Genomic DNA, 57671 nt, shown 5'->3' with positions numbered 1-57671 from the left:
GCTTCGACACCGTCGTCACCGCCGGCGACGGCGGTGCGTGGGCGCAGTCGCCGTGTGTGTCGTGCGGTGGCTGTGTCGACTCCTGTCCGACCGGCGCGCTCTACGACAAGCACGCCGTGGGCCGCACCGCGACCGCGACGACCACCACGACCTGCGGCTACTGCGGTGTCGGCTGCGCACTCGACGTGCACACCGACGCGGCGGGCATCGTGGCCGTGACCCCGACCCACCACGCACCGGTCAATCGCGGACACGCCTGTGTGAAGGGGCGTTTCGCTCACGGGTTCGTGACATCCGGTGACCGTCTCACCCAACCGCTGCTGCGCGCGGCGGGGCGTGGATCGCCATTGCGACCAGCCACCTGGGAGGAGGCCCTCGCGTACATCGCGCGGGAGCTGACCCGGGTGCGCGATACCCACGGCGGCGACGCCATCGGCATGATCTGTTCCGCGCGCGCCACCAACGAGGAGAACTACCTCGCGCAGAAGATCGCCCGAACGGTCCTGCGCACCAACAATATCGACAACTGCTCCCGGCTGTGCCACGCACCGACCGCGGCCGGGCTCACCGCGTCGTTCGGGTTCGCGGGCGGCACCAACTCCTTCGACGACCTCGACCGCGCCGACTGCATTCTGGTCGCGGGGGCCAATCCCACCGAAGCGCATCCGGTGGTCGGTTCCCGGATCGTGCACCGCGTGCACGCCGGGGCGCGCCTGGTGGTGGTGGATCCGCGCCGGACCGAACTGGCGGACCTGGCGGATGTGCACCTGCGGGGCGTACCGGGGTCGAACGTGGCCGTCTTCAACGCGCTGGCCCGCCTGCTGCTCGACTCCGGCCAGGTGGACCACGACTATCTGCGTGACCGCACCACCGGCCTGGACGAATTGACGGCCCTGCTCGCCGACTACTCCGCCGAGCGGGTGGCCGCTGTCGCGGGCGTGCCCGCGTCGGCGCTGGCCGACGCCGCCCGCCTGTTCGGCAGCGCGCGCCACCCGGTGATCCTGTATGGCCTGGGCATCACCGAACACGCCCACGGCACCGACGGGGTGCGCACCCTGGCCAATCTGGCCCTGTTGCGCGGGACCGTCGGCACCGCGGACGGCTGCGGGGTGCTGCCCCTGCGCGGGCAGAACAATGTGCAGGGCGCATCGGATATGGGTGCGCTGCCCGATGTGCTGCCCGGCTATCAGCGGCTCGCCGATCCCGCCGTGCGCGAACGGTTCTCCCGCGGGTGGGGAGTGCCGATACCCGAGCGGCCGGGCCTGCGCATCCCCGCCATGTTCGGCGCGGCACTCGACGGCGGCCTGCGGGCGCTCTACGTCATCGGTGAGGATCTGGTCAGCTCCGACCCCGACGCCGGACATGTGCGCGCCGCCCTGGCCGCCTGTGAACTCGTCATCAGCCAGGACGTCTTCCTTTCGCGCACCGCCGAACTGGCGGACGTGGTGCTTCCGGCCGCGTCGTTCCTCGAGAAGGACGGCACCTTCGTCAATTTCGACCGCCGCTTCCAACGCGTCCGCCCGGCACTCGACCCACCGGGCGGGGTCCGCACCGACTTCGACATCCTGCGCGCGGTGGCGGCCGCCCTGGGAGCCGATCCCGGGTGCCCGACCCCCGCGGCGGCGCTCGACGAATGCGCGCGCCTCACACCGGCTTTCGGCGGGATCTCGCACGATCGGCTGGACCGGGTCGGACCGCTGCACTGGCCGTGCCCGGACCCCGGCCACCCCGGCACCCCCGTCCTGCACCTGGACCGTTTCGCCACCGCCGACGGCCGTGCGGCGCTGGCGGCGCGGCCATATCTGCCGCCGGGCGAGGAACCGGACGCGGAGTATCCGTTCGTCCTGGTGACGGGTCGCCGACTGGCGCACTACAACACCGGATCCATGACCCGGCGCACCCCCAACGCCGAACTGCTCGCGGGCGAAACCCTGGACATCGCACCCGATGACGCGGCAGCGCTCGGGGTGGCGGCGGGTGATCCCGTGGAGATCCGCAGCCGCCGCGGCCGGATGGTGCTGCCGGCGCGCCCCACCGACGAGGTCGCGCCCGGACAGGTCTTCACCGCCTTCCACTTCCCGCAGGCCCCTACCAACGAGCTCACCTCGCGGTCCGCCGACGAGGTCACCGATTGTCCGGAGTACAAGGTCACCGCGGTAACCCTGCGGTCGTTCACCGAGGAGAGAAAATGAGTCTGTTGTCCGTACACCGTCACCCGGGTTCGCTGCTGCCCGATGTCGCCGATCTGTGGAATTCCGTACTGCCGCCGGATGTCCCGATGTTCGGCGCGCACCTGCTGCGGGTCGAGGACACCGTCGAGGACGGGCGCTACGTCATTCGCGCCGAGATCCCCGGCATCGACCCCGCCGACGCCCAGGTGTCCGTGCAGAACGGTCAGCTCACCATCAAGGCCGAGCGCACCGAACGCAAAGAGGACAAGGGCCGCTCGGAATTCCGGTACGGTTCCTTCGTACGTACCGTCGCACTGCCGCCGGGTGCGCAGGAGGACGCCATCGACGCCACCTACGCGAAGGGCATACTGACCGTCACGGTGCCCATGTCCGAGCCGCAGTCGCAGGCGAAGTCGATCGAAGTCAAATCCGGCGAGTAGGTGAACCATGTCGGTCGTCACGCTGACGATGAACCCCGCGATCGATATCGCGACCGGCACCGAGCGTCTCGTGGCGACCGACAAGATGCGCTGTACGCCACCGCGATTCGATCCCGGTGGCGGCGGCGTCAACGCCGCGCGCACGGTCGCGGCGCTGGATGTGCCGGTCACCGCCGTCTTCCCGACGGGTGGCCCGGCGGGCGCGCAGTTCGAGGAACTGGTGCGCGACGCCGGAGTCGCCTACCGGAAGGTTCCGGTGGCCGGACACACCCGGGAGAATCTCGCCGTCACCGATGAGAACACGCGCGAGCAGTACCGTTTCGTATTCCCCGGTCCCCGCCTGACCAACCGCGAACAGCATCGCTGCCTGGCGGCGGTGGAGAAGCTGGCCCGCAATGCCCGCTACGTCATCGCCAGCGGCACGCTGCCGCCGGGTGTTCCGGCCGACTTCTACCAGTGGCTGGCCGATATCCTGTCCGATCTCGACGTGCGCCTGGTGCTCGACACCTCGGGCGCGCCGCTGCGGGCGATGCGCGGCGGCGTGCATCTGATGAAACCGAGTGTGCGGGAACTGTCCGACTATGTCGGACGACCGCTCGTCGGGCGCGCCGACCAGGTGGCGGCGGCACGCGGGCTCGTCGACAGCGGAGTCAGCGAGATCGTGCTGGTATCGCTGGGCGCGTCGGGCGCGTTCGCGGTCACCCGGGACACCGAGCGGTGGTACGCGCCGATCCAGGTGGGCGTGCGCAGCGGTATCGGGGCCGGTGACGCCATGGTGGGCGGCACCACCGTGGGTCTGGCTCGCGGCTATCGGCTCGATGACGCGGTGCGGCTCGGAATCGCCGCGGCGACAGCGGCATTGGTGACGCCGGGCTCGCAGCCGGGGTCGCGCTGCCGCATTCTGGACCTGTATCGGGAACTCACCACGGGCGCGGGGATGGACGAAGGTCCCCACGATGTCCTGCGTTCGACCCGTGTGCGCGGTGACTGATTGCGCGACGCTGGAGTATGCCGGAAAACCGGTGGCCCACTTCGCAGGACAGGCCCGCACGATGACCGAACTACACCCGCTGGATTCCAGTTTCATGGAGCTCGAGGACGCCGACCGGCATGTCAGCCTCGGTATCGGCGCGGTGGCGATCCTCTCGGGTCCGCCGCCGACGCGTACGGAAGTCGTCGAGGCCATCACGGGTCGGCTGGCGAGGCAGCCGCGGTTGCGGCAGCGGGTCCGGCGCGGACCCCTCGACCTGGTCGCCCCCGTCTGGGAGGACGATCCGGATTTCGATGTGGCGCACCATATCCGATGGACCGCGCTGCCGGATCCGGGGGATGACGCGGCCCTGTGCGAATTCGTCGCGACCGAATTGGCGGAGCGGCTCGACCGCGATCACCCGCTCTGGCAGTGCGTCGTGGTGGAACGGCTGGCGAAGGAGCGCTGGGCCCTGCTCATCAAGGCGCATCACAGCCTGGTGGACGGGGTGTCGGGCGTATCGCTGTTCGAGAGCCTGTGCGACGAGACAGCCGCATCGGAGCCGGGCGCACCCGCGGTCGCCGAGTCCGCTGGATCGGCGGCGACGGCCGTGGAGTCGACCGGTGCGAGCTGGATCGACGCCCTGCGCCAGGGTGCGCGACTGCCGCTGGAGTTGCCCGGGCAGCTGCTCGGCCTGGTGACCGGTCTGCTTCCGGTGGCCTACGCCGCCGTCACGCCCGCGCCGCCGTCGTCGCTGATCGGGGCCATCGGCCGCCAGCGCCGCTACGCCATCGCCCGCACCAGGCTGAGCGAGGCCCGCGAGATCGGCGCGGCATTCGGCGCGACCGTCAACGACGTGGTGCTGGCCGCGATCACCGCCGCCTACCGCACCCTGCTGCTGCACCGGGGCGAACAGCCCACCGCGCAGACACTGCGCGTCCTGGTGCCGGTCTCCATGCGCCCCGACACCGCGAAATACGTTCCCGACAACCGGGTGTCGGCCATGCTGCCGCTGCTTCCCCTCGATCTCGCCGATCCGGTACAACGGTTGACCACCATTCACGAACACCTCGCGCGACACAAGGCCAGCGGTGCGCCGCACGCCGAGAAGTCGCTGCTGGCGCTGGCGGACCGGCTGCCCTTCGCACCCGTCGCCTGGGGCGTGCGACTGCTCGGACATCTGCCTCAGCGCGGAGTGGGCGCGGTCGCGACCAATGTGCCCGGTCCGCGCCGGCCGCTGACCATGTACGGCAGGCGGGTCCTGGAACTGCTGCCCGCGGTGCCGATCGCGCTGCGCGTGCGCACCGGCATCGCCATTCTCAGCTACGACGACCAGCTGAACTTCGGCATCACCGGCGACTACGACAGCACCGCGGACCTCTCCGTGCTGGCGGAGGCCGTCGAAGCGGAGTTCCGGACCCTGCTGGCGCGGGTGCGTCGGCACAGCCCCAGCCCGGTCTGATCGTCGTCCGCTCGCGATGGGACCAAGGTCCCCACCCGGCGAGGACGCGACCGGTCCGAAGCGTCGCCGAAGGGCGGCGCCGCCGGTGACCATCGCTCCTACGGCGAGCCGGGCGACCGGCGGACCATTGAGATATGAGAAGGATCGATCCGGTGCCTCGGGCGAGGCGGACGACAACGGCGTCGTTCGGATGATCGGGTGTCGCGACGACGAGGTCGCGGCGTTGTTCCGGTCATCGTGCTCGGCCGAGTGGGACGTGGTGCGTGAGTCGGGTCTCGAATCGTGCGCAGAGGACTTTTTCCCCTGTCGCGAACTCGCGGCCGTTGGTGTGATGGATGACTGTTGACGAGTAGAGGTAACAGGGAGGCGACCGCCGCGTGTTTTCCACCGAGCAGGAACACCAGTTGGTGGAGTTGGACCGAGCCGAGGCGATGAGTCTGCTCGCCTCGGTGCCGTTCGGCCGTGTGGTGTTCACCCGCAATGCGCTGCCCGCCATTCGCCCGGTCAACCATCTGGTCGGTGACGGGGAGATCGTGGTGGTGCGCACCCGGGTCGACTCCGGCCTGAGCGCCACCGTGCGCGCCCGCCAGAACACGGTCGTCGCCTTCGAGGCCGACGATATCGATCCGATTCGGCGCGTGGGCTGGTCGGTCGTCGTCACCGGTTTCGCCCGCGTCCTCACCGATCCGAATCGGATCGAACGCTACGAGCGGCTGCTACGCCCGTGGGTCGACCGCGTCATGGATACCGTGATCATCATCGAACCCACCCTGGTCTCCGGAGTGCGCCTCGTCGCGCCGTGAGCGGCGCGGACCACAAACGACACGGCCCGCGCCGCAACTGCCCGCCGCGGCCCCACCCGTTACGGTGCGGCAGCGCTCACCGTGAACTCGTAGTCGACCAGAACCGTTCCATCCCAACGCTTCCCCGTGAGCGTGACGGTCACCGTGCGGCCGTCGTCGGCGACGTCGACCACCCCGTACTGCCCGCCGCCCGGGTACGCGCCCTCGCTGTAGGGCCCGCCCTTCACATTGCCGGGCCGGTCCAGGGCCGCGGCGTGCAGGACCGGGAAACCGTGACCGCCCGTCGTCGAGTAGTCGCTGTTGGTGCCGTCGTCGATGGCGACCATATGGGCGTCACCTGCCACCATGAGCAGATTGCGCACCCCGGCGGCCGCGATGGCGTCGGCGATGCGGGCCCGCTCGTCCGGATGTCCGGCCCAACTGTCGGATCCGGGTTCGGCGCCGCCGATCCACGGCATCGAATTGCCCCACACCACCAGGGCGTGGGTGCGGCTGGACCGCACGATCTCGTCGATGAGCCAGGCCAGTTGTTCGGCGCCGAGCATGGTGGTGTCGGTTTCCGCGGAACGGGTGTCGGTGAGGATGAAACGGACGCGCCCCAGCGTGAACGCCTGGTTGATGGTGCCGCCGGGGGACGGGAACGCGTAGTGCGGGACCGTGGTGCCGAAGGCGGTGCGGGAGGCGTCGCGGCCGGGGGCCTCGGCTCCGGCGTCGTTGGGCCCGTAGTCGTGGTCGTCCCAGACGTAGGCGATCGGGGCGCTGCGGTAGAAGGCGGCCTGGCCCGGTTGGGTGAGCAGCCGGTCGTAGGCGTCGAAGAACGGTCCGGTTTCGGTGCTTTCGATATTGCCGTAGTGCAGATCGCCGAGAGCGAGGTGGAACAGCGGGTTCTCGGCGGTGAGCGCGTCGAACACGGCGCCGTTGGAGCCCACCCGGGCGCAGGCCCCGGCGGTGAAGCGGAATGACATCGGGCCCACCGACGGCGTGGTGAAACGGCCTGTGCCACGGGAGGTGTCGGCTTCGCCGTCCACCACCACCGTGTACCGGTAGGACGTATCGGGTCGTAGCCCCGCGGCATCCATGCGCACGATGCGGTGTGCCCCCGCGGCCACGGCCGCAGTGTCGACGGTCCCGGAGCCGTCCGCGGCGGTGATCCGCAGCCCGGCCGTCCGATATCCGTCGGCCAGGCGTGCGGTGACGGCGATGCCGTCCGCGCGCAGCGCACCCGACCACACCCAGTCCACCCGGTCCACCGCCAGCGCGGGCGCGGAACTGTCCGGATGCGTCGGCCCGAACTGGATGGCGTACACCCGATTCGCCCCGAACCAGGTGGTCGCCAACAGCAGCACGGTGACCAGCGCGAGCGCCACCAGCTCCCCGGCGGTGCGCCGATGCTGCCAGCTCAGCCACAGCAGCACGGCGGGCACCATGGCCCCGGCCGTCAACGCCATGGCGTAGCTCGGCTGGTACTCGATGGCGGCGAAGATACCCAGACAGGTGGCCGCGAAGGCGATGAGCACCGCGCCGATCGCCTCCCACCGCCACGCGAGCAACGCTCCCACCGACACCACGCCCGCGAGTGCCAGCTGTGCGGGCTTCTCGACGGCCGAGCCGAAGACGAAACCCTCCTCGCTGGCCGGTATGCCGACGGTCACGGTGAGCACGGCCAGCGTCACCGCCACGGCCGCGGCCGAGAGGTGCGCGAGCATGCGGACCACCGAGGCGGCGGGCATGGTCAGGTGAACGACTCCGCGCGGTGGGTGCCGATGCTGCACCGGCGACCACGGACAGCCCCGGCAGGCCACGTGGGCGCGCGGCATGGCGATCAGCCAGCGCGCCCCGAACACCAGCGCCAGACCGACGGCCGCGCCGCCCAGCACATCGGTGGGCCAATGCCAGCCGTCGGCGACCCGGCTCACCGCCGCGCCGACGGCGACCGTGCCGAAGATCAGCGTGAGCGGTGTGACGACGCCGCGCCGATCGAGCAGCGTCGCCACCGCGAGCGGCACCAGTCCGGCCACGATCACCGCCTGGATCACATGCCCGGAGGGATACGAATCCAGTGCCCCGGCCATCGGTCCGTCCAGCGGGCGCGGCCGGTCGACGAGGACGCGCAAGGTCACGCTGGCGAGCAGACCGAAACCGGTCGCGGCGGCGTAGGCCACCGCCAGGGCGCGGCAGCGCATGGCCGCCAAGCCGACCAGGATGACATACACCAGGACCGTCGGGGTGGCGAAGGCCCGATCGGTGAAGTCGGTCCAGAACGGGATCGACAGTCCGGCGAACCAGTTCTCGACGTAGGCGTCGAATCCCTCGACCACGTACGGGGACGCGCCGAGGATGAGCGAGAGCAGCGCCGCCGCGGCCGTGGCGGCCATGAAGCCCGCGCCGAGACGCCAGCTGGGGCGCCCCAGCCACTCGTCACCGTCCACCGGCCGGGTGGTCAGCAGCGAATTGGTGAGTGCCCGGCTCCACCGGGCGGGCGGGCGCGGATAGCGGGCGAAGACGATCGCCGCGATCACGCCGTAGTACACCGCCGCGCCCGCCACCGCGAGCGAGACGATCAGCAGCCAGGCGATATCGGCCACCCACCCGGGCTGCTGGAAGAAGTTGGCGATCGAACCGATGGTCACGTACAGCGCCCCGCCCAGCAGCGTGATCGCGATCAGCAGATACACCGGCCGCGGGCGCAGGCCGCGGCGCGCGGCCGAATCCGGGGTGCCGGGGCCCATGGTGAAGCGGGCGACGGCGTGCCCGTCGATGCCCGCGCGCTTGGCCCGCGAGGCATCGCCGCTGGTGCGCACGAGTTCGCGGAGTTCACTGGCGAGCCAGAACAGCAGTCCCACGCCCATGATGGCGGGGACGAAGATGTGGGAGCCGGTGCCGCCGAACAGTTCGGCGCGGCGGCGGTCGTCAGCGTGGGTGCGCATCGGGGGGTCCTTCGTCGAGCAGGGTCACGATGCCGGTGTCGCCGTCGACCTCCACCGGGCGGCCGTCGAGGGCGCGCGCCGCACCGGGCAGGTTGAAGACGGCGGGTACACCGAACTCGCGGGCCAGGATCGCCGCGTGCGAGAGCGGGCCGCCCTGTTCGATGACCATCGCGCCGCAGCGCATGAGCAGCGGCGCCCAGGACGGGTCGGTGGTCACCGCCACCAGCACCTCGTCGGTGCCGATCGACTGCTCGGGTGCGTCGAGATGCCGTGCGGTGCCGCGGAATCGGCCGCTGCCCGCCGCCCAACCGGTGAGTCGTCGTCCGGTCGGCACCGCGGTCGCGGTGGGGCCGGGGACGCCGCGGAAGTGCTGCGGCAGCGGATCGCGCTGTTCCTGGCGGGCCAGCCAGCGGCGACGGTGCGCGAGCGTGGCCGGGGCGGGCGGTGTGCCGTCGACGAGTGCGGGACGCAGTTCCCGCACCCGCAGCAATTCCACCTCCGCCGGTTCGGCCAGTGCGCCGCGCGCGGTGAGGCGGCGGCCGATCTCCAGGTGCACGCGCCGAATCTCCCCGCCCAGCAACAGGATCGCCTTCTTGGCGCGCTCCCGGCGTTCGAGCTGTTCGGCGGCCTCGTGGGCGAGCCGCTGGATCTGCCGGTGGCGCAGCCAGCGCGGGACCGCGGCACTCGGCCAGCGTTCGGTCTGCTCGAGCGTCGTCATGACCTGGTCGAAGGCGGCGGCACGGTCACCGACCGCGGTGGGGGAGAGGGGTTTTCGGCCCAGCTCCAACCAGGTGGGGCCGGCCGGGATCGCCGCCGACGCCCGCGGTGAGGCGCTGATGACCCGTTCCGGGACCACCAGGGCGTCCGCGAGCCGCCGGGCCTGCTCCGCGGGGACGTAGCGGCGCAGCACCGCCCGCAGCCCGGTGTGAATGGCCCCGGCGTCGGCGGCCACGCTGATCTCGGCGGCCATGGCGCGGGTGGCGAGGTCGATCAGCGCCAGCTGGTAGCGCAGCAGCTCGTGCGGCGGCAGACAGTCGAGAATCCTGGCGCGGGCGTCGATCTCACCGCTCGCCTGGATCGCCACATCGGCATCGAAGCGGGCATGCCGACGCACCGCCGCGGCCCGCAGCCGGTGGCGCACCGCCGCCGGGCCGGAATGCGTGGGCAACCCGGACACGCCCTGGGCGACGCCGGTGGCGGCGGCGTCCAGGGCGGCACGGCCGTGCACCCGCCGCAGCAGCCCGTGCGCGGTGGTCGGCGTGGTGGCCGACAGTGCGCCGAGACCGTCCAGGAGGGTGCGCAGCGCCTCCTCGACCAAGAAGGAGCACACCTCCCAGCGCAGCGGCGGCAGGACGCCGGGCAGCATCTCGGCGATACCCGCGGTGGTCAGTTCGCGGTCGGCCGGCTCCGGAGGCGGACTGTCGAACGGATCGTCCGCGGCGGTGGTCACCGTGATCGGCCGGGCCTGCACGATCCAGATCCGGGTGCCGTCCCACGCCCATTCCACATCCTGCGGGCAGCCCGCGCGCCGTTCGATCTCGCGCGCCGCGGCGAGCAGCGGGGCGATCTCGGGGGCGGCGTCGGCGGGTACGGTGCCGTGGTCGAGCCGCAGCACCCGCGGCGTCTGCTTACCGGAGACCAGCACGTCGGCGAGACCGGTGACGGTTTCGATGCGCACGGTGCCGGGCGGGGCGGTCGGATCCTGGGTGAACAGCACGCCGCTGCGCCGCGCCGGGACCATCGGCATGACGAGCGCGGCCATCGCCACCCCGTCCTCCGGAATGCCGAGCGCGGCGCGGTAGGCCCGCGGGGCCGGGTGGTGCAGTGACGAGAACACGGTCAACACAGCGTGTTCCACCGCCGCGCCGTCGTGCGGGTCCACATCCAGCACCGAGTCGTACTGTCCGGCGAACGAGGACGCGGCCATATCCTCCACCGTCGCCGACGAGCGAATGGCCACCGGTCGGCCGTCGCCGATCCGCGCGACGATATCGCGCACCGCCGCGGCGATGTCGCCGGGCAGTCCGGCCTGCTGGAATGCCGCGTCCACGGTCGCGGTCTCGACCTGCTCGCCATCCGCCAGCCGCGCCAGCACGGCCGCGACCCCGGGCCGTCGCGCGACCGCCCGATAGGCGGCGGCGGTGACACAGGCGGCGGCCGGCACCGGAATTCCCCACCTGACCAACCGGTCCAAGGCGGCGGCCTTACCGCCGACCTCCTCCCCGCCCGCACCGCTGCCATCGAGCATCCGCACCGGATCGTCGGCCGTGGCGCGGATATCGCCGCGATCGGCCGTGCGCGTCACGGCTGCCTCTCGTCGTCGCCGATGATGCCCGCTCGGTACGCGGCGATCGCGCGGTCGGCCACCCGGTGCACGGGCTCCCCGCCCTCGGCGGCCCGCTGTGCCAGCCAGCGCGCCAGATCGGTCCGCACGGACAGCGTGGCCCGGCCCCCGAACCGCACCAGCCCCAGCACACCGAGCAGCCCGATGATGCCGAATACCGTCACCAGATCCCAGGTGCGCCCGGTCGCGGCGTCGATCAGCCCGACGATCGCGGCCGCGACGACGCCGAACCACAGTGCCCGGGTCCGCCGATTCGGCGTCATTCCCGACCTCCACGACGAATACCATTGCGTGTCATGGTGGTTCTCCTTCTACGTCGAGCTGTTCGGTCCATTCGATCAGCGCCGAACGGACCGATGTAGGGGCCACGGTCCCGGGATGTGGGGACGATGGTCGCGGATGAGCGGAGCGCGACAGCACATCGACCGCTCGGTCCGCGTGCCGACGTGGCGTTGGATCAACGATGGCCGTGGGCGGCGACCGCGGTGCCGACGCTCGCCACGGTGGCGATACCCCACCCGAGCGGCCCGAGCGGGCGGCAGCCGAAGAAATAGCTGGTCGGCGGGAACTGAACGAGTGCGAAGAGCGCCGCGGCGGAACCGAGGGCGGCCGCGAGCACCAGGGGATCGCCGTGCGAATCGCGGGCGGTCTGGGCCAACTGTGTGCCGACCAGAGCGGCGAATCCGACGGTCCCGGCCTGCCGGGGCGGGCAGAGCAGCCGCGCGGTCAGCCAACCGGCCGCGGCCGCGGTACCGGTCGCCATCGCACGGGCGGTGACATCGCGCCGCAATGCCGTGCCTACCGCCGAATCCGGCCCCTCGGACAACAGCATGGCCGGGGTGATGCCGCGCGGTGGACGGGCGGCCACCACCAGGGCGGGCAGCAGGTCCGTGAGCAGATTGACCGCCAGCAGCTGGCGGGCGTTGAGCGCCGGGCTCCGGTCCAGCAGTGCCGAGCCGACGGTGAAGGCGATCTCGCCGAAGTTACCGCCGACCAGCATGGAGACGCTGTCGCGCACCGAACGCCACATGGCGCGGCTCTCGATGACGGCGTCCACGATGGTCTCGATGTGTTCGTCGGTGACGACGATATCGGCGGCCTGTTTGGCGGCCGGGGTGCTGCGCGGCCCCAGCGCGATGCCCACATCCGCCAATCGGATGGCCGGCGCGTCGTTGGCGCCGTCGCCGGTCACCGCGACGATGTGACCCGCACGGCGCAGCGCGCCCACGATGGCGGCCTTGTGCACCGGTGAGACGCGCGCGAATACCGCTGTCTCGGCGACGAGTTCGGCCAGTTCGGCCTCGGTTCGGGTCTCGACCTCCGCACCGGTGATGACCCGGCCGCCGGTGCGCAGCCCGAGTTCGGTGGCGATACCGAGCGCGGTACGCGGATGGTCACCGGTGAGCATGACGGCGTCCACGCCCGCGGCGCGCAGATCACGCACCGCCGCGGCGGCGGTAGGCCGCACCGGGTCGGCCAGGCAGAGCAGTCCGGCGAACACCAGGCGCTCGATGCGGTCGCTGTCGAGTTCGCCGCGCTGGGAGGTCGTCGAGGCGGGCCGCGACCCCGCTGGCGGACTCGCCGCTGGCGGACTCGCCGCTGTCGGCGAGCCGCCCGCTGCGGCCGGTCTCGGTCTCCGCGCCGACGGCCACCACCACGGCGGCGCCGCTGCCGGCCACCACATCGGTGCCCGCGTACAGCATGCTGGCGCGCTCGGCCACCTCGGCGGCGTCGACGGGTGCGGGATCCTTGGGCACCGGTAGCGATTCACCGGTCAGACTGGATTCGTCCACCTCGAGATGGTCCGCGTCGAGCAGGCGGCAGTCGGCGGGTACGGCATCACCCGCTCGCAGCACCACGATATCGCCGACCACGAGTTCGCTGGCGGGCGTGATGCTTTCCCGCCCCTGTCGCCGCAGCCGGGCCTGCAGGGAACCGATCTCGGCGAGGCGGCGCACCGCGCGACCGGCCGCCGTCCGCTGCACCGCGCCCAGCAGCGCGTTGCCCATCATCACCAGGGAGACCAGTCCGGCGTCGAACACCGATCCGCTGGCCGCCGACACACCCGCACCCGCGGCCAGCGGTGCGGTGAGCGGGGTGTCGAGTTCGGACAGTGTTGCCCGCCACAGGGTTTCAGCGGGTTCTGCGGCATCCGTGGGCGCGGTGCGCCGCTGGGCCGCCTGTTGATCGGTCAATCCGGGCAGACCGGTGCCGAGGGCGGCGAGCGCCTCGTCCACGGGCATGGCATGCCAGGGCGTGCTGTCGCTCGGCGCGGGTGGGGCTTGCCGGGCCAGTGCGCCGACCGACCAGATGCCGGTCGCGACGGCCGCCAACGCGGCCAGTCCGACCGGCAAGGTGCCGCGCTGGCAGGCCCCGCGTTGCGGGCCGAGCAGACCCAGCACCGCCCCGGATATCGAGCCGAGCAGGGCCAGTCGCACCCCACGCGCGCTGTTGCCTCCGGCCGCACCGCAGCCGCGCAGCAGCAGCCATGCCTCGGAAAGGCCGGGGCCACACAGGATATCGGCCGCCCACGGTGGGGTACGGCCGTCGGTGAGGATGCCGATGGCGCAGTCGGCGGCGGCCAATCCGGGGGCATTGTGCCCCGCGATCAAGGCGACCGTATGTCCCTGCGCCTGGAGTTCCCGCACCGACGCGGCCAGGTGGGGTCCGCCGCCCAGACTGTCATCGGCGCCGACTCGCTCGGCCAGCCCGGAACTGCGGGGTGCGACGACGACGCGGCCGACGCGGTGGGCGGCGGCCAGCACCGCGTCGGTGAGTGGATCGAGTCTGCCCTCGGCGTCGACGAGCACCTGCGCGTCGATCACCACGGTGTCGATGCGGTCGAGCAATGCCAGCGCGGCCGGATCACGAACCAGCACACCACGATCGCACAGGGTGCGGGCGAGCGCGGCCGTATAGGCGGCAGCACCCATATCGGCGGCGCGTGGCGCACCGATCACAATGGCCCCTGCGGCGCGGGTGAGCCCGGCGACGGGAAGGAGCAGGGCCGCCGCACTCACCGTGACCGCACCCGCTTTCCGCTCGTACCGCTGGACGGGACCCGGCGGCAGGGGTGTCGGACGGGCGTCGGGTGCTGGCTGTGCCTGTGCGGCCGCCGCGCGGGCGGTGGTGGTGAGCTGTGCCGCCCGCCGTTCCCAGGCGTGGCGGCGGGCCAGGGCGGCGGGGAGTTCCACCGCGCGCAGCCCAGCATCGGCCAGCGCCGAGAGCGGATTGCGGCTGGCCGCCGAGACGGCCGAACCGGCCAGCGACAGCACGGCATCGACCCGCACCGCTCCGAATCGGCTGTCGAGTCCCGTGCGCAAGCCGGGAATCAGATCGACCGCGTGCACGGCGGCGATCGACTCGGGCGGAAGAGACAGCGGGGGTGCAAGCCGTCCCACCAGTCCGACCACGGCTCCGGTCAGATCGCCGCCGAGCGCGACCAATTCATCGAAGATCGGTTCGAAGCTGGCCGGATGCAGCGGTCTGTCCCGAGGCCGACCGGTCATGGCGTACTCGTGCTCCACGTGGGCGACGGTCTCGCTCAGACGCGCCACATTGACCCGCTCGGGATCGAAGTCGACGATCACGTCGCCGAGGATCCCGTTGACCGCCACCCAGCGCACCCCGTCGAGTGCGCCCACCGCGCTGCGCAGTGCGGCGGGATAGTCCGCGGGCGCGTCGACGTGATGCACCCCGCGGGCCTCGATGTGGGCGCGACCGTCGCGCGCCCAGATCTGTCTCCCGGCGGCCTCGTTGCGTACCGCACGCACGGTATCGCCCGCCAATGCCGTGACGAACCGAACCGCCGCGCCGAGCCCGAACACCGCTGCCGCCGACGTGGGCTTCACCGCGCGGGCGGTGTGGACAGGTCGGTGGCGATCGCGGCGGCCCAGGCTCGGATGCGTGCACGGTCGCGGAAGTCACCGGCGGAGTTCTTGGCCATCGCCGACGCCGGGAAGCCGCGTGCGTCCGGGAGCAGTCGCCCGCCGAAGATCGTGTAGCCGCGGGCGTTCACCCGTGCGGCGGCCTTGCGGACGGCACGGGCGCCGAAGATCTTGTCCGGGTCCACCCGGTCGGCCGAATCATCCAGCGGCCCACTGCCGAACATCCATACCGGATGGTCCGGGAGGGTGCGATGGAAGCGACGGACGAAGCCGCGGGCGTGGCGATGCCAGCGGCCCGCGTACAGCGCCCCGCCCAGCACGATCGCGCCGTAGCGTTCGAGGGAGCGCACCTCGGCGGCGGATCGGACCTCGGCGGTGACGTGTTCGGCGCGCAGCGTGTCACCGATCCACTCGGCGATTTCGGCGGTGCCGCCGCGCTTGGATCCGTAGGCCACCAGAACGGTATCCACAATCATGACGAACCTCCTCGTGCTCGATTCCACTCCGGTCGAGACTCGCGGCCCAGGGCCGAAAGGCAGGCGGCCGCAGGTATTTCGGCGGTCCTTTCGTGGGCGCGAAGTCGGTCGGCGTATGCGCGCGGGAGCGGTAGGAGGCGAGCGCTGGCGTGCGGGGGTGCCGGGGGCTAGCGTTCGGCTGTGGAGAGCAGGATGATCGCCGCCGATGTCCTCGACACGGCGGCCGCGCACGCGACGCGGGACGTCCCGGTCGTCGAACCGGCGGAGACGGTGCGGGCGGCGCTCGCGGGGATGCAGGGCCGGCGGTTCGCCAGTGCGGCGGTGGTGGTGGTCTGCCGGGACGGCTACCTTGCCGGACTGGTCACCATCGAACGGCTGCTCGCCGCGCCGCCGGACAGCCCGGTGGGCGAGGTGATGGACACGGACCCGCCGACGGTGGCGGGGCACCACGATCAGGAAGCGGCGGTCTGGGAGGCGTTGCGCCATGACGAGCCCGGCCTCGCCGTCGTCGACGCGGACGGCAGGTGGCTCGGGGTGATCCCGCCGCAACGGCTGCTGGGACTGCTGCTGGCGGAGCACGATGAGGACGTGGCCCGGCTGTCGGGCTATCTGGCCTCGACATCCACGGCGCGCACGGCCACCACCGAGCCGGTGGCCCGGCGACTGTGGCACCGATTGCCCTGGCTCGCGGTGGGTTTCGTGGGCGCGATGCTGGCCGCGGGCGTGGTCGACGCGTTTCGGGGACAGCTCAAGCGCGAGGTGTTGATCGCCTTCTTCATTCCAGGTGTGGTGTATCTGGCCGACGCGGTCGGCACCCAGACGGTGGCGTTGGTGGTCCGCGGGTTGTCGGTGGGGGTCGGCATCCGCGGGATCGTGGTGCGTGAATCCGTGACCGGCGCAGTGATCGGTCTGCTGGTCGCGGCCGTATCGTATGCGTTCACCCTGGCGGTCTGGGGCGATGCGGAGGTATCCGCCGCCGTGGCCATCGCGCTGCTGGCCGCCTGTTCGGTGGCGGCGGTGGTGGCCATGGTGCTGCCGTGGGCGCTGTCGCGCCTGGGCATCGACCCCGCGTTCGGGTCGGGACCGCTGGCCACCGTGATCCAGGATCTGCTGTCGATCGTGATCTACCTCGGGGTCACCTCACTGGTGGTGACCTGATCGGTCTCGCGCGCCGCCCGCAGCGCCGCGATGAGCAGCCGCCGGGTCTCGGCGGCCACCGGCAGCAGGTCCGCCAGCGGCAGGGCGGCCGCCAGCACCTCGGGATCGGCGACTTCCACCCGGGTGCCGCCCTCGACCGCGCGCACCACCACGGTGCAGGGCAGCAACAGTCCGGCCTCGCGGTCCGCCGCCAACGCCCGCTGGGCCAGCCCCGGATGGCAGGCGCTGAGGATCGTGTAGTCCTCGACGGGCTCGCCCGGTCGAGCGTGCAGCATCGCCCGCACATCGAGCTCGCCGACCACTTCGAAGTCGTACACCCGCAGTACTTTCCGGGTCCAGTCGAGCGCCGTCGCGAACGGTTCGTCCAGCAGCAGCGCGATACTCGGCGCGGGTACGACCGGGATGGTGATCTCGGTGAGCAGTTCCCGGGGGTCGGACACCTCGTCCGGGCCGACCAGATAGGCTTCCCGTGCGGGTCCGGCCGCACGATAACCGTTGTCGCGCAACCACGCCCGCAGCGATCTGTGCACGGCTTCCAGCTCCCGGTAGCCGCCGCGGTAGCAGATCCGGGCCACCATGCGGTCCGGTTCCAGCAGCAGCGTCGCACCCGACGCGGGACCGAGTTTGGGCGCGGGTTCCACCAGGACGCCGAAGTCGACGACGGTGGAGCCGTCCGCGGCCGGTGGCTCGCGGAAGGTGATGGTCGACGCGCCGATGGTGGTGAGTTCGGCGCGCTGCGCGGTGGTCACCAGCTCGCGCATTCCCTCCGCGATATCCGTGCCCACCCGGTCCGCTCTGATCTCACGCGGTAGGCACAGCATGGTTTGCGGGGGTGTGTGGCAGATGCTGACCCGGTATCTCATCGGGCTCTCCTTCTCGGGCGTGCTCATCTCGGCATGGCCAAGATGTCGGCCAGGGGACGGCGCGGCGTGACCGTCTCGGTCTCCGAGGCGGTTTCCGATTCCGGCTCCGGTGCCGTACCCACCCGAACCAGGACCTGCGGCAGGTCGTCCCGCCCGGTGAGCTCCCGGACCATGGCCCGGCCACGTGGATCCTCGGTGAGGTGGGTCAGTGGACAGGTCGCCGACCCGGCGACGGTGCACTCCAGCAGCACCGTGGACAGGGCGGTACCGCAGCGCAGCAGTTCCTCGGGTGTATCGCCGACGGTGGACAGCACCAGGACGACCGCGTGGTCGGTATCGAGTTCGGCGCGGCGCGAGGCCGTGGCGGCGGCGGGGAAGGCGCGGCCGATGCCGACACGCGCCTGCTCCTCCGGATTGGCCAGCGCCGTCCGGGGCACCCCGCCCGCCGCCGCGGAATGCCCGGTCCACCAGCGTAATTCGGCCTGGTACTCGGCATCGTAACGGCGCACGGCGGCGGTGAGGCCGGAGGCGTGCGCCAGTCGGGCGCGACTGTCGGGACCGAGCACGCTCACGATCGCGTCCTCGGGGTCCACCACGGTGCGCAGCACGGCCTCGAGTTCGTCCCATCCGGTCGGTGCGGCGAACGGCAGGCGATCGGTGTGCCGCCGGGCGATGGCGTCGGCCCGTTCCCGATCGGCATCGGTGACGATCGCGGCGGGACGAAAGGTGACCGTGGCGAGGTGATCGTGATTGTTCGGGTCGGGGAAGCGCGCCACGGTGCAGCGCCAGCCGGCGGCCGCCATGGCGACTCGCAGGTGGTCGAGCGTGACACCGCAGCTGATGAGCAACTGTCGGCGGCGCGGATCGGTGGCGGGCAGCAGCCGCTCCGGCACCGCGAACAGGCGCAGCGCGGCCCCGTCGAAGGTCCACCGCCACGGCTGGCTGTTGTGCAGTGACGGCGCACGACCGGCCAGCAGCACGGCCTTCTCGATGGTGACGCCGGTGGGCAGAACGGTCATAGCGCTCACGGTAGGCGCGCGTGGCGACGGTGTAACGAGTCCTAGGTCCCGAACCGCCGGGTACCGCACCCCCGGGGGGTGCGGGGACTTTGTTCTCTTGCTGGACAATCCCCCCGCCAGCCAACCTGGGAGGTGTGTACGCCGATACCGCAGCGCTGATCGATGCGCGCCGCCACGACGCTGTGCTCTTCGATATGGACGGGGTCGTCACCGACAGTGCGTCGATGCACGCCGCGGCCTGGACCGAACTCTTCGACGACTTCCTCGCCCGGCGCGCCGGTGCCCGGGGCGAACGGCTCACCCCGTTCACCCACGACGACTACCTGCGCTACGTCGACGGCAAACCGCGCTACCGCGGCGTGGCGGATTTCCTTGCGTCCCGGGACATCTCGCTACCGTGGGGCGATCCGTCGGAGCGCGGGGACGTCGACACCGTGTGCGGGCTCGGTAACCGCAAGGATCGTCTCTTCCTCGCACGGGTGGCGCGGGACGGCGTGCGAGTCTTCGACGGCACGGTGGCATTGATCCGACGGCTGCACGCCGCCGGACTCGGCACGGCGGTGTTCTCCGCCAGTCGCAATGCGGCCGAGGTGCTGGCGGCGGCCGGACTGGCCGAGCTGTTCGAGGTGCGGGTCGACGGCCTGGAGGCCGAAAGGCTCGGGCTGGCGGGCAAACCCGACCCGGCCATGCTGCTCGAGGCGGCGTACCGGCTCGGGGCCGAGCCCGAGCGCACGGTGGTGCTGGAGGACGCCGAGGCCGGAGTGGCGGCCGGTCGCCGGGGCGGTTTCGGACTGGTGATCGGCGTCGACCGGGGCGGGCATGCCGACCGGCTGCGCGAGCAGGGCGCGGACACCGTGGTGGCGGATGCGTCGGACGTACTGCTGCGCAGCGGATTTCGCCGGGTGTCCGAACTCCCGGACGCGCTGCGGTCGTGGTCGCGGATCACCGATCTGCTGGATACCGGCAAGGCTGCCGTACTGCTCGACTTCGACGGCACACTCTCCGATATCGTGCCCGATCCGGCCGCCGCGCAACCGGTGGAGGGCGCGCGGTCGGTACTGGCCGAACTGGCGGCGGCCTGCCCGGTCGCGGTGGTCAGCGGCCGCGCACTGGAGGATCTACGGGCCCGGGTCGGGGTGGACGGGTTGTGGTACGCGGGCAGTCACGGCTTCGAGCTGATGGCCCCGGACGGCACCCGGCACGTGCACGGCGCGGCACCCCATGCCGAGGCGGTGGGCGAACAGGCGGCGCGGCTGCTGCGCGACCGGCTCGCCGACGTTCCCGGGGCGCTGGTGGAGCCCAAACGGTTCACCGTCGCCGTCCACCACCGTACGGTGCCGCGCGATCAGGTCGCGGTGGTGGTGAGCGCCGCCCACGACGTGGCCCGGGCGGTGGGACTGCGCGCCACCGGCGGCCGCAAGGTCACCGAACTGCGCCCCGATGTGGACTGGGACAAGGGCCGGGCGCTGCGCTGGATCCTGGACCGGCTCGCCGTGCCCGCGGTGCCGATGTACCTGGGCGACGACCTGACCGACGAGGACGCGTTCGACGCCATCGAGGCCGACGGTATCGGCATCGCGGTCCGCCACGCCGAGAGCGGGGACCGCTACACCGCCGCGCGCTTCGCGGTTGCCGGACCACGCCGGGTGCGCGACCTGCTGGACCGCTTGGCGGACTGGCTGCACACCGACCCCGACCTGTCCGCCTCGGAGCAGTGGATGCTGACCTTCGAGGGCTACGACCCGGCCGCGGAGAAGTTGCGCGAGGCGTTGTGTACGGTCGGCAACGGCTATCTGGGCACCCGCGGGGCCGCCCCGGAATGCGCCGCGGGCGAACGGCACTACCCCGGTACCTATGTCGCGGGCGTCTACAACCGGCGCTTCGACGAGATCGCCGGACGCACCGTGGACAACGAGAGCCTGGTGAATCTGCCCAACTGGCTCCCGGTCACCTTCCGGATCGGCGACGGCGACTGGTTCGACATCGACCGCGCCGAACTGCTGTCCTATCGCCAGCAACTGGACCTGCGCCGGGCGATTCTCATTCGGCGCTTCCGATTCCGCGACGCGGCCGGACGCATCACCACGGTGCGGCAGCGCCGCTTCGCCGCCATGCACGCACCCCATATCTGTGCGCTGGAGACCACCCTCACCGCCGAGAACTGGTCGGGGCCGGTGACCCTGCGCTCGGTCATCGACGCCGACGTGCGGAACGCACTGGTGGACCGCTACCGCGCCCTGTCGGGCGACCACCTGGTGCCCGTCACCACCGCCGTGCTGTCGCCGGACGCCGTGCTGGTCGCCGTGCGCACCAACAGCTCCGAGATCCCGATCGCCGTGGCCGCCCGCTCGACGGTCCGCGTCAGCGGTGAGACCTGCTATGAGACAACCCGATTCATCGACGAGGGACAGGTGGTCGGCCAGGAGTTCACCGTCGACACCGCCGAGTGGGGTTCGGTGACGCTGGAGAAGGTGGCCACCGTCTACACCGGACGCGACCACGCCATCGCCACCACGGCCGAGGCCGCCGCCCGGGAGCTGGCCGCCTGCGGCGACTTCGCGCGGTTGCTGGCCGGGCACGACACGGCCTGGGAACACCTGTGGGAGCGGGCGCGGTTCGACCTCGACGGCCACGACCACGGGGTGCGCCTGGTGCGCTTCCACCTCATGCATCTCCTGCAAACCCTGTCCCCGCACACCGCCGATCTCGATGTGGGCGTACCCGCCCGCGGGCTGCACGGCGAGGCCTATCGCGGGCACGTGTTCTGGGACGAGATGTTCATCTGCCCCGTCCTCACCGTGCGCTTCCCCATGGTCACCCGCGCGCTGCTGCGCTACCGCCACCGCCGCCTGCCGGAGGCGCGGCGGGCCGCGCGGGCGGGCGGCTGGGCCGGTGCGCTGTTCCCCTGGCAGTCCGGCAGCGACGGGCGCGAGGAGTCGCAGCGCCTGCACCTGAATCCGGAATCGGGACACTGGAATCCGGATCCGAGCGTGCGCGCCCACCACGCCGGGCTGGCGGTCGCCTACACCGTGTGGGAGTACCACGAGGCCACCGGGGACGTGGAGTTCCTCACCGAGTACGGGGCCGAACTGCTGGTGGAGATCACCCGGTTCTGGGCGAGCCGGGTGAAGTACGACCCCGAGCGGAATCGCTATCGCGTCCGCGGCATCATCGGGCCGGACGAATTCCACTCCGGGTATCCGGACGCGCCCCTGGACGGTATCGACGACAATGCCTACATCAATGTGATGGCGGTCTGGACCATCCGGCGCACGCTCGACGCCCTGGCCCTGCTGGGTCCGCGCGAGCGCGGGCGGTTGCTGGAATCGCTCGGGGTGGATCCCGGTGAACCGCGCACCTGGGAGGACCTCACCCGGCGCATGTACGTGCCGTTCCACGACGGGGTGATCAGCCAGTTCGACGGCTACGACCGGCTCGCGGAACTGGATTGGGCTCGCTACGGCGATATCCAGCGCCTGGACCGGGCACTGGAGGCCGAGGGCGACGACGTGAACCGCTACCGGGCGGCCAAACAGGCCGATGTGCTGATGCTGTTCTATCTGCTCTCGGCCGACGAGCTGCGGGCGCTGCTGGCCGACCTCGGCTACGAACTGCCCCCGGAGATGATTCCGCGCACCATCGACTACTACCTGGCGCGCACCTCGCACGGCTCCACCCTCAGCGCCCTGGTGCACGCCTGGGTGCTGGCCCGTGCGCACCGGGACCGGGCCGCGGAGTTCTTCGATCGGGTGCTGTCCTCCGATATCGCCGACATCCAGGGCGGCACCACCGCCGAGGGAATCCATCTGGGCGCCATGGCGGGCAGCGTCGATTTACTGCAACGCTGCTTCACCGGCCTGGAATTGCGTTCCGGCCGATTGATATTCGACCCGGCGTGGCCGAAGGAACTGGGCACGCTCAGCTTCCCGATCGTCTACCGGGGCCACCGCATGACCGTCGGTGTCGGCGCGACCGAACTCGAGGTCCGCTCCGATCCGGGAGTCGTACCGGATGTCGAGATCGAATGCCGCGGCCGGGTCGACCGGCTCGTCGCGGGCCGCACCGTACGGATTCCCCTGGCGGAGAAGGGATGACCATGACCGACGCGATCACCATCACCGGCCTGACCAAGACGTTCGGCCGCACGCGCGCGCTCGACGAGCTGAACCTCACCGTGCGCACGGGGGAGGTGCACGGATTCCTCGGACCCAACGGGGCCGGGAAGACGACCACCATCCGGATCCTGCTGGGACTGTTGCGGCCCGACGCCGGGACGGTACGGATGTTGGACGGCGACCCCTGGCGGGACGCGGTGGCCCTGCACGCCCGGCTGGCGTACGTACCCGGTGAGGTGACGCTGTGGCCCGGCATCACCGGCGGCGAGGTCATCGACCTGCTGGCCCGGCTGCGCGGCCGGACCGATCGCCGCCGCCGCGACGAACTGCTGGAGCGATTCCGGCTGGACCCCAAGGTGAAGGCCCGCGCCTACTCCAAGGGCAACCGGCAGAAGGTCGCGCTGGTGGCGGCGCTGGCCTGCGAGGCGGAACTGTATCTGCTGGACGAACCCACCGCGGGTTTGGACCCGCTGATGGACGCCGAATTCCGTTCCTGCGTAAGGGATCTGACACGGCGGGGGAGTACCGTGCTGCTGTCGAGCCATATCCTGGGTGAGGTCGAGGCGCTGTGCGATCGGGTGAGCATCATCCGCGACGGACATACCGTCGAGAGTGGCACCCTCGCCGAGCTGCGGCATCTGACCCGCACCACCATCACCGTCGAAACCGTGCGCCCGGCAACCGAACTGGGCTCGGTGCCCGGCGTGCACAACCTGGTCGCCGACGGCACCCGCGCCCGCTTCGACGTGGAACCGGAACATCTGGACGCCATCCTGCGCTCACTGGCCTGGCTGGGGGTGCGCAGTCTGGAGAGCGCGCCGCCGACCCTGGAGGAACTGTTCCTGCGCCACTACGGCAGCCGGACCGAGCCGGTACAGGCGTCGTCGTGACCGCCCTCGACACCGGGACGACCCGGGAGCCGCGGCTCACCCAGGCGGCGGGGGCGGGCACCCTGCTGCGCTTCGCGCTGCGGCGGGAGCGATTCACGCTGCCCTGGTGGATATTCGGCCTCGGCGCGCTGCTGGCGTTGCAGTCGGTGAGCAGCCAGCGCCTCTACGACACGCCCGAGAAGCTGGAGGCGCTGCGGCGGACCATGGGCGGCAATGCTGCCGTGGTGGCGCTGGGCGGGCCGTTGCGACTGCTCGACACGATCGGCGGGGAGGTGCTGTTCGAGATCTTCACCTACCTCGCCGTCGTGATCGCGCTCATGAATATGTTTCTGGTCGGCCGCCACACCCGCACCGACGAGGAGACCGGTCGGGCCGAACTGATTCGCTCCGCCCGGGTGGGGCGGCGCGCGGCACTGGTCGCGGCGCTGCTGCTGGCCGTCGCGGCGAACGCCGTCGCGGCGGTGGCCGTCTGCGCCGTCGCGGTGGGCACCGGTCTGCCGGTGGGCGGCTCACTACTGCTCGGGGCCGTGCTGGCCGGGACCGGGGTGACCTTCGCCGCGGTCACGGCGGTGGCGGCGCAGGTGTTCGAGAATCCACGCAGCGTGTACGGTGCCGTGTCGCTGGCCCTGGCCGCCGCCTGGGTGCTGCGCGCGGTGGGCGACGTGGGCAATGGCACGGCGTCGTGGCTCTCGCCGATCGGGTGGGGGCAGCGCAGCTACCCCTACGTGGTCGACCGCTGGTGGCCGCTGCTGCTGTTCGCGGCGGCGACCGCAGTCCTGTTCGCGGTGGCGGTATGGCTGCTGGACCGGCGCGATTTCGGTTCCGGACTGTTCGCGTACGGCACCGGGCGGGCGACCGCGTCCCCGGCCCTGCGGTCCCCGGCGAGCCTGGCGTGGCGGCTCCAGCGCGGTGCGCTGATCGGCTGGGTGACAGGTGTTTTCGGGCTGGGACTGGCCTATGGGTCATTCGCGGACAGCATCGAGGACTTCATCGCCGACAATCCGGATATCGCCGCCTTCCTGCCCGGCGGGGCCGATGACGCCGTGAATTCGTATCTGGCGCTGTCCCTGTCGACGCTGGCCCTGCTGACCGCCGCCTACACCGTCACGGCGGTGCTGCGGGCGCGCGGCGAGGAGACCGAGGGGCGTGCCGATCCGTTGCTCGCCGCCCCGGTCGGCCGGACGACCTGGTTCGCGGGCCATCTGAGCGTGGCGTCGATCGGCGGCGCCGTGGTGCTCGCCGCCGGTGGGGCCGGCGTCGGACTGAGCCACGGCATGATCACCTCGGCCGCCACCGAACCGCTGCGGCTGGCCGCCGCCGCACTGGCCTACCTGCCCGCCGTGTGGGTGGTCGCGGCCGTGGCCGCACTCGCCTACGGCTGGCTGCCGCGCCTGGCCACCCCCGTCTCGTGGGTCTATTTCGCCTACTGCGCGGTCGCCACCCTCTTCGCCGAATCCTTCGATCTCCCGGCCTGGTTCGACCAGGCCACCCCCTTCGCCCACCTGCCCCGAGTCCCGCTCGACGACCCCCGGCCCGGCCCGCTGCTCACCCTCCTCGCCCTGACCGGCCTGGGAATGCTGGCCGCTCTGGCCGGTCTGCGCCGTCGCGATATCGGCTACTGAACGCGGCCCGCCACGACGGCGGCCCGTGGTGTGAACCACGGGCCGCCGTCGCTGTCGCGCTTCCTATACCGGCTGCTGCCTGGTGTCGCTCAGGCCCTCGGCGAGCAGGATGCGGTGGGCGTGCTGGGCGGCGCGGGCGGCCTCCGGTGACGGCCCGCCGGGCAAATCCTCCAGCCCGCGCGCCAGCACCGCCACCGCGTCGCGCAGTGCCGCCACCCGCACCTCCAACTCGTCCACCCGGTCGGTCTCGCCCTGGGTGAGGACCGCCGCGCCCGCCAGCACACCCGACAGGTCCGCACCGAGCAGCACATGGCGCAGCGCCACCGGGAGCTGCGCGAGCACGTGGTCGAGCTGCCCGGGAGAGAACAGTGCGGCGAAGGAATCGGTCACCACACCGGACAGCGCCGCCGCCTCGTCGCGGGAAACGCCCGCCTCCCGGGCGAATTGGGTGAGGAACGACGCCACATCGTGCGGCACCGGCACGTGTGCGGGCATCCAGCCCTCGTAGAAGATGCCGCGCAGCAGTTCCGGCAGCTGCGCGCTCAGATGGGCGGCGGCGTTGACGCCGATGCGATCACGCACGGTGTGCAACCAGGCACGCATGGCACGGTGCGCGAAGGCCTTGTCATAGGTGTCGAGCCCGTCGGCGATGGCATTGAGCCATTCGTGCGCGGTGTGCACGGCGGGCGCGAGCGGATCACTCTGATGGGACATGGTCGTTCGCCTCTTTCGGATGGGTTGTCGTGGTTCCCCGAGCGTGCGTCAGCGCCTACGCGGTGGGTGAGAGCCGTCGTGCCCGCCCCGCGAGGACGATGGTCACCTCCGCAGGCGGCGAGGGACCCTGTCGGCGGACAGCGGTGGCGGGCCACGATCGAAGCGACAATATTCCTCGACGCGGCGCCACCGGGCGAACGAACCGGGCGTCGCCTCGCCGGCGGTGCGGAGGTCGCGATGACCACGAAGTACGAGACCTCGGGTGTGGGTTCGTCCGCGGTGCTGATGGCGCTGCGATTCCCCGTGGGGCTGGGCCACACCGTCGCGGAACTGCGCTACCTGGGCCGCCGATCGGGACGGCGGATCGCACTGCCGGTGTCCTACGCGCGTTCCGGCGACACCGTGATCGTCCGGGTGGGCAATGCCGCCGCGAAGACCTGGTGGCGCAATTTCCGGACACCGCATTCGGTGTCCATTCGCATCGACGGCGACTGGCTCGCCGGAATCGGCCGCCTGGTCGCGCCCGGAACGATCGAGCACGAGGAGGTCGAGGCGGTCTACCTGCACGAACATCCGCGCCAGCGGACGACGGCGATCGATCCGTACCTGGTGATCGAGCTGGCGCGAACCCAGCCGAATCACACCAGCCGGTGGCGGCAGTGGTTCACCACCGTGACCGCCGGTGAGTTCCTGGGTTTCGTCGCCCCCGCCGTCGCGGGCGCGCTGCTCCTCGACGCCGCCCCCGCGGTCGTGGTCGCGGGACTGCTGCTCGCCGCCGTCGTCGAGGGTGCGGTACTCGGCTCGTTCCAGTCCCTGGTGCTGCGGAAGTGGCTGCGCGACTTCGCCACCGGGCGCTGGGTTCGGGCTACCGTGGTGGGAGCGGTGGTGGCGTGGACGATCGGCGCGGTGCCGGTGCTCTACGGCGACCGCATCACCGACTGGCCGCCTGCGGTGCAGGCGCCGGTGATCGCGGTCGGAGCCCTGGTGATGGTGTTCGCGATCGGCGTGGCCCAATGGTTCGTGCTGCGCGAGCGGACCGAGCGCGCGGCGCTGTGGATCTGGGCCAATGCGGTGGGCTGGATCGCGGGTCTCGCGGCGTTCGCCCTCATCACCACCCCGCTGTGGCAGCCCGGCCAGCCGACCGCGCTGATCGTGGGCATCGGGCTGCTCGGCGGCCTCGCCATGGCCGCGGCCATGGCGGCCGTCACCGGCGCGTTCCTCGTCCGCATGCTCGACACCAGGAACCTGGTGTCGCCGCACTGACCGCCACACCGGCCGCGAGCCGATCGCACAGTCAGGAGATCGCCATGACAGCCCAGCACCCCGACGATCCGCATCAGCTCGCCTCCGCCGCGGTGGTGGTCGGCGTCGACGGCTCGGCGGGATCGGACACCGCCGTCGGATGGGCGGCCGACTACGCCGCCGCCCGGCAGCGCGCGCTGCGTCTCGTGCACGGCCTCGACCTAGTGGGCATGAGTGCGGTCCTCGGGAGCTACGACGTGCTCATTCCGCCGGTGATCGAAGCGGTCCGGGAGGGCGGTCGCGTGCTGCTCGACCGTGCGGCAGCGATCGCGCGCCAGCGCGACCCGAACCTGACGGTCACGGTCGCGCTGACCGCGCAGAGCCCCGCCGCCCTGCTCATCGAGGAGAGCGCCCACGCCTACGCGACGGTCCTGGGTGCCACCGGCACCGCCGGGAGCATCGCGCATCTGGGTTCGACACTGCTGGCCGTCACCGCGCACGCACACGGTGCGGTCGTCGTGGTGCGCCCGGATCCGGACGCGGACAACGCGATCCACGACAGCGGCCCGGTCGTGGTGGGAGTCGACGGCGGTCCGGTCGGTGAGGCCGCCATCGCCGCGGCGTTCCGGGAGGCGGCCGAGCGCGGCGCCGAACTGGTCGCCGTGCACACCTGGAGCGACTGGAGTTTCGGCGATTTCGCCGGTGGCGATCGGCTGACCGTGCCCGAATCCGAACTGGAACACCGGGAGTGGGCGATCCTCGCCGAACGGCTGGCGGGCTGGCAGGAGAAGTATCCGGAGGTCCGGGTGACCCGCCGGGTGTATCCGTGGGCCCCCGCCGACCAGCTCCGAACCTGGTCGCGCACAGCCCAACTGGTGGTGGTCGGGAACCGTGGTCGCGGCGGCTTCCCGGGTCTGCTGTTGGGCTCGACCACGAACGCGCTGGTACAGCACGCCCACTGCCCGGTGCTGGTCGTCCATCCGGCGGACCGCTGAGATGGCGGATACGAACGGTGAACCGTTCGCGCAGCTGCGGGAGACCCACACCGGCCTGGTCCTGCTCTGCGGCGAACGCGCCTACAAGGTCAAAAAGCCCGTCGTGACCGACTTCCTCGACTTCGGCAGCACCGCCGCTCGGGAGCGGGCGTGCCTGCGAGAGATCGAGTTGAACCGGCGGCTCGCACCCGATGTGTACCTCGGGCTCGCCCATCTCACCGATCCGGAGGGCGGGGCGGGGGAGCCCGTGGTGGTCATGCGCCGCATTCCCGAAGCGGCCCGACTGTCCACCGGACTCGACCGCGGTACCGTCACCCGCGCGGAACTGGCCGAACTCGCCGCGCTGATCGCCGACTTCCATCGGGCGGCGCGGCGCGGCCCCGAGATCGACCACGCGGGTACGCCCGCCGCCCTGCGGCACCGCTGGGATGTGCTGCTGCACAGCCTGCACGAGCAGCCGCGCGATGCGGTGGATCCGGCGGTGGTCGACCGCATCGCACGGCTGGTCGGCCGCTATCTGGACGGTCGCGGACCGTTGCTGGCCCGGCGCATCGCCGCGGGCCACATCGTCGACGGGCACGGCGATCTGCTCGTGGAGGACATCTTCGCGCTACCCGACGGCTTCCGCGTGCTCGACTGCCTGGATTTCGACGACCAACTGCGCTATGTGGACTGCCTCGACGACGCCGCCTTCCTCGCCATGGATCTGGAGTTCCGCGGCCATCCGGCGCTCGCCACCGGATTCCTGGACGACTATCTGCACGCGGCCCACGACACCCCACCGGCCTCCCTGCGCCACCACTACATCGCCTACCGCGCCATGGTGCGGGCCAAGACCGACCGCATCCGCGCCGACCAGGGTGTCGCCGCCGCGGCCGAGCGGGCCACCCGGCATCTCGAACTGGCCGCGGCGCACCTGAGCGCCGGGGCCGTGCGGCTCACCCTGGTCGGCGGGCTGCCCGGAACCGGAAAGTCCACCGTCGCACAAGCTCTCGCCGCGGAAACCGGAGCGGAACTGCTGTCGAGCGACACCGTGCGCGCCGAGCTGCGCGCGGTGGGTGCCGTGGTCGGCACGGGCGGAGATTTCGGGGCGGGCGCTTACCGTCCCGAAGCGAAAGCCCGGGTCTACGCCGAACTCCTCGACCGCGCTCGGGATCGGATCGAGCAGGGCATCTCCGTGATTCTCGACGCCAGCTGGACCGACGCCGAATCCCGTACCCGCGCAGTGGAACTGGCCGAGGACGCGGTCGCCGACCTGGTGGAACTGCGCTGCGAGTGTCCACCCGATATCGCCGCCGAACGCATGTTCACCCGCGATCCCGGCGATTCGGAAGCCACCCCCGAGATCGCGAAAGCCCTGTCCGCCACCGCGAGCCCCTGGCCCGCGGCCGTCACCCTGGACACCACGGCGCCGATCGGCGACACCGTCGCCACCGCTCTGCGCGCATGGCAGAGCACCGGCTGACCACTCCGCTCGGTAGGCAGGCACCTCCCGATGCCAGGGTCGCCTCCCCACATCGGTGGAGCACGCGGCCGCTCGACAACCTATGGCGCGTCGGCCGTGGCAGGGCGCGGCCGACGCGGCTACCTCCGACGCGGCTACCTCCGACGCGGCTACCTCCGACGCGGCTACCTCCGACGCGGCTGCCACCGATGCGCTGTGGCGGAGCGGTGGTCAGGCGCGGGTCGCGGTGTGGGTGCGCAGCGCGGTGAGGCGGCTGATGTATTCCTGCTCGTCGATATCGCCGCGGGCGAACCGCTCGGCCAGCAGCTGCTCGGCGGGGGTCTGGGTGACGGGTGGCTTCCCTTCCCGGTCCGGTCGCGCGGTCATCCGCACGATCAGGGCGAAGGTCGCGATCACCAGTCCCCAGAACAGCAGCATGCCGATGCCCATGCCGACATAGCCCCAGCCACTCGGTCCATGGTCGTACCAGTACATCACCGTCTGCCTCCTTCTCCGGCGCGATCGCGCGCGACGCGGTGCCGGATTGTGCTCTCGACGCGATGCGCGCCAACTGTCTCCACTGTCGGCGCGTGCGTCCGCCCGGGGCAGGGCAGATCGCCCTCTGATACGAGGACCAACGGCATCCAGGCTGGTGTGGACCGTGCCGTCGCCGTCCGGAGCGGCGAACCGAGGGCCAAGGTCCCGTGGCCCGGGGCCCAACGCGACTTCCGATGACCAGGGCCGCCACGCGACCGTCGAACCATGGCATTCACGCAGAACATTCGAGAGACCGCCCTCGAGCAGGCCGCCCTCGTGCTGCTGTCGGGTTTCGTGGCGATCTGGGCCGTGGCGGGCGCTGTCGGCTTGGCGGGCGGCGGAATCGACCTGGGGCAGACCATCGTGCGGCGGCTCCCGTTCGAGAGTCCGGTCTTCGCCGCCCTCGCCCTGGCGCTCGTCGTCGCGGTCCCGATGGCCGTCACCTCCTGGTCCGCCGCGCACGGTGAGCGCCGCGCCCCGACCGTCGCGATCGCCAGCGGCGGCCTGCTGATCGGCTGGATCATCGTGCAGATCGCGGTCATCCGCACCTTCAGCATCCTGCAACCGGTGTGCGTGCTCTTCGGCATCGCCATCGTGATCCTGGGTCTGACCTGGCGTCCCAACCCGGAAGATGATCGTTGAAGGGTTGATGTGACCGACCGCACAGAATTTGCAGCTAATTTATAGCAACATTTCCTGACGGGGTGCCGATACCCTCCTCGAGCACCCGGTGCTCGCGTCCGTCCGGTGCGGGGACCGGTTGTGTGCCTTGTGGTCTCGCGACCGCACGAGGGAAAGGGTCGGCATCCATGCGATTGACTCGCACTGCGTCGAATTCGGTGAGATGGTTCGGTATCGGCTGTCGGAGTGCGGCATTGGCGCTGGTAGCGCTGCTGTCTGCGGGTATCGCCCTGGTGGGCTCGACGGCTACGGCCACGGCGGCGTTCACGCCCGCGGCCTTCGACTTCTGGGTGGATTCACCGAGCATGGGTCCCATCAAGACCCGGGTGCTGCGCGCCGCCGACGGCAATACCAACCGGGTCGTCTACGCGCTCGACGGGATGCGGGCGCGGGAGGACCTCAACGGCTGGGAGATCGAGACCAATGTCGCCGAGGTGCTGGCCAGCTGGAATATCAATGTCGTCATGCCGGTCGGCGGCCAGTCCAGCTTCTACGCCGACTGGAACGCCCCGAGCGAGTTCTTCGGCGTTCCGGCGGGCACCGGCCCCGGCAATACCGGCTCGGGCGTGACCGACACCCTCTCGGGTGGTCCGGGCAAGAGCTACCGTTACGAGTGGGAGACCTTCATCAGCCGCGACCTGCGCTGGGCGCTGCGTGACCGGCTGGGGTTCAACCCGTATCGCAACGGCGTGTTCGGCCTGTCCATGGGCGGCAGCGCCGCGCTCACCCTGGCGGCCTACCATCCCGACCAGTTCAGCTTCGCGGGAGCCTATTCCGGCTACCTGAACATCTCCGCGCCCGGCATGCGGGAGGCCATCCGCCTGGCCATGCTGGACGCGGGCGGCTACAACGTCGACTCCATGGCCCCGCCCTGGGGGCCGCAGTGGCTGCGCATGGATCCGTTCGTCTTCGCGCCCAATCTGATCGCCAACAACACCCGACTGTGGGTCGCCGCCGCGAGCGGTCTCCCCACCGCCGGTGATCCGCCGAGCATCGCCACCGCCAACGGTATGGCGTTGGAGGCGCTGGCACTGGCCAATACGCGCTCCTTCCAGGTGCGCATGGCATCCCTGGGTGGCGGCAATGTCGCCTATTCCTTCCCCGCGTACGGCATTCACGCGTGGAATACCTGGCAGGACGAGGCGTACCGGATGATTCCGGACCTCTCCGCCAATATCGGCTGACGGTACGAGCGGTACTGGTTGTTTGTGCGGCCTCACGGGCAGAAGGCGGGATGACGATGCTGGTAGCGGAAATCGACGCGGTACTGGCGGTGGATTGGCTGCTGCGGGACCTGCCCGCCGCCGCGCTACGCGGAGTCGCGCGGACGGCGGAGGCCGAGCGCATCCACCGACAGGGGCCGGTCACCGCCCGCCGCCTGGCCGGTCGGGACGGGCTCGTCCGCTACGAACGCCGCCTGCGGCGAGCCGCGGACGAACTGGCCGCGGTCGTGGCGGTCCTGGAACCCGCGGACCCGGCCGGGCGACCCGCCTGGGAGCCGGAGGCGCGGGCCTATGCCGAGATCGGCTCGGCCTGTATGGATCTGGCCTATCAGATCGAGTGTCGGCTGCTGTACACCGGGGAGCGTGCGGGCCGATGGGCGGTGCGGCTCGTGCACACCGCCCACCAGCTCGACGCGTACCTGCGCCCCGGCTCGGTGGCCCACCTGGCACGGGAGAGCTATCAGACCCTGTTCGACGAGGCGGTGCTGGCCGGGCGGGGAAGTTTGCTGCCCGGCACCCGCGTGCCCGGCTGATATGGGGTACCGCAAAACGTGTGGGTATGGCGAATTTTGGGCCATCTATGACCGGAAGTGCCACCAATCCATGACATTCGGTGCCAACGCTCGTGTGATGTCTTGCCTACCGGTGTGACAACGCTACGCTTTCAGCGGGTTTCCGATCATGAACCGCGTTTCGCTAACTCTCAGCGTGTCGAGGGTTGGCAGGTTGCCCACCGATCGGCAGACCCACGGGCCGCATGCCCTGGCGGCCCGCGGTCCCGTCCCGCAGCGGGACCGACGCTGTAACGGATACGGGCACCGACGGGAGAACCCAACCGCGAAATTCACCTCCCGTCGGTGCTATCCGAGCTCGACAGCGAGCCAGGGCGAGAACGATCCAGCCCGACAGCGATCCAGCCTGACAGCGATCCGAGCCGGTGTCCGGCCCGGACGCTCCTTGCCCCCGGTGTCGACCTCCCGCGTCGACCCGCGTCGAACTCAGCGCGATTCGTTCGCCCGCGCGAGTTCCGTCGCCGCCCCCTGCCGTGCCCGGTCCAGGCGGATGAGCGGTACGGCCGCCACCGCGAGCGCCGCGCCGATCAGGCAGACCGAGGTCAGTACGGTGCCGCGGGTGAGCGTGAGCGCCGCCAGCACGGGGGTGCAGCTGATGCCGAGCTGAAACGCCGACACGGTGGTGGCGCCCGCCAGGGTCGGCGCATCACCAGCGAGTGCGAAGACTCGGCCGTAGAGGGCGGGATTCAGCACGAGGGCGGCGATCCCCAGCAGGAAGACGACCGGCACCACCACCCACGCCGTCGACATGGCCGCGGCCAACAGCACCGACAGCAGCGCGATTCCGACCGCACCGGTTCCCAGGGCGAGATGCGGCCGTCGATCGGAGATGCGGCCGCCGATGGACAGCCCCACGAACGCCCCGATGCCGAAGAGTGCGAGCACGGCCGGAATCCAGACCTCCGCCATGCCGGTGATGTCGGCGAGCATGGCCGCCAGATAGTTGAACGTGATCATGTACGCCGCGGTGGTCAGAATGGTCACCGACCAGACCACCCAGAGCATGGGCTTGCGCAACGTGGCCAGCTCCCGCGTCACCGCGGCTCCGGTGTGCGGCACGGAAGCCTGTGCGGCAGCCGGTATTCCGAGCAGACACCCGATGATCCCGGCGAGTGTCAGGACCACTACGGCCCAGAATCCGCCGCGCCAGCCGGTGAAATGACTCAGCAGGGTGCCCGCGGGGCCGCCCGCCACCATGGCCACACTGAGTCCGCTCACCACCACCCCGGATGCCCGGGCGGTGCGGTCCGGCGTGACCAGGCCGATCGCGGTCACCGACGCGATGGCGAAGAATCCGGCGTAGGCGATTCCGGCCACCACCCGGGAGGCCAGCAGTACGGTGTAGTCGCCGAACAGGCCCAGGGCGATGGATGCGGCGAAGACGCCCTGGGTCGCCACCAGTGCGGTCCGGCGCGGCCAGCGCAGGCTGAGCACCGCGAACGGCGGTCCGCCGCAGACGACGCCCAGTGCGAACGCGGTAATGAGCATTCCGGCCGAGGACAGGGGGACGTCGAGGTCGGTCGCGACCTCGGGTAGGACTCCGGCCAGCAGGAATTCCGCGCTGCCCATGGCGAACAGGCTGAAGCCCAACAGGTACACCCCGGCGGGCAGCCTGGCGGTCGTGGTTGTCGATGCCGTTGTCGTTGTCGTGTTCATATCGGCTCACCTCCGAGCCGAGCATCGGGCCACGCCCGCGATACCGGCAACGGTTGTTGCCGATTCCGGGACGAATTGGTTGACTGGACCCATGGATGGACAGCCCAGTGTCGGCTCCGTGATCGAGCAGATCCCACCCCGGCTGCGCAGCGCCCGGGAGCAGAAGGGCTACAGCCTGTCCGAGCTCGCCCGGCTCACGGGACTGTCGACCAGTACGCTGTCGCGCCTGGAATCGGGTCAGCGCAAGCCGAGTCTCGAACTGCTGCTGCCGATCACGGTGGCGCTCGGGGTGCCGCTCGACGAGATCGTGGCCGCCCCGCGCATCGTCGACCCGCGCATACCGCAGCAACCCACCAGGAAGGACGGCCGCGTCCTGATCCCGCTGTCGCGGCACCAGGGCGAACCACGCGCCTACAAGATGACCATTCCCGCGCACGACGACACCCCGTACCCGCGCACCCACGACGGCTACGAATGGCTCTACGTGCTGCGCGGCCACCTGCGCGTCCGGCTCGGAGACCACGATTTCGTCATGGGCGTCGGCGAGGCGGCCGAATTCGACTGCCGCATCCCGCACTGGTTCGGTGCGGCCGGGCGCGGCAGCGTGGAGGTGCTCAGTCTCTTCGGCAAACACGGCGAACGCATCCACGTCCGCGCCCGCGCCGCGGGACGGCCGACCGCGTCCGCGTGAGGGCCGCCGACCCCGAAACACATTGCGGACACGGGTTTCCGGGTCTAGCGTCGCTCCATGTCCTCGCCTGTTCTCGTGCCGTTCCATCAAGACGAACCCTTGGCTCCGGACGCCATTCCGATGCCTGGTCCCGGCTATCGGACCGTGGTGCCCGAGCTGCCCGACGGCACCGTCTGGGAGCGTCTGGTCGCCCTGTACCGGGAGGTGGCGGCCACGGTCGCCGCGGTCGAGGGCACGCCGGTGGTGCTGTCGGGGGATTGCACGGTCGCCCTGGGCACGCTGGCGGGCGTGCAGCGGCGCGGAATCGACCCCGCCGTCGTCTGGTTCGACGCGCACGGTGATGTGCACACGCGGGAGTCGTCGACCTCCGGCTATATCGGCGGCATGTCGCTGCGCCTCGCGCTCGGGGCACACGCGGACCTGATGGCCGAACCGCTCGGGCTGCGTCCGGTGGCCGCGGAGCGGACCGTACTGGTCGACGCCCGCGATCTGGATCCCGGTGAGCGGGAGTATCTTTCGACCGCGCCGGTGCGGCATTGCGGGGTCGACACGATCACGCTGCCGGACGGCCCGGTGCTGCTGCACATCGACGTCGACGTGATCACCGCCGAGGAGGTTCCGGGCCTGCTCTATCCGGTGACCGGTGGCCCCACCCGCGATGCCGTGCTCGACGCGGTGCGGCGGGTGATCGCCACCGGTCGGGTCGTCGCCCTGGATATCGCATGCCCGTGGAACCCGGGCGAGTATCCGGAGCGTGCCGACCTGCTCGCCACGCTGACGGGCCTGCTCGATGCCGGCGCGGTCGCGGCGTCGCACGATCGATAGCGGGTTTTCCGGATCCGCCAGAATGCTTGACTCGTTCCAGAGAGCGGACGAGACTCTGGGTGTGCCCACGGCCACGGAGTTCCAGCAGATGCTGCGGGGAGTTTCGCTGCGCGTGACCGCCCCGCGGGTCGCGGTGCTGAGTGCCGTGCACGACCACCCGCACGCCGATACCGATTCCATCATCCGCGCCGTCCGGGACCGCCTGTCGGCGGTATCGCACCAGGCGGTGTACGACTCGCTGCACACGCTGACCGCCGCGGGCCTGATCCGATGCATTCAGCCCTCCGGATCGGTGGCCCGATACGAGACGCGGGTCGGCGACAACCATCACCATGTCGTCTGCCGGAACTGCGGGGCCATCGCCGACGTCGACTGCGCCGTCGGCGCGGCCCCGTGCCTGACCGCGTCCGATGACAGCGGTTTCACCATCGACGAGGCCGAGGTCATCTACTGGGGTCTGTGCCCCGACTGTGCCGCGGCCGCACGCCCCTGATCGCAGCCCGCTCCACTCATTCAGGAAGGAATGTCGTGACATCCGAAACTCACAGCACCAGCGAGAGTGAGAACCCGGCGATCCCGGCCCCGACCCCCAAGACCGACCATCGCCCGCGCACCAACAAGGACTGGTGGCCGGAGCAGATCGATGTCTCGGTGCTGCACGTGCACTCCTCGAAATCCAACCCGCTCGGCGCGGATTTCGACTACGCCGCGGAGTTCCGGAAGCTGGATGTCGAGGCGCTGAAGGCGGATGTGGCCGCGGTGCTGACCGATTCGAAGGACTGGTGGCCCGCCGACTACGGCAACTACGGCGGCCTGTTCATCCGGATGAGCTGGCATGCCGCGGGCACCTACCGTATCGCCGACGGGCGCGGTGGCGGCGGCCAGGGCGCGCAGCGCTTCGCGCCGCTCAACAGCTGGCCCGACAACGCCAACCTGGACAAGGCCCGCCGCCTGCTGTGGCCGGTCAAACAGAAGTACGGCAACAAGATCTCCTGGGCCGACCTGCTGGTGTTCGCGGGCAATGTGGCGCTGGAGTCGATGGGGTTCAAGACCTTCGGCTTCGGTTTCGGCCGCCCCGACGTCTGGGAGCCGGAGGAGATCTTCTGGGGACCGGAGGACACCTGGCTCGGCGACGAGCGCTACAGCGGTGACCGCGAACTCTCCGGTCCGCTCGGAGCCGTCCAGATGGGCCTGATCTACGTGAATCCGGAAGGCCCCAACGGGCAACCGGATCCGGTGGCCGCCGCCCGCGACATCCGCGAGACCTTCGGCCGCATGGCCATGAACGACGAGGAGACCGCCGCGCTGATCGTCGGCGGGCACAGCTTCGGCAAGACCCACGGTGCGGGCGACGCCGCCCTGGTCGGCCCGGAACCCGAGGCCGCCCCGCTGGAACAGCAGGGGCTGGGCTGGAAGAGCGCGCACGGCACCGGAAAGGGCAAGGACGCCATCACCAGTGGGCTCGAGGTGGTGTGGACCTCCACCCCGACCCAGTGGGGCAACGGCTTCCTGCAGAACCTCTACGGCTACGAATGGGAGCTGACCAAGAGCCCCGCCGGGGCCTGGCAGTGGACCGCCAAGGACGGCGCGGGCGCGGGCACCATCCCGGACCCGTTCGGCGGTCCGGGGCGCGCCCCGACCATGCTGACCACCGATCTGTCGCTGCGCGAGGATCCGATCTACCGGGAGATCACCAGCCGCTGGCTGGAGCATCCCGAGGAGTTGGCCGAGGCCTTCGCCAAGGCATGGTACAAGCTGCTGCACCGCGATATGGGTCCGGTCAGCCGCTACCTGGGGCCGTGGGTGCCCGAACCGCAGCTGTGGCAGGATCCGGTGCCCGCGGTCGACCACGAACTGGTCGACGATCAGGACGTGACGGCGCTGAAGGCCAAGGTCCTCGACTCCGGCCTGTCGGTGACGCAGCTGGTCAAGACCGCGTGGGCGTCGGCGGCGAGCTTCCGCAGCACCGACAAGCGCGGCGGCGCGAACGGCGGCCGCATCCGGCTCGAGCCGCAAAAGAACTGGGAGGTCAACGAACCCGCCGAACTGGCGAAGGTGCTGCCCGTGCTGGAACGCATCCAGGCGGAGTTCAACGGCTCCGCCGCGGGCGGCAAGAAGATCTCCCTCGCCGATCTGATCGTGCTCGCCGGATCGGCGGCCGTCGAGAAGGCCGCCAAGGACGCCGGGCACGAGGTGACCGTGCCGTTCCGGCCCGGCCGCACGGACGCCACCCAGGAGAACACGGATGTGGAGTCGTTCGCGGTACTGGAACCGCGCGCCGACGGCTTCCGCAACTACGTGCGCTCCGGGGAGAAGGCCCCGCTGGAACGGTTGCTGCTGGACCGGGCCTACATGCTCGACGTGACGGCTCCGCAGCTGACGGTGCTGATCGGTGGCATGCGCGCGCTCGGCGCGAACCACGGCGGCTCCGAGCACGGCGTCTTCACCGACCGTCCGGGCACGCTGACGAACGACTTCTTCGTCAACCTGCTCGACGACAACACCGAGTGGAAGCCGTCGGAATCCGCGGAGAACGTGTACGAGGGCGTCGACCGCGCCTCCGGCAAGACCCGCTGGACCGCCACCGCCAACGACCTGCTCTTCGGTTCGCATTCGGTGCTGCGCGCCGTGGCCGAGGTGTACGCCCAGCAGGACGCGGGCCGCAAGTTCGTCGACGACTTCGTCAGCGCCTGGGTGGGCGTCATGGAGAACGACCGCTTCGACCTCGCCTGAGGTAGCCGCGTCGCGGCGTGACGACCGGGCCGGTTCCGCGCGGGACCGGCCCGGCATCGCGTCCGCTCAGGCCACGACCGAACGCGGTGGCACACCGACGTATTCGCTCAGGGGCCGGATCAACGCATTCGATTCACCCTGCTCGACGATGTGGGCGGTCCAGCCGGTGATGCGGCTCATGACGAAGATCGGCGTGAACATCTCGATATCGAAGCCGAGCAGGTAATAGGCCGGGCCGGTGGGGAAGTCCAGATTCGGGGCGATCCCGGTGGCCTCGCGCATGGTGCTCTCCAGGATCTCGTACATCCGCACCCACGGCTGTCCGTCGGTGGCGGCGGCGATATCCAGGAACGCGCGCTTCATGGTCGGCACCCGGGAGTCGCCGTTCTTGTACACCCGGTGGCCGAATCCCATGACCTTCTCACCGCAGGACAGCTTGTCGCGCAGCCACTGTGCGGCCAGATCGGGGTCGCCGATCTCGAGCATGTGGTGCATGACGGCCTCGTTCGCGCCGCCGTGCAGCGGTCCCTTGAGCGCGCCGATGGCGGCGGTGACCGCGCTGTAGATATCGGAGAGCGTGGAGGTGACCACGCGGGCGGCGAAGGTGGAGGCGTTGAAGCTGTGCTCGGCGTACAGGATCAGCGAGACCTCGAACGACCGCACCAATTCCGGAGCGGGAACCTTCCCGAAACACATGGTCAGGAAGTTCTCGGCGAAGCCCAGCTGCGAGTGTGGCGCAATGGGATCCAGGCCGTGCCGTTTGCGGTGGTCGGCGGCCACGATGGTGGGCAGCACCGCCATCATGCGCACTGCCTTGGCGCGGTTGGCCTGCGGCGAATTGTCGTCTTCCAGGGGATCTTCCGCGCCCAGATAGCTGATCGCGGTGCGCACCACATCCATCGGGTGGCAGTTGTCGGGCATCTTCGCGATGAGCGACAGCAGTGAGCGGTCCGCCCGGCGCGAGGCGCGCTCCTGCTGGCAGAACCGCGCGTACTGCGCGTCGCTCGGCAGTTCGCCGTACCAGAGCAGGTAGGCGACCTGTTCGAAGGTGCAGTGGGCCGCCAGGTCCTGCACGGCGTAGCCGCGATAGGTCAGCGAGTTGGTCTCGGGCACCACCTTGGATATCGCGGTGGTGTCGACGACGACCCCCGCGAGCCCCTTGTAGATGGTCGGAATGGCCGGCCCACCCGTCGCCCGACCACGGCCCGTCATGAAATCGCCGTGCGATGCGGTGTTCATTGATTCCTTCCCAGGGTGAAAGTGAAGATCTCGGAATCGAATTCGTTGTATCGCTCGTACCGCAGCAGCTCGTAGAGGCGGCTGCGATGCTGCATCCGGTCCAGCAGCCCGGATTGGGTGCCCTGCTCGAAGATCTCCCGCAGCCCGGCCTCCGCGGCGTACATCGCCAGGCGCAGCGTCGACACCGGATAGATGACGGCGTTGTAGCCGATCGACTCCAGCACCTCGGCGGTCAGCAGTTCGGACTTGCCGAACTCGGTCATATTGGCCAGCAGGGGAATCGACACCGCGGTGCGGAACTTCTCGAAATCGGCGGCGGTGTGCAGTGCCTCGGTGAAGATCAGGTCCGCGCCCGCGTCGGCATAGGCTCGGGCCCGTTCGACCGCGGCGTCGATACCCTCGATTCCGGCGGCGTCGGTGCGGGCGCAGATCACGAAATTCGGGTCACGCCTGGCCGATACGGCCGCTCGCAGCCGCCGGACCATCTCTTCGGTCGGTACCACGGCCTTGCCGTCCAGATGACCGCAGCGCTTGGGGTTGACCTGATCCTCGAGATGCAGGCCCGCGAGTCCGGCGTCCTCCATGACGGTGACGGTGCGGGCGGCGCTCATGGGCTCGCCGAAACCGGTGTCGGCGTCGATGAGCACCGGCAGGTCGGTCACCCGCGCGATCTGCTGACCGCGTCCCGCCACCTCGGTGAGGGTGGTCAGACCGATATCGGGCAGGGCCAGATCCGCCGAGAGCACCGCCCCGGAGACGTACACGCCTTCGAAGCCGATCTCCTGAATCAGCCTGGCCACCAACGGGTTGAAGGCTCCCGGGAACCGCTGGATCCGCCCGGAGGCGAGTCCGGCCCGGAAGGCGGCGCGCTTGTCGGCGGCGGAGGTGGCGGCGGCGAACAGACCCGTCATCGGAACAGCCCCCGCGACGACCGGGGTGCGCGGGCGAGCACATCCGTGGATACGGAGAAGGTGAGTTCGGGCAGCTCGGCGGGCGACAATTCGCCCGCGCGCTGGGCCACCTCGAGGAAGCGGTCCTGCTCGGCCGGTTCGATCACGCCCTCGGCGAGGGTACGGAACTTGGCGATGTACTGGGCGCGGGCGAAGGGGCGCGCACCCAGCGGATGCGCGTCGGCGACGGCCAACTCGTCGGTGATGACCTCGCCGCTCTTCAGGGTCACCTCGGCACGTGCGCCGAACGCCTTCTCGTTCGGATCGGTGGAGTGATAGCGGCGCGTCCACTCCGGATCCTCGGCGGTCGATATCTTGCGCCACAGCTCGACGGTGTCGGGCCGCTGGGCACGCTCGGGTGCGTAGGAGCGCTCGTGGTGCCAGGCGCCGTCCTGCAGGGCGACCGCGAAGATGTACATGATCGAGTGGTCCAGGGTCTCGCGCGACGCCCGGGGGTCGAACTTCTGCGGGTCGCGCGAACCGGTGCCGATCACGTAGTGGGTGTGGTGGCTGGTGTGCAGCACGATCGACGCGATCCGATCGAGGTCGCCGATCCGCTCGCGCAGGCGGAACGCCAGGTCGATCGGGGCCTGGCTCTGGTACTCGGCGGAATGCTCCTTGGTGTAGGTGTCGAGAATGCCGTGCTTGGGCTCACCCGGGCCGGGCAGCGGCACGCTGTACTCGGCCTTCGGGCCGCCCAGCAGCCAGGCGATCACACCGTCCTCACCCTCCCAGATCGGGGACGGCGCACCCTCGCCGCGCATGGCGCGGTCCACGGCCTCCACGGCCATCTTCCCGGCGAAGGCCGGGGCGTACGCCTTCCAACTGGAGATCTCGCCCTTGCGGGACTGGCGGGTGGCGGTGGTGGTGTGCAGCGCCTGGCCGATGGCCTGGTAGATGGTCTCGGTGTCGAGTCCGAGCAGGGTGCCGATACCGGCGGCGGCGGACGGACCGAGGTGGGCGACGTGGTCGATCTTGTGCTCGTGCAGGCAGATGGCGCGCACCAGATCGACCTGGATCTCGTAACCCGTTGCCAGACCGCGGATCAGGTCGCGGCCGGAGCGGCCCGCGTGCTGCGCCACCGCGAGGATCGCCGGGATGTTGTCACCCGGATGCGAGTACTCCGCGGCCAGGAAGGTGTCGTGGAAGTCGAGTTCGCGCACCGCCACCCCATTGGCCCAGGCCGCCCACTCCGGGGAGAAGCGGCCGTCGACACCGAAGACGGTCGCACCGGGCTGGTAGGGGTGTGCCAGCGCCTGGGCGCGGGCATTGGCGACGGGGCGGCGGGTGAGCGCGGCCGCGGCCACGGCGGCATTGTCGATGATCCGGTTGACGATCATCTCCTCCGTCTCCGGGGCGACCTCCACGGCGTCGGTGGCCACCTCGGCGATCCGCCATGCGAGATGCTCCTCCCGGGGGAAGCTCTCCGCGGAGCGGTGGGTGCGGACGAGATGGTTCTTCACGGTCGGGGCCTCCCAGGCATCGAGGTTCATCGGGATATTTCGCACGCTATACAGACAGTGCGGACATGGAAATCCCCCGCAAATGCCTACTTTTGTGTCAGCGCGGCGGTGAAAGTGTGAAAGTTGTGTAAGGCCAGATTGTTAGATTGAGGGCATGCAGAAGATGTATGCGGGCGCGCGACTGCGCACGCTCCGGGAACAGCGGGGGCTTTCCCAGTCGGCGCTGGCCAAGGCCCTGGAGCTATCCGTGAGCTACATCAATCAGCTCGAGCACGATCAACGACCGCTGACCGTGCCGGTGCTGCTGCGCCTGAACTCCCGCTTCGATCTGGATATGGGCTTCTTCGCCGCCGACACCGACGCCCGGCTCATCGCCGACCTCCAGGACGTCTTCGCCGAGGACCCCGACGGCGCCGCCATCACCACCGCCGAGATGGACGATCTGGTGGCCCGGGTGCCGGCGGCGGCGCGTCTGCTCGTCTCCCTGCATCGTCGCCTGCGCGGGGCCACCGAGCAGATGGAGCGCTTCTCCGCCGAGATCGACGGCGGCCGGGGCGACTCCGCCACGGCCATGCCCTACGAGGATGTGCGCGACTACTTCTACGACCGGCGCAATCACATCCCCGCACTCGACGCCGCGGCCGAGGAATTGTTCACGCGCAACGGTTTCCAGCCGGGCGGGCTCGACCTGCAACTGACCCGCCTGTTGCGAGCGGAGTTCGGCATCACGGTGGCGATCCGCACCGATGATCCGAATCATCCCGGACCCAAACGGGTGTACGACCCGAACGACCGCGTGCTGACCCTGGCGCGTCGGCTCTCGACCGGGCAGCGTGCCTTCCAACTGGCCACGCAGTTGGCCTTCCTCACCCAGGGCGCGGTCATCGCCGACCTCATCGACGAGGCCGACGCCATGCCGGAGCAGTCGCGGGGACTGCTGCGGATCGGCCTGGCCAACTACTTCGCCGGTGCGCTCATCCTGCCCTACACCCGGTTCTGGACGGCCGCCGAAGCGTTGCGCTACGACATCGAACTGCTGGCAGCCCAATTCGAGGTCGGCTTCGAGACCGTCTGCCACCGGCTGTCCACCCTGCAGCGGCCCGGCAAGCGTGGGGTGCCGTTCTTCTTCGTCCGCACCGACCGCGCCGGGAACATCTCGAAACGCCAGTCCGCCACCGCATTCCATTTCTCCCGGGTGGGTGGCAGCTGTCCGCTGTGGGTGGTGCACGAGGCGTTCGCCACCCCGGGCAGCATCCGCACCCAGATCGCGCGGATGCCCGACGGCCGCAACTACCTGTGGCTGGCCCGCACCACCGACGAGAAGACGCCCGGATACCTCTCCGCGAAAAGGGATTTCGCCATCGGGCTGGGCTGCGATCTGGCGTACGCGGACAAGCTCGTCTACTCCCACGCGCTGCCGGTGGACGATCCGAGCGCGGCCGTGCCGATCGGCGCGGGCTGCAAGGTCTGCGAGCGCACCGACTGCGCCCAGCGCGCCTTCCCGCAGTTGGGCCGCCCGATCCGGGTGGACGACAACAGCTCGCAGCACATTCCGTACGTGCCGTCCACCGCCGGGTGATCAGCGGACCGGTGGACGATCAGGCGCTCAGTGGGGCGGCGGTGACCTCGTAGCCCAGATTCGTCAGCACCTCGGTGGTGGCCTTGGCGAAGTTGAGGGTGATGAAGTGCAGGCAGGGTGCGCCCTCGTCGATGAGGCGCTGCGCCATCTCGGTGGCGATCTCGATGCCGACCCTGCGGACGGCGGCGCGGTTCTCCTCGGGGCCGTCGCCCGCGGCCCGGCGCAGCCGGTCCAGGACGGCCGCGGGCAGCGCGCGGCCACTGAGTTCCTCGGCGCGCGCGACGGTGCGCATGGAGGTGATCGGCATCAGCTCCGGAATGATCGGCTTCGCGCCCTGTATGGGATCGGCCGCCAGCACCCGATCCCGCAGGCGCAGATAGTGTTCGACGTCGAAGAACATCTGAGTGATCGAGTAATCCGCGCCCGCACGCAGTTTCGCGGCCAGGAAGGCGGTGTCGGTGTCCAGGTCGGGGGAGCGGTGGTGCCCCTGCGGGAAGGATGCGACGCCGACGTGGAAGTCACCGAGATCGCGCACGATGCGCACCAACTCCTCGGCGTACTCGACGCCGTCGGGATGGCGGTGCCACGCGCCGAGCGGGTCGCCGGGCGGATCTCCGCGCAGCACCAGGATATTGCGGATTCCGCAATCGGCGTACGAGCCGACCAGCGCGCGCAGTTCGGCGACGCTGTGGCCGACCGCGGTCAGGTGCGCCACCGGCAGCAGGGTGGTCTGCTGGGCCAACTGGCCGGTGATGCGCGCGGTGCGGTCCTTGGTGGAGCCACCGGCACCGTAGGTCATCGACACGAAAGCCGGGTGCATCCGCTCGAATTCGCGCACCGCCCGCCACAGCCGGGCCTCGCCAGCGGCGTCGCGGGGCGGATTGAACTCGACGGAGAAGGGCACCCGCGGTCCGGCGGCGTGTCGCCGCAGACTCTGCACGACCGAGGGAACGCCGGACGCGGTCGGCGATATCCGGGCCGGACGCCCCACGCCCGAGAGCCCCGATTCGGAGGGAGAATACATAGTCGCCTCGTGAAGTAGACAGCCGATGGCCGTCACCCACACCGAACGCACGCCAGCGGAGCCCCTGCAACATCATCCCGTGCCCGGGTCCCACTCGGCGTAGCGCCCGATCCACGAGGCGACGGCCGCCGGATACGGCGTACCCGGCACAACCGGCAGGTCTTCGGACTCGTGGGCACCGACCCCACCCGGGTCGACCCCGACGTCGGAATCCGGGGCTGGTCCTACCGGCCGTCGCTTCCCGGACTCGCGCCCAGTGCCCATGACGACCGTCGTTCCCACTCACCGCTGCGGGACAGTCCCGGACTCCCACCGGGTTCCCTCTTCACCTCGGTCCGTGCGAAACACGTCCCGGGCTCGACGCCATCGGGCGGATAAGGGGCTCCTCGACTCCGCCTCCGGCGAACCAGCTGCGACCGTGAATATAGCGCACTTCCGCAGGTGGAACCGCGTGGGCCGGATGGAATCGCGCGGAGGCGCGTCAGTGCGCGCCCCAGTGCTGTTCCATGAGCACGCCCTTGGCGGCCAGCCAGGAGACCGGGTCGATCTTGTTGCCGTGCTGGTCCCAGATCTCCAGGTGCAGGTGGGGGCCGGTGGACTGGCCGCGGTTGCCGACGGTGGCGATCACGTCGCCCGCGTTCACCCGCTGGCCCTCGGCAACGTAGATGTCGTTGACGTGGCCGTAGACGGCGGTGGTGCCGTCGTCCTGGAGCACGCGCACCCAGAGTCCGAAGCCGTCGGCCGGTCCGGCCTCCACGACGGTGCCGCCCAGCGCCGAGTGGATCGGTGTCCCCAGTGCGTCGGCGATATCGACGCCGTAGTGGAACGCGCCCCAGCGGCTGCCGAATCCGGAGCTGATCTGGCCGCCCACCGGCAGGACGGCGGGAGCGGCGATGAACGGCGCGGGTGCGGGCGCGGCGGGGGCGAACTGCTGCTGGAGCTGTTTGATGGTCTGCTCGGCCTGCGCCAGCGGTGCGGCGATCTCGGCCGGGAGCCCGGCCAGGCCGAAGGGCGCGGCCGGCGGCGCCGGAGCGGGTTGCGCGGGCGGGGCGATCTCTCTCGGGGTGGGCGGCATCTGGTTCGTCACCGCGGCGACGGTGGCGTCCACCGCGGCCTGTAGCAGCTCGGGTGCGGACTGGATGTCCAGCGGCACCGGATCTGCGACCGGATCGGCCTCGTCGACGGGCGTCGGAGGAGCGGCGACCGCGGCGGCCGGAGCCAGCTGGGCGACCGTGGTGAGCAGCGCTCCCGCCGCCACCGCCACACCCGCGACGGCCCTGACATATCCGCCCGAACCGGGGTCGGCGCGATGACTGGTGGATGTTCCGCCCTCGACCGCACCGAGCAGGTCCTGGACGGAAAGGGAACCGGAGGTCTCTCGATGCAGCGACACAGCACGTCCTCGGTAGATCAGCGACAGCGCCCGAACTCCGGAGTCACCGACGCTGGCGGTCCGGTGTGGGAACGTGTCGAAAACTGTACCCACGCGTGACCGTTCTGTCGCCGTTTCTCGATGTTTCCCTCCACGATGCTTCCGCCGAACCTCCGCGCATGAACCGCCGCGACGGTGGTAGTTCCGTCCGCGAGGGCGCGAGAGATCGATCCCGCCGCGCCTGCGAAATCCCGGATAACGAGCAAAGGAGCATCATCATGACGGTCACGATTCCTCGCGCCGCCGACGGCCTGCGCCGATTCTCGTTCGGCGTGGTGCTCGCCGCCGCCGCGCTCGGCGCGGCAGCCGCACCCGCCGCCGCGGTGCCCGCGGTGCAGCCCGCGGTCAGCGATCAGGAGGCGCTGCGGGCCGCCCAGGACGCGCTGATGGGCGCGACCGTGCAGTCCATCGAACTGGAGATGGCCGACGGAACGCCGACGTGGGAGGTCGACGTGGCGACCCGCACCGGCGCCGAATACGAGGTGCAGATCGACGCGACCACCGGCATGGTGGTGTCGGTGGAGGAGAGCACCGACTGACCCGTGCCGCCCGCGCGCCGGGACACGCGCACCTTGCGGTGACAGGCATTTCGCGCGCATCGGTGAGACCGTGCCCGGCATGACGTGCTATCCGACCGAGACGCAGACGATTTCGCTCACGATGGAGGTCGCCGACGCGATCTCCGCGGCGGTGAACGCGCGTGCGGTGGCCGAGACCGGCGTGGAACTCCCTCCGCTGGTGTGGGTTTGGCACCAGGGCGTGTATTCGCTGCCCTGCGCCGAACAGCAGGAGGTGGAGTTCCGCGGCCGGGTCGCGCCGCGCGATCAACCCGAATCGACCGAGCGGCACCTGCGCGAGTGGGCCGCCGCGCTGCGCCTCACCGAATCCACCACCAGTGTCGAGCGCACCCATGGCCGCCGCACGTACACGGGTGTCCTGGCGGGCTCGCGCATTCGGATCACCGGCCGCGTCGAGGCCACCCGCTCGGCGGCCTGAGAAACATCGCACACCGAATTCCGGCCGGGACGGGCCGTCGATCGGCACGCGATCCGAACACGGGTGAGGCCGTCGATTCGCAAAAAACGGCGACTCTTCCCGAACCGGGTGCGGCATCGGCGCGCGATACCTGGAATAGTTGGGACCAGCACGCACAAGACCGAGGCGAAAGCGGGGATGTTGGTGACTTCGAGTGATGGTGTGAACGCGGTAAGTACGGTGAAGGAGTCGCCGTCGGCACCCAGCACCCTCGAGCGCGATGTCCAGACCCTGGAAAAGGCGATCTACGAAGTGAAGCGGGTGATCGTCGGTCAGGATCGGCTGGTCGAACGCCTGCTCGTCGGTGTGCTCGCGCGTGGACACGTCCTGCTCGAAGGTGTGCCCGGTATCGCCAAGACGCTCGCCGTGGAAACCTTCGCCCGGGTGGTCGGCGGCAGTTTCTCCCGGGTGCAGTTCACCCCCGACCTGGTGCCCACCGATCTCATCGGCACCCGCATCTACCGGCAGGGCAAGGAGGAGTTCGACACCGAGCTGGGTCCGGTCGTCGCCAACTTCGTGCTCGCCGACGAGATCAACCGCGCACCCGCCAAGGTGCAGTCGGCCCTGCTCGAGGTGATGGCCGAGCGGCATGTCTCCATCGGCGGCAAGACCTACCCGATGCCGAACCCGTTCCTGGTCATGGCCACGCAGAACCCCATCGAGAGCGAGGGCGTGTACCCGCTGCCCGAGGCGCAGCGCGACCGCTTCCTGTTCAAGGTGGTCGTCGACTACCCGTCGGTGGAGGAGGAGCGCGAGATCATCTACCGGATGGGTGTCACCCCGCCGGAGCCCAAGCGCATCCTCGAACCCACCGAACTGGTGCGCCTGCAGCAGCTGGCCGCCAATACCTTCGTGCACCACGCCCTGGTCGACTACGTGGTCCGGGTGATCGCGGCGACCCGCAAACCCGCCGATTTCGGTATGCAGGATGTGGCCGGGTGGATCGCCTACGGCGCCTCGCCGCGCGCCAGCCTCGGCATCATCGCCGCCGCCCGCGCCGTGGCGCTGATCCGCGGCCGCGACTACGTGGTGCCGCAGGATGTGGTCGAGGTGGTGCCGGATGTGCTGCGTCACCGCCTGGTGCTGTCCTACGACGCGCTCGCCGACGAGGTCAGTCCCGACGACGTGATCCGCCGGGTGCTGCAGACGGTGGGTCTGCCGCAGGTCGCCCCGCAGGCGGTCGCGCCGGGCAGCCCGCAGACCCCCATGCCCGCGGCGCAGCCCGCCGTGGGACCGCACGGCGCACCGCAGCAGCATCCCGCCGTGCCCCAGCCGCCCAACGGCCAGATGTCGGGCGCGGGCCAGCCGCAGTCGAAGTAGGCGACCACGGAACCGGTTGCGCCCGTGACGATGTCGAACCCCAGCGGCACCTCCCATGCCCCGCCCTCGTTCCGGTCGGGCAGTCTCGACGACCCGAAGCTCGCGGCGGCGTTGAAAACCCTCGAGCTCACCGTGCGCCGCCGCCTCGACGGCGTGCTGCACGGTGACCACCTGGGCCTGATTCCCGGCCCGGGATCCGAACCCGGCGATGCCCGCATGTATCAGCCGGGCGACGATGTGCGGCAGATGGATTGGTCGGTGACCGCCCGCACCACCCACCCGCACGTACGCCAGATGGTGGCCGACCGTGAGCTGGAGACCTGGCTCGTGATCGACCTGTCGGCCAGCCTGGACTTCGGAACCGCGCTGTGCCAGAAGCGCGATCTCGTCGTCGCCGCCGCGGCGGCGGTCACCCACCTCACCAGCGGTGGCGGCAACCGGATCGGCGCGGTGGTCGCCAACGGCGAGCGGCTCATTCGAATTCCCGCCCGCACCGGGCGCATTCACGCGCAATCCATGCTGCGCACCATCGCCACCACCCCGCACGCCCGCGACGGGGTGCGCGGTGATCTGCGCGGCGCCATCGAGTCGTTGCGCCGACCGCAGCGCAAACGCGGTCTGGCCGTGGTGATCTCGGACTTCCTCGGCGATATCGACTGGCAGCGCAGCCTGCGCGCCATTTCGGCCCGCCACGATCTGCTCGGGGTCGAAATCCTCGATCCGCGCGATCTGGAACTGCCGGATATCGGCGATGTGGTGCTGCACGATCCGGAGACCGGGCGCACCCGCGAATTCGGCGTGACTCCCACGCTGCGCGCCGACTACGCGCGCGCCGCGCACCGTCACCGCCAACAGGTCGAGGCGGCGCTGCGCGGCTGCGGCGCCCCGGTGATGCCGCTGCGCACCGATCGGGACTGGATCGCCGACGTGGTCCGGTTCGTGTCCACCCGGCGCCATACCTTCGGCGCCCCGAATTCCGGGCGGGTGCCGCGCCAGTGACTTTCTCACTCTCGAATTTCGAACATATCGGCTGGCTGTTCTTCCTCCTCGTGGTGGCGGCGTTCGCGCTGGGCTATGTGGTGGCGCAGCGGCGGCGGCAACGCCATCTCATGAACTTCTCCAATATGGAGATGCTGGAGAAGGTCGCGCCGAAACGGCCCGGGGTCGGGCGGCATGTGCCGATCGCGCTGCTGCTGGTCGGCCTGACGGCGCTGACCGTCGCGGCGGCCGGACCCACCGCGGCGCAGAAGGTGCCGCGCAACCGGGCGACCGTGGTGCTGGTCATGGACGTCTCACTGTCCATGGAGGCCACCGACGTGCCGCCGAGCCGCCTCCAGGTGGCGCAGCAGGCGGCCAAGGAGTTCGCCGACGGACTCACCCCCGGCATCAATCTGGGACTGGTCACCTTCGCCGGTACCGCCTCGGTGCAGATGCAGCCCACCACCAAGCGCGAGGCGGTGAAGGCGGCCATCGACAACATCAAGCTGTCCGAGCGCACCGCCACCGGCGAGGGCATTCTCACCGCGCTGCAATCCATCGACACCCTGGGCGCGGTGCTGGGCGGTGCGGAAACACCGCCGCCCGCGCGGATCGTGCTCATGTCCGACGGCAAGCAGACCGTGCCCGACGACAAGGACGTCGACAATCCCCGGCACGCCTTCACCGCGGCGCGGCTGGCCAAGGAGAAGGGTGTGCCGGTCTCGACCATCTCCTTCGGCACCACCTGGGGCACGGTTGAGATCCCGGATCAGGACGGTACGGGCGCACAGCGGGTGCGGGTGCCCGTGGACGACGATTCGCTGCACGAGATCGCCACGCTGTCGGGCGGCGAGTTCTACTCCGCGTCCAGCCTGGAGGAACTGAACCAGGTGTACGACACCCTGGAGCAGCAGATCGGCTACGAGATGACCATGGGCGATGCCAGCCGACCGTGGCTGATCCTCGGCATGCTGGTGACCGCCGCCGGCGTCGTGACGGCTCTGGTCTATCGTCAGCGCCTGCCGTAATTCGCCTACCGCGCGCCGAGCCGTCACTACGAACAGATAGGTTGACTCATATGTCGAACTTCACTTCCCGGTCGGTACTGGTGACCGGCGGTAACCGCGGCATCGGACTCGCGGTCGCCCAGCGTCTGCTCGCCGACGGACACAAGGTGGCCGTCACGCATCGTGGGTCGGGGGTGCCGGAGGGTCTCTTCGGCGTGAAATGCGATGTGACCGACAGTGAGTCGGTGGATGCCGCCTTCACCGAGGTGGAACAGCATCAGGGTCCGGTCGAGGTGCTGGTCGCGAATGCCGGCATCACCGACGACACGCTGCTCATGCGCATGAGCGAGGAACAGTTCACCCGCGTCATCGACGCCAACCTCACCGGTGCGTTCCGCTGTGCCAAGCGCGCGAATCGCGCCATGCTGCGGGCCAAGTGGGGGCGGATGATCTTCCTGGGGTCCGTGGTCGGTCTCGGTGGTGGCCCCGGCCAGATCAACTACGCCTCCTCCAAGGCCGGTGTGATCGGACTTGCTCGTTCGGTCACCCGCGAGCTGGGTTCGCGGAACATCACCGCGAACGTGGTGGCACCCGGTTTCATCGAAACCGATATGACCGCCGAGCTGCCCGATGATCTGCGCGATACCGCCAAGAAGTTCATTCCGCTCCAGCGCCTGGGCCAGCCCGAGGACGTCGCGGCCGTGATCAGCTTCCTGGCCTCCGAGGATTCGCGCTACGTCTCCGGCGCCGTCATCCCCGTCGACGGCGGTATGGGCATGGGCCACTGAGGCCCGCCCCCGATCCCACAGGCCCGCAATACTTGTCAACGAGGAGAACCGACCAACCCATGAGTGGACTGCTCGCCGGAAAAACCGTCCTCATCACCGGCATCATCACCGATTCGTCGATCGCCTTCCACGCGGCCCGGGTCGCGCAGGAACAGGGCGCGAAGGTGATCATCACCGGTATTCCGGAGCGACTGCGGCTGATCGACCGCATCGCCAAGCGCCTGCCGCAGGAGGTGCCCCCGGCCATCGGCCTCGATGTCACCGACGAGGTGAATCTGGCCGACCTGCCCGCCAAGCTGCGCGAACTGGCTCCCGAGGGCATCGACGGCGTGCTGCACTCCATCGCGTTCGCGCCCAAGACCCTCATGGGTCCGGAAGCCGTGCCGTTCCTGCAGGGCCCCGGCCCGGACGCGGCCAAGGCATTCGAGATCTCGGCCTGGAGCTACGCCTCCCTGGCCCGCGCCGTGCTGCCGGTCATGAACGAGGGCGGCTCTATCGTGGGCATGGACTTCGATCCGCGCACCGCCATGCCGTACTACAACTGGATGGGCGTGGCCAAGGCCGCGCTCGAATCGGTGAACCGGTATGTGGCGCGGGAAGTGGGCGAGGCCAAGCGGATTCGCTCCAACCTCATCGCCGCGGGGCCGATCAAGACCCTGGCCGCCAAGGCCATCGCGGGCACCGCCACCGATGACGCCAAGCAGCTGAACATGCTCAACACCTACTGGGACGGCGCCTCGCCCATCGGCTGGGACGTCGACGATCCGACCGTGGTCGCCAAGTCCATCGCGGCGCTGCTCTCGGACTGGCTGCCCGGCACCACCGGTTCCATCATCTACGTGGACGGCGGCGCGTCGCACAACACCTGGTTCCCGGAGAACGGTTTCGGCGACTAGTCCGCAGTGCGATAGGCGAGATTGCGATAGGCGAGATTGCGATAGGCGAGGAGGATCCGTGGCTGTCGACGCACTGCTGTTGCTGTCCTTCGGCGGCCCGGAGCGCCCCGAGGACGTGATGCCGTTTCTGGAGAACGTCACTCGGGGCAGGGGAGTGCCACCCGAACGCCTCGCCGAAGTCGCCGAGCACTATATGCACTTCGGCGGAGTGTCGCCGATCAATGCGCTCAATCGCGACATGATCAAGGCGATCGAGGCCGAATTCGCCACGCGCGGTATCGAACTGCCGGTGTATTTCGGCAATCGGAACTGGCATCCGATGGTCGAGGAGACCGTGGAGCGCATGCGCGCCGACGGTGTCCGGTCGGCGCTGGTCTTCCCCACCTCCGCATGGGGTGGGTATTCCGGGTGCCGTCAGTATCACGAGGACATCGCGCGGGCGCGGGCGGCGGTGGCCGATGCGCCGCAGCTGGTGAAACTGCGTCAGTTCTTCGACCATCCGCTGTTCATCGCGGCCGTCGCCGACGGAATTCGCGCGGCGCTGGGCGCATTGCCGGACGATCGGCGGGATCGGGCGCGGCTGGTGTTCACCGCGCATTCCATTCCGGTCTCGGCCGACAATGCCTCCGGTCCGCCGGGGGAGAGCGGCCTCTACAGCGCGCAGGTCGCCGAGGCGGCGCGGCTGGCGGCGTCGGCCGTCGGCATCGGCGAATTCGATGTGGTGTGGCAGTCGCGGTCCGGGCCGCCGCAGGTGCCGTGGCTGGAGCCGGATATCGTCGATCACCTCGATGCGCTGCACGAACGCGGGGTGGACGCGGTGGTGGTGTGCCCGGTGGGGTTCGTGTCCGATCACCTCGAGGTGATCTGGGATCTGGACAATGAGGCCAAAGCGCGCGCGGACGAATACGGTATGGCGTTCGCACGGGCCGCCACACCCGGTACCGATCCGCGCTTCGCGGACATGGTCGCCGCGCTGGTGGAGGAGTACCGGAGTGGGGCCGAGCCCGTGCGCTCGAGTGCGATGACCGCTCTGGGCTGCACTACGAACGGCGCACCGTGTGTTCCCGGCTGTTGTGAGCCGCCCGCGCGCCGCTGAGCGGTACGGGCGTTCGCGCCGTGCCACGATCGGCGCGGCGGGTGGGCCGACAGCCGGAAGATCGACACCTGCTCACAGGTAGCCGCCCGCCGTCGGGGCTGTGGGAACGGCCTGGATGCGATCCGTATCGTCGCGTGCGGCAATGAGTTCCGCGAGGGTCATGCCGTCGGAGCCGACCACCGGCCGCGGACGGTCACCCAGTTCGCGCGCCAGCCACGCGGTGGCCTCGGCGAACCCGAGCGGGCCGACCTCCAGCTGGGCCAGGCATCGACCCGGCCGCACCACGGCCGGGTGCAGGCGGGACAGGTTCTCGTTGGTGGTGATCGCCACCAGCACATCGCGGCCCTGTCCGAGCATGCCGTCGGTCAGGTTCAGCAGCCGCGACAGTCCCTGCCCGGTGGACTCCTTCGCGGAGCCGCGGATCAGCTCGTCGCAGTCCTCGAGAACGAGCAACCGCCAGCGCCGCTTGGTCTCGTCGTAGGTGTCCACCCCGATGGCGACCTCCATCAGGTAGCCCGGATTGGAGAACAGCACCTCGGGGTCGAGCACACAGTCCACCTGGCACCAGTCCGCCCACTCCCGCGCCAACGCCCGCAGCGCGGATGTCTTCCCGGTTCCGGGCGGGCCGTGCAGCAGCAACAGCCGCCCGCTGACCTCCTCGGCCCGCATCGCCATCAGCCGGCCCAGTGCGGCGGCGACGTCGGCGCTGTAGTTGCGGTCGACCTCCGCCCACGCGTCGGCGGTGATGGTGCGCTCCCGCCGCTGCGGCCCATGAGCGCCGTTGTGCCAGAACCCCATCGACACCCGACTGGCATCCGGCTCCGGCTCGACGGTGGCGTCGGCGCTGCACGCCGCGATGACCGCACGCGCCAGTTCCGCACTGCTGGCACACACATCCAGCGACGCACTCCCGGTCTTGCGCCGCACCACCCGCAGCGTCCACCCCGTCCCGACCGACAGCACCGCCTCGGTGCCGTCTTCGTCACTGGTCCGCAGGATTCGCGCGTCCTCGGGCCGCAACGGCGCATCCGGCTTCACATGCTCCAACTGCACCGACACCGCATGCGGCTGCTCCCCACCGAGAAACGGCGCCAGCCCCAACGCGTCGATCACATCGCGGGGCGAATCGGAGTCGTCGAGATTCATCACCCACGAGAGCGCATCGGCCACCGACCCGGCGTTCTCCACCCGATCGATCAACCGAAGACGTTCCTGCGGATTCATGGTCACCCGACGATGATCCGCACAGACCGACATCGGGTCCACCGAATTTCGGAAATTCGTCCGGTAACTCAGTGCAGGGTCGGGGCCGGGATGGATCTGGATTCGGCGAAGGCGGCCATGTCGACCTGGCGGCGGGCGTTCGAGATGCCGGTGATGACGGCTGTGCCCAGGGGGCCGTGGCGGTCGTACATGGTGGCGGTGGCGACGACGATGCCGTTGGCCGAAACGTGGTCGCGGGCTTGGAGTCCCACCTCGTGGCCTTCGGGGAGGCGGGCGAGGGTGACGGTCACATCACTGTTGATGTAGCCGACGCCGTCTGTGCCCCAGTTGCACACGAGGTTGGTGGCGTCGCCGACGAAGGCGGCGCGTTGGAACGGGGAGATGGGCTCGCCGTCGACCAGGGCGGGGAGGTTGTGCCAGACGCTTTTGCGGTCGCTGTTGCGGCCGGAGGCGAAATCGCCGGTCCAGTCGGCGGATCCGGATTTGAACAGCGGAGGATCGCCGTGCTCACCCGCCAGCCGTCGCGTCGGTACCGGTAGATCTCGTGTCGGTTCCCACACCTGTCCGGGCGGCGGGTCGGTGACCGCCAGGTACATCACGCTCGCCCGTGCGTGTACGGTGCCGTGCTGCACGATCGACGTATCGACCACTCGCACCCGATTCCCGTCGCGCACCACCTCGGCGTGCACGTCGATCGGCTCGTTGAGCACCGGGCGGAACAGATCCGCGGTGAACCGCGCGGGAAGGAACCCCGCCGGAGCATGGAACTCGGCTTCGCGGGCCAAGAGCCCGCACACCGCGGTCCCGGCCAACTGTCGAGCGGACCACGCGCTCTCCGCCATCTCGGTGGCACGATAACGCCCGTCGACCACGGTGAAGAACGCCGTCATCCGCTCAACTCCTTCTACTGGCAAACCTTATGTATTAGAACATGTTGCAGAGCGGGGGTTCGTGGGTGGTTCGCACCTACCGAGGCTGGAAACCAGGTATGGTTCAGGCAGGCATATCGCCCACGCTCGGTCCGCCATCCGCGGCGAGCAACTCTCTTTCCCGGTCGTTCACCAGCGCCGGACGCTTCCTCTTCTCCCTCGATCAGCCGCTGAGCGGTCACGCCGCGCCATCGAGGGCCATTTGCTGCCACAGAACGGAGTTGAGAACCCATGACTACCAACCGAATCACGAATGGCGTCGAACGCACGCTCCTCGAGAACACCCTCGACCGCAACCGCGAAGCACTCATCGCGACCGCGCGCGGCCTGTCCGACACCGACGCCCGCCGCCGACTCGTCACCTCGCTGACGACGCCGATCTCCCTGCTCAAACATGCCGCCGCCGCGGAACGAATCTGGTTCCAGCGTTTCTGGGCTGGACTCGACGCATCCGAATGCGACGGCTACGCGCACCGCGACGAGGGCACCTTCACCGTCACCGCCGACGAGTCACTGGCCGACGTCATCGCCGAATTCCAACGCGCCAGCCAGCGATCCCGCGAGATCGCCTCCCACTTCGACCTCGACGACACCAGGGACATCCCGCAGGAGGGCACGATCAGCCTCCGGTGGACCCTGCTCGCCATGATCGAGGAATTCGCCCGGCATGCGGGCCACGGCGATATCCTGCGCGAACAGATCGACGCGGCCGATCATGGCCCGCGCAACCGGTGAAAGTGGCCCCGACATGCAGGGCTGCCAAGAGCAGTGCCGTGACGACGATGTGGGCGTAGTACAAGGCCACCGGTAGGTCGAGAATTGCCGACAGCGATATCAGCCCCACGGTCAGCAGGGCCGCAGCGCTCCACTCTGCCGTGCGGGTCGGGTTGAGTGCGGGCAACGCGGATATCGCGGTCGAACAAGCGATCAGAATTCCGAGTCGCCAACCATAATGGGCGAATAGTGAACTCGTGCATGCGGTATCGGCGTTGATGATTTCGCAGGTGCTCACCTGATAGAAGGGCTCGGATGCGACGAAGAAACCGTAACCGCACACTACGAGCGCGAATACCGTCCACACGGCCCGCGCGCCGATGGTTCCGTCGACCAGTACGTCCATCCCTTCTTCCTGCCGAACCTCATTATCGGTTCGGTTCGTCACTACACTGCTATCCGTGATCGCGGCAGTGTCCTTCGTCGTCGTGCTGAGTGTTCTCGCGGTATTCCAGGTGGCACTGGCGTGCGGGGCTCCCTGGGGAGCGTTCGCGTGGGGTGGCGGTCGGCGAGTTCTCCCCGCGCGCTTGCGAATCGCCAGTGGCATGAGCCTGCTGTTGTACGCGGTCTTCGCGCTGGTGATTCTCGACCGAGCCGACGTGATCGACATACTCGACGATTCGGTGACGAGGGTAGCGGCCTGGTTCATCGTCGGATTCATGGCGCTCGGCGTCGCCGCCAACTCGGCCTCCCGAAGCAAGCCGGAGCGCTACGTCATGACGCCAGTCTCGCTGGCTCTGACGGTGACGAGTCTCCTGGTCGCCTTGGGCTGAGCGGCTGACTCACTGCGAACGGCCACCCTGATACACGATGAAGAGTGGCCCACGCAGCGGGTGCAGGTGGTGTTCGCGATTCCGCAGGGTGTGTAGAGGGCGGATAGTCCTGGTAGCAGGGCCAATTCCGCCGCGCGGCAAAGGCATTCGCCGTGCGTGTGCGGTGCTGGTGTGCGAATCGCCAAGAGCCAGGGCCTTACGGGGCGGCTCTATTCACGGGCGCGGTGGGGTTCGCGAGGACGCCGGGCTTCGCGGTCGTGGCGGGATTCGTGGTACCTGGACTCGTGGCCGTAGCGGGATCTGTGGTGCTGGGATTCGCGACCGCCGCCGGGTTCGCGGTGTACGGGCTCGCGACTGCCACTGGGTTCGCGGTGTCCGTACTCGCGACTGTCACCGGGTTCGCGGTGTCCGTACTCGCGACTGCCGCCGGGTTCGCCGTGCCCGAACTCGCGACCACCACCGGATTCGCAGTGCAGGGATTCGCGACCAAGCGGCTCGCACGCGGGGTAAGACTCCCGGCGGCGGGATTCCCTGGTGCGGGCGGTGCTGTGCCGGGATACAGCTGTGCGGTCGGCCAGCAGTCGGGCGCGGCGGCGTTTCACACTGTCGGCGAGCACTTGTTCGGGGTGATGGAACCGATTCACCCTCGGTCGGCGGTACGGATCCACCGAGACCGGTGGACAGAACGCCGTCCGCCCCGCATC

49 protein-coding genes and 1 riboswitch (2 of these 50 only partly in view) are annotated in these 57671 nt (G+C 70.1%); of the genes, 30 read left to right on the top strand and 19 right to left on the bottom strand.

What is annotated here, in order from left to right:
* From fdhF to FOH10_RS14925, 5 genes are all read left to right on the top strand, one after another.
* Positions 1 to 2192: the 3' portion of a formate dehydrogenase subunit alpha gene (gene fdhF / locus FOH10_RS14945; RefSeq protein WP_143981168.1), read on the top strand. Its footprint begins 502 nt before the window's first position; 2192 of the gene's 2694 nt are visible here — the last part of the coding sequence; its start codon lies off the left edge, out of view; it ends in the stop codon at positions 2190 to 2192.
* Complete coding sequence (locus tag FOH10_RS14940) at positions 2189 to 2611, top strand: Hsp20/alpha crystallin family protein (protein WP_143981167.1); 423 nt, start codon at positions 2189 to 2191, stop codon at positions 2609 to 2611. The genes fdhF and FOH10_RS14940 overlap by 4 nt, the downstream gene beginning before the upstream one ends.
* 7 nt (positions 2612 to 2618) lie before the next feature.
* Entirely contained in the window at positions 2619 to 3602 is a 984-nt protein-coding gene (locus tag FOH10_RS14935) for a 1-phosphofructokinase family hexose kinase (protein ID WP_186000841.1), read from the top strand.
* A gap of 61 nt (positions 3603 to 3663) precedes the next feature.
* Entirely contained in the window at positions 3664 to 5043 is a 1380-nt protein-coding gene (locus FOH10_RS14930; protein WP_143981166.1) for a wax ester/triacylglycerol synthase family O-acyltransferase, read from the top strand.
* Positions 5044 to 5420: 377 nt separating this feature from the next.
* Positions 5421 to 5846, top strand: coding sequence for a pyridoxamine 5'-phosphate oxidase family protein (locus FOH10_RS14925; RefSeq protein ID WP_029928743.1), 426 nt, complete (start codon positions 5421 to 5423; stop codon positions 5844 to 5846).
* Positions 5847 to 5905: 59 nt separating this feature from the next.
* Here the strand turns inward: FOH10_RS14925 and FOH10_RS14920 are convergent, their stop codons facing one another.
* The 6 genes from FOH10_RS14920 to FOH10_RS14900 all read right to left on the bottom strand — a co-directional run bounded on the left by FOH10_RS14920 (position 5906) and on the right by FOH10_RS14900 (position 15480).
* Entirely contained in the window at positions 5906 to 8773 is a 2868-nt protein-coding gene (locus FOH10_RS14920) for an alkaline phosphatase D family protein (protein WP_143981165.1), read from the bottom strand.
* The gene (locus FOH10_RS14915; RefSeq protein ID WP_186000840.1) at positions 8757 to 11078 is read right to left on the bottom strand and encodes a PEP/pyruvate-binding domain-containing protein; all 2322 of its coding nucleotides are present in this window, start codon (positions 11076 to 11078) and stop codon (positions 8757 to 8759) included. The genes FOH10_RS14920 and FOH10_RS14915 overlap by 17 nt, the downstream gene beginning before the upstream one ends.
* Entirely contained in the window at positions 11075 to 11380 is a 306-nt protein-coding gene (locus FOH10_RS34815) for a hypothetical protein (protein ID WP_186000839.1), read from the bottom strand. The genes FOH10_RS14915 and FOH10_RS34815 overlap by 4 nt, the downstream gene beginning before the upstream one ends.
* 194 nt (positions 11381 to 11574) lie before the next feature.
* On the bottom strand, positions 11575 to 12618 hold the full coding sequence (locus FOH10_RS14910) for an HAD-IC family P-type ATPase (protein WP_186000838.1): 1044 nt from the start codon (positions 12616 to 12618) through the stop codon (positions 11575 to 11577).
* The gene (locus FOH10_RS14905; RefSeq protein ID WP_143981162.1) at positions 12554 to 14968 is read right to left on the bottom strand and encodes a P-type ATPase actuator domain-containing protein; all 2415 of its coding nucleotides are present in this window, start codon (positions 14966 to 14968) and stop codon (positions 12554 to 12556) included. Before FOH10_RS14905 ends, FOH10_RS14910 begins: the two co-directional genes overlap by 65 nt.
* Positions 14965 to 15480: a flavodoxin domain-containing protein gene (locus tag FOH10_RS14900; RefSeq protein WP_029928736.1), complete on the bottom strand. Its 516-nt coding sequence runs from the start codon at positions 15478 to 15480 to the stop codon at positions 14965 to 14967. Before FOH10_RS14900 ends, FOH10_RS14905 begins: the two co-directional genes overlap by 4 nt.
* A 180-nt stretch (positions 15481 to 15660) precedes the next feature.
* Between FOH10_RS14900 and FOH10_RS14895 the strand changes: the two genes are divergently transcribed.
* A complete protein-coding gene (locus FOH10_RS14895) occupies positions 15661 to 16638 on the top strand; it encodes a magnesium transporter (RefSeq protein ID WP_244961988.1) in 978 nt (325 codons plus the stop codon).
* Here the strand turns inward: FOH10_RS14895 and FOH10_RS14890 are convergent.
* Positions 16605 to 17501, bottom strand: a complete 897-nt coding sequence (locus FOH10_RS14890; protein ID WP_221937973.1) for a DUF302 domain-containing protein — start codon at positions 17499 to 17501, stop codon at positions 16605 to 16607. The two genes, FOH10_RS14895 and FOH10_RS14890, sit on opposite strands and share 34 nt — an antisense overlap.
* Positions 17502 to 17524: 23 nt before the next feature.
* On the bottom strand, positions 17525 to 18520 hold the full coding sequence (locus tag FOH10_RS14885; RefSeq protein ID WP_143981161.1) for an Acg family FMN-binding oxidoreductase: 996 nt from the start codon (positions 18518 to 18520) through the stop codon (positions 17525 to 17527).
* A gap of 194 nt (positions 18521 to 18714) precedes the next feature.
* Between FOH10_RS14885 and otsB the strand changes: the two genes are divergently transcribed.
* The 3 genes from otsB to FOH10_RS14870 are packed head-to-tail and all read left to right on the top strand — an operon-like array spanning position 18715 to position 25147.
* Complete coding sequence (gene otsB, locus FOH10_RS14880; RefSeq protein ID WP_244962081.1) at positions 18715 to 22614, top strand: trehalose-phosphatase; 3900 nt, start codon at positions 18715 to 18717, stop codon at positions 22612 to 22614.
* 2 nt (positions 22615 to 22616) lie between these two features.
* Complete coding sequence (locus FOH10_RS14875) at positions 22617 to 23525, top strand: ABC transporter ATP-binding protein (RefSeq protein ID WP_029928727.1); 909 nt, start codon at positions 22617 to 22619, stop codon at positions 23523 to 23525.
* Positions 23522 to 25147, top strand: a complete 1626-nt coding sequence (locus FOH10_RS14870; protein WP_143981159.1) for an ABC transporter permease — start codon at positions 23522 to 23524, stop codon at positions 25145 to 25147. Before FOH10_RS14875 ends, FOH10_RS14870 begins: the two co-directional genes overlap by 4 nt.
* Positions 25148 to 25210: 63 nt before the next feature.
* On the opposite strand, the gene FOH10_RS14865 is transcribed toward FOH10_RS14870, so the two are convergent.
* On the bottom strand, positions 25211 to 25861 hold the full coding sequence (locus FOH10_RS14865) for a DUF2267 domain-containing protein (RefSeq protein ID WP_143981158.1): 651 nt from the start codon (positions 25859 to 25861) through the stop codon (positions 25211 to 25213).
* A 237-nt stretch (positions 25862 to 26098) separates the two neighbouring features.
* Between FOH10_RS14865 and FOH10_RS14860 the strand changes: the two genes are divergently transcribed.
* From FOH10_RS14860 to FOH10_RS14850, 3 genes are read left to right on the top strand one after another with little or no spacing between them, the layout of a single operon-like run.
* The gene (locus FOH10_RS14860; RefSeq protein WP_143981157.1) at positions 26099 to 27124 is read left to right on the top strand and encodes a hypothetical protein; all 1026 of its coding nucleotides are present in this window, start codon (positions 26099 to 26101) and stop codon (positions 27122 to 27124) included.
* 44 nt (positions 27125 to 27168) lie between these two features.
* Positions 27169 to 28098, top strand: coding sequence for a universal stress protein (locus FOH10_RS14855; protein WP_143981156.1), 930 nt, complete (start codon positions 27169 to 27171; stop codon positions 28096 to 28098).
* 1 nt (position 28099) lies between these two features.
* Positions 28100 to 29563, top strand: coding sequence for a bifunctional aminoglycoside phosphotransferase/ATP-binding protein (locus FOH10_RS14850; RefSeq protein WP_143981155.1), 1464 nt, complete (start codon positions 28100 to 28102; stop codon positions 29561 to 29563).
* Positions 29564 to 29773: 210 nt separating this feature from the next.
* On the opposite strand, the gene FOH10_RS14845 is transcribed toward FOH10_RS14850, so the two are convergent.
* Positions 29774 to 30037, bottom strand: a complete 264-nt coding sequence (locus FOH10_RS14845; RefSeq protein WP_029928716.1) for an SHOCT domain-containing protein — start codon at positions 30035 to 30037, stop codon at positions 29774 to 29776.
* A 267-nt stretch (positions 30038 to 30304) separates the two neighbouring features.
* Between FOH10_RS14845 and FOH10_RS14840 the strand changes: the two genes are divergently transcribed.
* The 3 genes from FOH10_RS14840 to FOH10_RS14830 all read left to right on the top strand — a co-directional run bounded on the left by FOH10_RS14840 (position 30305) and on the right by FOH10_RS14830 (position 32516).
* Positions 30305 to 30721 (top strand): hypothetical protein, encoded by a 417-nt coding sequence (locus FOH10_RS14840; protein ID WP_143981154.1) that lies wholly within the window; start codon positions 30305 to 30307, stop codon positions 30719 to 30721.
* A gap of 167 nt (positions 30722 to 30888) precedes the next feature.
* Positions 30889 to 31944: an alpha/beta hydrolase gene (locus FOH10_RS14835; protein WP_143981153.1), complete on the top strand. Its 1056-nt coding sequence runs from the start codon at positions 30889 to 30891 to the stop codon at positions 31942 to 31944.
* Positions 31945 to 31994: 50 nt separating this feature from the next.
* Positions 31995 to 32516 (top strand): hypothetical protein, encoded by a 522-nt coding sequence (locus FOH10_RS14830; RefSeq protein WP_143981152.1) that lies wholly within the window; start codon positions 31995 to 31997, stop codon positions 32514 to 32516.
* 465 nt (positions 32517 to 32981) lie between these two features.
* Here the strand turns inward: FOH10_RS14830 and FOH10_RS14825 are convergent, their stop codons facing one another.
* A complete protein-coding gene (locus FOH10_RS14825; protein ID WP_143981151.1) occupies positions 32982 to 34211 on the bottom strand; it encodes an MFS transporter in 1230 nt (409 codons plus the stop codon).
* A gap of 91 nt (positions 34212 to 34302) precedes the next feature.
* Here FOH10_RS14825 and FOH10_RS14820 point away from each other — a divergent pair, with 91 nt between their 5' ends.
* The 4 genes from FOH10_RS14820 (at position 34303) to katG (ending at position 38460) form a co-directional block, all read left to right on the top strand.
* The gene (locus tag FOH10_RS14820) at positions 34303 to 34902 is read left to right on the top strand and encodes a helix-turn-helix domain-containing protein (protein WP_029928709.1); all 600 of its coding nucleotides are present in this window, start codon (positions 34303 to 34305) and stop codon (positions 34900 to 34902) included.
* Positions 34903 to 34959: 57 nt separating this feature from the next.
* Positions 34960 to 35727: an arginase family protein gene (locus FOH10_RS14815; RefSeq protein ID WP_143981150.1), complete on the top strand. Its 768-nt coding sequence runs from the start codon at positions 34960 to 34962 to the stop codon at positions 35725 to 35727.
* Between the two features lie 88 nt (positions 35728 to 35815).
* Positions 35816 to 36220, top strand: coding sequence for a Fur family transcriptional regulator (locus FOH10_RS14810; protein WP_303627758.1), 405 nt, complete (start codon positions 35816 to 35818; stop codon positions 36218 to 36220).
* 35 nt (positions 36221 to 36255) lie between these two features.
* Complete coding sequence (gene katG / locus FOH10_RS14805; RefSeq protein WP_186000837.1) at positions 36256 to 38460, top strand: catalase/peroxidase HPI; 2205 nt, start codon at positions 36256 to 36258, stop codon at positions 38458 to 38460.
* Positions 38461 to 38526: 66 nt separating this feature from the next.
* On the opposite strand, the gene FOH10_RS14800 is transcribed toward katG, so the two are convergent.
* From FOH10_RS14800 to prpD, 3 genes are read right to left on the bottom strand one after another with little or no spacing between them, the layout of a single operon-like run.
* Entirely contained in the window at positions 38527 to 39672 is a 1146-nt protein-coding gene (locus tag FOH10_RS14800; RefSeq protein WP_143984099.1) for a bifunctional 2-methylcitrate synthase/citrate synthase, read from the bottom strand.
* Positions 39673 to 39695: 23 nt separating this feature from the next.
* Positions 39696 to 40610 carry a methylisocitrate lyase gene (prpB, locus tag FOH10_RS14795; protein ID WP_143981149.1) on the bottom strand — a complete coding sequence of 305 codons (915 nt, stop codon included), beginning with the start codon at positions 40608 to 40610 and terminating at the stop codon, positions 39696 to 39698.
* The gene (gene prpD, locus FOH10_RS14790; protein ID WP_143984098.1) at positions 40607 to 42112 is read right to left on the bottom strand and encodes a 2-methylcitrate dehydratase PrpD; all 1506 of its coding nucleotides are present in this window, start codon (positions 42110 to 42112) and stop codon (positions 40607 to 40609) included. The genes prpB and prpD overlap by 4 nt, the downstream gene beginning before the upstream one ends.
* A gap of 154 nt (positions 42113 to 42266) precedes the next feature.
* Between prpD and FOH10_RS14785 the strand changes: the two genes are divergently transcribed.
* On the top strand, positions 42267 to 43691 hold the full coding sequence (locus FOH10_RS14785) for a short-chain fatty acyl-CoA regulator family protein (protein WP_143981148.1): 1425 nt from the start codon (positions 42267 to 42269) through the stop codon (positions 43689 to 43691).
* A 19-nt stretch (positions 43692 to 43710) separates the two neighbouring features.
* Here the strand turns inward: FOH10_RS14785 and FOH10_RS14780 are convergent, their stop codons facing one another.
* Positions 43711 to 44715: a methylenetetrahydrofolate reductase gene (locus FOH10_RS14780; protein ID WP_143981147.1), complete on the bottom strand. Its 1005-nt coding sequence runs from the start codon at positions 44713 to 44715 to the stop codon at positions 43711 to 43713.
* A 155-nt stretch (positions 44716 to 44870) separates the two neighbouring features.
* Positions 44871 to 45063, bottom strand: a riboswitch (cobalamin riboswitch).
* Between the two features lie 133 nt (positions 45064 to 45196).
* Positions 45197 to 46108: a M23 family metallopeptidase gene (locus FOH10_RS14775; RefSeq protein ID WP_143981146.1), complete on the bottom strand. Its 912-nt coding sequence runs from the start codon at positions 46106 to 46108 to the stop codon at positions 45197 to 45199.
* Between the two features lie 257 nt (positions 46109 to 46365).
* On the opposite strand from FOH10_RS14775, the gene FOH10_RS34810 reads away from it, so the two are divergent.
* The 8 genes from FOH10_RS34810 (at position 46366) to FOH10_RS14735 (ending at position 53267) form a co-directional block, all read left to right on the top strand.
* Positions 46366 to 46686: a PepSY domain-containing protein gene (locus FOH10_RS34810; protein WP_186000836.1), complete on the top strand. Its 321-nt coding sequence runs from the start codon at positions 46366 to 46368 to the stop codon at positions 46684 to 46686.
* Positions 46687 to 46765: 79 nt separating this feature from the next.
* Positions 46766 to 47143 carry a hypothetical protein gene (locus tag FOH10_RS14765; RefSeq protein ID WP_029928687.1) on the top strand — a complete coding sequence of 126 codons (378 nt, stop codon included), beginning with the start codon at positions 46766 to 46768 and terminating at the stop codon, positions 47141 to 47143.
* Between the two features lie 177 nt (positions 47144 to 47320).
* Entirely contained in the window at positions 47321 to 48502 is a 1182-nt protein-coding gene (locus FOH10_RS14760) for an AAA family ATPase (RefSeq protein ID WP_029928685.1), read from the top strand.
* Between the two features lie 30 nt (positions 48503 to 48532).
* A complete protein-coding gene (locus tag FOH10_RS14755) occupies positions 48533 to 49501 on the top strand; it encodes a DUF58 domain-containing protein (RefSeq protein WP_143984097.1) in 969 nt (322 codons plus the stop codon).
* Positions 49498 to 50508 (top strand): VWA domain-containing protein, encoded by a 1011-nt coding sequence (locus tag FOH10_RS14750; RefSeq protein ID WP_143981144.1) that lies wholly within the window; start codon positions 49498 to 49500, stop codon positions 50506 to 50508. Before FOH10_RS14755 ends, FOH10_RS14750 begins: the two co-directional genes overlap by 4 nt.
* A gap of 50 nt (positions 50509 to 50558) precedes the next feature.
* Positions 50559 to 51275: a 3-oxoacyl-ACP reductase FabG1 gene (gene fabG1 / locus FOH10_RS14745; RefSeq protein WP_143981143.1), complete on the top strand. Its 717-nt coding sequence runs from the start codon at positions 50559 to 50561 to the stop codon at positions 51273 to 51275.
* A gap of 59 nt (positions 51276 to 51334) precedes the next feature.
* A complete protein-coding gene (gene inhA / locus FOH10_RS14740; RefSeq protein WP_029928678.1) occupies positions 51335 to 52171 on the top strand; it encodes an NADH-dependent enoyl-ACP reductase InhA in 837 nt (278 codons plus the stop codon).
* A 118-nt stretch (positions 52172 to 52289) separates the two neighbouring features.
* Positions 52290 to 53267 (top strand): ferrochelatase, encoded by a 978-nt coding sequence (locus tag FOH10_RS14735; RefSeq protein ID WP_244962080.1) that lies wholly within the window; start codon positions 52290 to 52292, stop codon positions 53265 to 53267.
* 72 nt (positions 53268 to 53339) lie between these two features.
* Here the strand turns inward: FOH10_RS14735 and FOH10_RS14730 are convergent, their stop codons facing one another.
* Together FOH10_RS14730 and FOH10_RS14725 are read right to left on the bottom strand one after the other, a co-directional pair.
* Complete coding sequence (locus tag FOH10_RS14730; protein WP_186000905.1) at positions 53340 to 54491, bottom strand: DUF5925 domain-containing protein; 1152 nt, start codon at positions 54489 to 54491, stop codon at positions 53340 to 53342.
* Between the two features lie 68 nt (positions 54492 to 54559).
* Positions 54560 to 55381 carry a thioesterase family protein gene (locus FOH10_RS14725; RefSeq protein ID WP_143981140.1) on the bottom strand — a complete coding sequence of 274 codons (822 nt, stop codon included), beginning with the start codon at positions 55379 to 55381 and terminating at the stop codon, positions 54560 to 54562.
* 270 nt (positions 55382 to 55651) lie between these two features.
* Between FOH10_RS14725 and FOH10_RS14720 the strand changes: the two genes are divergently transcribed.
* Together FOH10_RS14720 and FOH10_RS14715 are read left to right on the top strand one after the other, a co-directional pair.
* A complete protein-coding gene (locus tag FOH10_RS14720) occupies positions 55652 to 56155 on the top strand; it encodes a DinB family protein (RefSeq protein ID WP_143981139.1) in 504 nt (167 codons plus the stop codon).
* Between the two features lie 440 nt (positions 56156 to 56595).
* Positions 56596 to 56967 (top strand): hypothetical protein, encoded by a 372-nt coding sequence (locus FOH10_RS14715; RefSeq protein WP_244961987.1) that lies wholly within the window; start codon positions 56596 to 56598, stop codon positions 56965 to 56967.
* A gap of 209 nt (positions 56968 to 57176) precedes the next feature.
* Here the strand turns inward: FOH10_RS14715 and FOH10_RS14710 are convergent, their stop codons facing one another.
* A protein-coding gene (locus FOH10_RS14710; RefSeq protein WP_143981138.1) for an HNH endonuclease signature motif containing protein crosses the window boundary here: on the bottom strand, positions 57177 to 57671 show its end. Its footprint extends 1317 nt past the window's final position; the window shows 495 of its 1812 coding nt (coding positions 1318-1812); its start codon lies off the right edge, out of view; it ends in the stop codon at positions 57177 to 57179.

This window comes from Nocardia otitidiscaviarum (assembly GCF_007362295.1).
Classification (GTDB): domain Bacteria; phylum Actinomycetota; class Actinomycetes; order Mycobacteriales; family Mycobacteriaceae; genus Nocardia; species Nocardia otitidiscaviarum.
The sequence above is the reverse complement of the archived record's forward strand: the minus strand, read 5'-3'. Positions and strand labels throughout refer to the sequence as shown.

What these genes read in the sequence shown, in the direction of transcription:
- FOH10_RS14900 (WP_029928736.1), bottom strand. Translation starts at nt 15,480, where the DNA reads ATGATTGTGGATACCGTTCTGGTGGCCTACGGATCCAAGCGCGGCGGC.
- FOH10_RS14735 (WP_244962080.1), top strand. Translation starts at nt 52,290, where the DNA reads ATGCCGTTTCTGGAGAACGTCACTCGGGGCAGGGGAGTGCCACCCGAA.
- FOH10_RS14875 (WP_029928727.1), top strand. Translation starts at nt 22,617, where the DNA reads ATGACCGACGCGATCACCATCACCGGCCTGACCAAGACGTTCGGCCGC.
- FOH10_RS14800 (WP_143984099.1), bottom strand. Translation starts at nt 39,672, where the DNA reads ATGACGGGCCGTGGTCGGGCGACGGGTGGGCCGGCCATTCCGACCATC.
- FOH10_RS14820 (WP_029928709.1), top strand. Translation starts at nt 34,303, where the DNA reads ATGGATGGACAGCCCAGTGTCGGCTCCGTGATCGAGCAGATCCCACCC.
- FOH10_RS14850 (WP_143981155.1), top strand. Translation starts at nt 28,100, where the DNA reads ATGGCGGATACGAACGGTGAACCGTTCGCGCAGCTGCGGGAGACCCAC.
- FOH10_RS14760 (WP_029928685.1), top strand. Translation starts at nt 47,321, where the DNA reads ATGTTGGTGACTTCGAGTGATGGTGTGAACGCGGTAAGTACGGTGAAG.
- FOH10_RS14725 (WP_143981140.1), bottom strand. Translation starts at nt 55,381, where the DNA reads ATGACGGCGTTCTTCACCGTGGTCGACGGGCGTTATCGTGCCACCGAG.
- prpB (WP_143981149.1), bottom strand. Translation starts at nt 40,610, where the DNA reads ATGACGGGTCTGTTCGCCGCCGCCACCTCCGCCGCCGACAAGCGCGCC.
- FOH10_RS14845 (WP_029928716.1), bottom strand. Translation starts at nt 30,037, where the DNA reads ATGTACTGGTACGACCATGGACCGAGTGGCTGGGGCTATGTCGGCATG.
- FOH10_RS14865 (WP_143981158.1), bottom strand. Translation starts at nt 25,861, where the DNA reads ATGTCCCATCAGAGTGATCCGCTCGCGCCCGCCGTGCACACCGCGCAC.
- FOH10_RS14830 (WP_143981152.1), top strand. Translation starts at nt 31,995, where the DNA reads ATGACGATGCTGGTAGCGGAAATCGACGCGGTACTGGCGGTGGATTGG.
- FOH10_RS14815 (WP_143981150.1), top strand. Translation starts at nt 34,960, where the DNA reads ATGTCCTCGCCTGTTCTCGTGCCGTTCCATCAAGACGAACCCTTGGCT.
- FOH10_RS14860 (WP_143981157.1), top strand. Translation starts at nt 26,099, where the DNA reads ATGACCACGAAGTACGAGACCTCGGGTGTGGGTTCGTCCGCGGTGCTG.
- FOH10_RS14920 (WP_143981165.1), bottom strand. Translation starts at nt 8,773, where the DNA reads ATGCGCACCCACGCTGACGACCGCCGCCGCGCCGAACTGTTCGGCGGC.
- FOH10_RS14940 (WP_143981167.1), top strand. Translation starts at nt 2,189, where the DNA reads ATGAGTCTGTTGTCCGTACACCGTCACCCGGGTTCGCTGCTGCCCGAT.
- FOH10_RS14840 (WP_143981154.1), top strand. Translation starts at nt 30,305, where the DNA reads ATGGCATTCACGCAGAACATTCGAGAGACCGCCCTCGAGCAGGCCGCC.
- FOH10_RS14825 (WP_143981151.1), bottom strand. Translation starts at nt 34,211, where the DNA reads ATGAACACGACAACGACAACGGCATCGACAACCACGACCGCCAGGCTG.
- FOH10_RS14765 (WP_029928687.1), top strand. Translation starts at nt 46,766, where the DNA reads ATGACGTGCTATCCGACCGAGACGCAGACGATTTCGCTCACGATGGAG.
- inhA (WP_029928678.1), top strand. Translation starts at nt 51,335, where the DNA reads ATGAGTGGACTGCTCGCCGGAAAAACCGTCCTCATCACCGGCATCATC.
- FOH10_RS14730 (WP_186000905.1), bottom strand. Translation starts at nt 54,491, where the DNA reads ATGAATCCGCAGGAACGTCTTCGGTTGATCGATCGGGTGGAGAACGCC.
- FOH10_RS34815 (WP_186000839.1), bottom strand. Translation starts at nt 11,380, where the DNA reads ATGACGCCGAATCGGCGGACCCGGGCACTGTGGTTCGGCGTCGTCGCG.
- otsB (WP_244962081.1), top strand. Translation starts at nt 18,715, where the DNA reads ATGGACGGGGTCGTCACCGACAGTGCGTCGATGCACGCCGCGGCCTGG.
- fabG1 (WP_143981143.1), top strand. Translation starts at nt 50,559, where the DNA reads ATGTCGAACTTCACTTCCCGGTCGGTACTGGTGACCGGCGGTAACCGC.
- FOH10_RS14720 (WP_143981139.1), top strand. Translation starts at nt 55,652, where the DNA reads ATGACTACCAACCGAATCACGAATGGCGTCGAACGCACGCTCCTCGAG.
- FOH10_RS14810 (WP_303627758.1), top strand. Translation starts at nt 35,816, where the DNA reads ATGCTGCGGGGAGTTTCGCTGCGCGTGACCGCCCCGCGGGTCGCGGTG.
- FOH10_RS14930 (WP_143981166.1), top strand. Translation starts at nt 3,664, where the DNA reads ATGACCGAACTACACCCGCTGGATTCCAGTTTCATGGAGCTCGAGGAC.
- FOH10_RS14890 (WP_221937973.1), bottom strand. Translation starts at nt 17,501, where the DNA reads ATGAGATACCGGGTCAGCATCTGCCACACACCCCCGCAAACCATGCTG.
- FOH10_RS14935 (WP_186000841.1), top strand. Translation starts at nt 2,619, where the DNA reads ATGTCGGTCGTCACGCTGACGATGAACCCCGCGATCGATATCGCGACC.
- FOH10_RS14780 (WP_143981147.1), bottom strand. Translation starts at nt 44,715, where the DNA reads ATGTATTCTCCCTCCGAATCGGGGCTCTCGGGCGTGGGGCGTCCGGCC.
- FOH10_RS14835 (WP_143981153.1), top strand. Translation starts at nt 30,889, where the DNA reads ATGCGATTGACTCGCACTGCGTCGAATTCGGTGAGATGGTTCGGTATC.
- FOH10_RS14855 (WP_143981156.1), top strand. Translation starts at nt 27,169, where the DNA reads ATGACAGCCCAGCACCCCGACGATCCGCATCAGCTCGCCTCCGCCGCG.
- FOH10_RS34810 (WP_186000836.1), top strand. Translation starts at nt 46,366, where the DNA reads ATGACGGTCACGATTCCTCGCGCCGCCGACGGCCTGCGCCGATTCTCG.
- FOH10_RS14885 (WP_143981161.1), bottom strand. Translation starts at nt 18,520, where the DNA reads ATGACCGTTCTGCCCACCGGCGTCACCATCGAGAAGGCCGTGCTGCTG.
- FOH10_RS14785 (WP_143981148.1), top strand. Translation starts at nt 42,267, where the DNA reads ATGCAGAAGATGTATGCGGGCGCGCGACTGCGCACGCTCCGGGAACAG.
- FOH10_RS14755 (WP_143984097.1), top strand. Translation starts at nt 48,533, where the DNA reads ATGTCGAACCCCAGCGGCACCTCCCATGCCCCGCCCTCGTTCCGGTCG.